The following is a 48,488-nucleotide window of genomic DNA, read 5'->3' on the forward strand; positions in this document are numbered from 1 at the left end:
GTGCGAATGCTCGACACCGGAGCAGCGTGGGTGGCGTCGGGAATGTTGGTGGTTGCGTTGGCCGTGTTCATGTTCGACGAGTGGCGTGGGGTGCCTCGGGTTCGGCATCCGCTCGCCTAGTGGCACGACTGAGTGTCCTCTGGTGCACTCAACCGCGCTACTGGGCGAGGACCGCCTGCAGGATCCGGGCGGGGACCGCTATACGACGACCACTCCGTCGGAGTCGCTGTAGACGATCTCGCCTGGGTTGAAGGTGATGCCACCGATTTCGACGGGCACGTTCTTCTCACCGGATCCGGTTTGCGTGCTCTTGCGCGGGTTGGTGCCGAGTGCTTTGACGCCGATGTCCAGGGTGCGCAGGATCGCCGAATCTCGGATCGCGCCGTTGACGATGACTCCCGCCCAGCCGTTGGTGACGCCTCTACCTGCGATGATGTCGCCGACCAGCGCTGTGTGAATGCTCGCATCGCCGTCCACGACGAGCACCCCGCCGTTGCCTGGCTCGCCCAGGGTCTGCTTGACCAGGAGGTTGTCCTGGAAGCACTTGATCGTGGTGATCGGTCCGGCGAACTCGGAGTTCTTTCCGAACTGAATGAATTGCGTGTCGCAGCTTCGGATTTCGGGCCCGATCTCGTCGGCCAGGTCTGCAGTTGCCTTGAATTCGACGGAAGTCATGGTCGAAAGCTTAGTCGAGCCGTCCGTGACGCCTCTCGTACTCGTCCCGGGTGCGATCCAGCTTGGCCTGTGTGTTCGCATTGAGCAGCTGTGGATCGAGGTCGTGGATGAGCAGGCGGTGCCGCCGGTAGACGTTCATCAGTGCGATCGCGAAGTAGACGAGCGGAATGAACAGCAGCGCCATCATCGCAAGGCCGATCCACAGCGGTCCGGGAACGAGTAGGAAGAGCGACAGCAGCGGGATGACGGGCAGCGTGAACCGAACCAGATAGCGGGCCTGAGCCCCGTTGCCGACGAGGTCCTCGCGCACCCAGTCCTGCATCGACGCCGGCAGCACTCGGCCGAACTGGTAACCCAGGTACTGCCAGAACGTCGGCTTCATACTGCGGACTTTACGCCCTCACCTCGCACACGACGGCCGCGCCGATCGACAACGCGACTGCATCCTCGACCAACGCCGCCGCAATCGGGGGTACTTTCTTCGACGCCCAAGCGCGGTACGCGTGACCTGCATAGGATGCCGCGATCGCCGACAGCCCGCCGATGACTGCCGCCGGAATCGGGTCGTCGCCGAGGCGTCGGGCAACGACGAACGCGGCGCCGCTCCCCGCCGCGATCCGTCCGACGAGGGCGGGCGGGCTGAGCCGCGATGGCGTCGTCGGCAGTTTGTCCATGACGAGCTCGCCCGCGGTGACGACGGCCGAGGCCCCGGCGGCGAGACGCTCTCGGTCGCTTCCTTCGAACCAGGTGAGCAGCCCGACGGTAATGCCGACCGAGCTGCGCAGGCCGCCCGCCTTGCCGATTGAAGCGGAGAGAATAGCCGAGCGAAGCGTCGGAGTCATGTTCGAAGTATTCACCCGGGTGGGTACTTTGGCCAGGGACAGGTCGATCTACTCCCCGGTTGTTCGGTTGTGGTCGCGAGATACGCACAACCGGGGAGTAGATCGCCTACTTGCCTTCGGCGTTGGCGACGATGGCGTCACGGACATACCGCGCGAGCCCCGGCGCTACGTCGTCGTAGTGCTTGGTGAAGCGCTCGTCGGCGATGTACATCTCCGCCAGGCAGACGTGCATCTCGTAGCCGCAGTCGTAGTGCTGCTCGATGCCGGCGCGGTGGCGCTCGGCGAGTACCGCAGCGCGTTCCGAGTCGGCAGGAACACCGGCCCTCATAGCCGCTGCGAAATCGGCTTCCAACGCGTCGGTTTCGGCCTTGATGCGCTTCCAGTCGTCTTTGGTGAACGACGCGGTACGTGTCTGCGACTGCTTCCACGCCTCGGTGTCGCCCCAGCGCTCCTCGGCCTCCCCGGCATACTCGTCGCCGAGCCAATCGTCGCCGAACACCTCACGCTGCTCTTCCGGGGTCAATTGAATTCCCATTTTCTTCGCCTCCATCATCGTGTCCACGGCCGCAGCCATCTGATGCAAGCGATCGATCCTCGCGTCCAGCAATGCACGCTGACGTGACAGGTGTGCAAATGCATCGACAGTCGGATCATCGAGGAGGGTGGCTATGTCGTCCAACACGAACCCGAGTTCGCGGTACGTCAGTACCTGGTGCAGTCGCTCGACGTCGGCCGACGAGTAGCTGCGATAACCCTTCGGGGTCCGCCCGGACGGCACCACGAGACCGATCTCGTCGTAGTGGTGCAGTGTCCGGACGCTGATCCCGACGAGGCGGGACACCTCGCCCACCTTCATTCCCCCTGAATCGCTCACGGAAGACAACAGTGGTACCTCCCGTGGGGTGAGGGTCAAGTCCTGTCAGCGAACGACTCGTTCGCATCCTCCGGCAGGCGCACCGGCGAGGCGCTGCGAGATCCAGTCGAATGCACCGGGCCTGCCGCCGACCTCGGCGCTCGTGTGATCACCGGGGATCTCCTCCAAATGGACCGATGCGCCCATCGCGCACCACTGGTCCTGGACGGCTTCGGCGCCCTCCTTGGGAATGAGGAAGTCCTGTAAGCCCTGGTAGATGTAGATCGGCGACTCGGGCTTGATCTGTCCCATCCGGTTCTCTTCGACCACGGCCTGGGTGATGGGGTGATCGAACACGTTCGGGACGTTCGACAGATTTTGCTGATCGAACAGCAGCAGTCCGCTGTACGACAGCACGTCGACGCATTGGTCCTTCTGCGCGAGTGCCAGTCGTTTGCCGTTGTCGTTGGCCAGTGAACGCATCTCCGGGTACTCCCGGCTCAGCCCGATGGTCGCTGCCGTGAACAGGCCGGATCCGATGCCGCCGTTGAGCGAGCGCTGCAGAATCTTGTAGTCGGTGGGAGGGCCACCGAACGCGACGCCGACGATGTTCAACTCCGGCGCGTACGTGGGCGCCAGCTGCGCTGCCCAGCCCGACGCGATGGCCCCGCCCGAGTAGCCGGTGATCGCGATCGGTGCGTCGGACGCGACACCCGCACTGTGGGATGCGCGCAACCCGTCGAGCACGGTGTGACCGGATACGAGACCTGCCGAGTACGCCTGACGCGGACCTTGATAATCGGTGGCGACGACGGCATAGCCCCGACCCAGCAAGTCCTGCATCCGGTCGATTTCCTTGTTCGTACCCCGCGGCAGCGTCGACGACGGTGCGCACGCGTTGCCGAGTGAATCCGTCGCCTCGTTGTACGCGACGACTGGCCGCGGTCCGCCGCCCGTCCACGGAGCGTCGGGGACGATGACGGTCGTCGCCGCGGCGATCGGGTTGTTCTTCGAATCGGTCGAACGGAACAGCAGCTGCGTCGACGTCGTACCTGGTTGTACTGCAACACCTCTCGTGTTCAGGACCGTGCCTGGTTCCTGAGCTTCGAATCCCGCGGGCGCATCGAACCAGGGGTCGCCGAGAGGAGTGGGGAGGTAGGCGGCAGGATCACTCGGCGGATCGACGAGATCGCCGATGGGATCCGCCTGCGCCCACGGAGCAAACGCGACCATGAGTGCTGCGGCGCCTGAAAGAACGATGGTCCTGCGCACTGTGCATTTCACGCTGACAAACCCACCCTGCTTCGTCTAGAGCGCCCCGACGCCTAGGAAAGACCGAGTCCCATGGTGCCACACGTGGCAAGGGTCTCCCTGGCGCGTGGGGTCGGGCTCGGGGGTTGCTGGGGTTGGGCCGCCGGTTGGTGACCGAATGGGACATTCGCTGCGGCCGGCGGTCGGCGCCAAGTGACCGAATGGGACATTCGCTGCGGCCGGCGGTCGGCGCGCAGGTTCCAGCGACCGCGCAGGTTGCAACGCGCGCTGTGGCTGCAACGTGCGCGTTCGGGGGCGGGGTGACCGAAAGAGACATTCGCTGCGGCCCGTGGGCTCGGCGCCAAGTGACCGAAAGAGACATTCGGTGCGGTCCGAGGGGTGAACAACCGAACGACCCTGTGATCCCAGCCACCGAGAGGGTAGGTTGTCTGTAACTCCAAGAACTACTCACCAGTAGGGGTATGAAATGCCAGCTCCGAGCGCTGCGACCTTCTCGCGGCTCGCCGACTTGATTGCCATTGCGGACGCCGATGCCCGGCCGACGAAGACCATCACGGAGGTGTTCACCGGCAAGGAGCTCGCTACCATCCCCGTCGGCACCGCTGAGGACGTCGACGCCGCCATCGCCCGCGCACGCGTCGCACAGAAGGCGTGGGCCAAGCGTTCGGTTGCCGATCGTGCGGAGATCTTCCATCGTTACCGCGATCTTGTGCTCGCTCACCGCGACGAACTGATGGACATGGCGCAGGCCGAGACCGGCAAGTCCCGCTCTGCTGCGCAGGAGGAAGTGCTCGACATCGCGATGACGTCGCGGCACTACGCCCGCACCGCGGCCAAACTGCTCGCACCCAAGCGCGTGACCGGCATGCTTCCGGTCTTGACGAAGACCACCGTGAGGTACCAGCCGAAGGGCATCGTCGGCATAATCTCGCCGTGGAACTACCCGATGACCCTCGCGGTGTCCGACGCCATTCCGGCGCTGCTTGCCGGCAACGGCGTCGTTCTCAAGCCTGATTCCCAGACGCCCTACTGTGCCCTCGCCGTCGTCGAACTGTTGTACAAAGCGGGTCTGCCGCGGGACTTGTTCGCTGTCGTGCCGGGACCGGGAACTGTCGTCGGTACCGCGATCGTCGAAAACACCGAGTACGTCATGTTCACCGGTTCCACCGCTACGGGGCAGCTTCTCGCCGAGCAGGCCGGTCGACGACTGATCGGCTTCTCCGCTGAGCTCGGTGGCAAGAACGCCATGATCGTCGCCGAAGGCGCAAACCTCCGGGAAGTGTCCGACGCCGCAGTGCGCGCCTGCTTCTCCAATTCCGGTCAGCTCTGCATCTCGATCGAACGGATCTATGTCGAGCAGTCCATCGCCGCTGAGTTCACAGCGAAGTTCGGTGAGCGTGTGCGCAACATGACGCTCGGCTCGGACTACGAGTTCGGCATCGAGATGGGCAGCCTGATTTCCGAGAACCAAGTCAAGGTCATTTCTGCGCACGTCGACGACGCGAAGGTGAAGGGCGCCACGGTCGTCGCCGGAGGGCACGCGCGCCCCGACATCGGTCCGCTCTTCTTCGAGCCGACCGTGCTGACCGGGGTGTCTGCAGACATGGAATGTGCCGCCGAAGAAACTTTCGGGCCACTCGTGTCGATCTATCCTGTCGCCGACGTCGAGGAAGCGATCGCCAAGGCCAACGACACCGAGTACGGGCTCAACGCCAGCGTCTGGGCCAAGACCAAAGCGCAAGGTGAAGCCATCGCGGCTCGTTTGCACTCAGGAACCGTCAACGTCGACGAGGGCTACGCGCCTGCCTGGGGAACGACCGCCGCGCCGATGGGCGGCATGGGTGTATCCGGAATGGGTCGCCGCCACGGTGCCGACGGTTTGCTCAAGTATGCCGAGTCGCAGACCATCGCTACGACGCGGCTGCTCAACCTCGGCGGACCGCGCGGACTCCCGCCGAAGTTGTGGGCGAAGATCATGCCGCCGTTCGTCAAGGCGCTCAAGTACATTCCAGGACGGTAGGTTCGCTTCCCCCCAGGTGACCGAATCAGACAGTCGCACACTCAGAGTGACCTGAACAGCCATTCGCTCCCGCCAAGTGACCGAAACAGCCATTCGGTCCGACAACCCCGACAACCCCGACAACCCCGACAACCCCGACCCCCCCGGCACCCTGCGAAACCACCGATGGCCCGCGCACGATCGTGTGCGGGCCATCGGTGTCGGCGAACCTAGTTGACGCTGTGGGCCGAGTTGACGCTGTGGCCCGAGTTCGCGAAATGCTGGTGCGGATCGGGAACGTGCGCGTCACCGAGAACCCGTGCGATCTGGTCTTCGCTGAGCCCGAGGCGTCGGAGCCGCTCGCACACCGCGTCGAAGTCGAGCATCTTGGCGTCGAGCTCGGTTTGGAGTGCGACGACCTCGCTGCGGATGGCTTCCGCTTCGTCGAGTGCTTCGAGGGTGTCCTTCGGCTCCGGCAACAGAATGTTCAGCAGTCGATCGCGTGCGTCGGTGCTGAGTCCTTCGAAGGGAGCCGAACCTGCGGGCGCTTCGTGCCTGCCGATGACCTCGTTCGGCTCGTCGACCTCGGCCGCAACGTATTCGCGGTCCTTGCCGAACGACGGGATCTCGGCGGTCTGTTCGCCTTCGGCGGGGCCCTGAGCGAAGTCGATCGTCTTGCGCAGCGGGCGGTCCGGGATGAAGACGACTGCGATGAGCGTGACGATGGCGACGAACCCTGCGATGAGGAAAATGCGTCCGGTGGCGTCGCCGTACGCGGTACGGATGACCGCGAGTACCGGTGCGGGCAGCGATGACAGGTCGAGCGATCCGCCGCCGCCTCCCGCACTGTTCACGCCGAGCTCGGCGAGGCCTGCTGCGGACTTGTCGGCGACGCGGGTTGCGAGGAGCGATCCGAGAACCGAGACGCCGATCGCGCCACCGAAGGTGCGGAAGAATGCGACGGTCGATGATGCTGCGCCGATGTTGTGCACACTGACCGTGTTCTGCACTGCGAGAACGAGGTTCTGCATCAGCATGCCGGTTCCGAGCCCGACGATGGTGATGAAGACGCCGACGGTCCACAAGCTCGTTGCGTGGTCGATCGTTCCCAGCAGCAGGAATCCGATGACAAGCAGCACCGATCCGGTCACGATGAACGGCTTCCACTTACCGAACTTGGTGATGAGCTGGCCCGATCCGACCGATGCGACGAGCATGCCGAATACCAGTGGGATGGACAGCAATCCGGCCTCGGTGGGGGAGTATCCACGCGCGGTCTGGAAGTACTGGCCGAGGAAGGTGGTAGCTCCGAACAGGCCGACACCGACTGCGATGGACGCGATGATAGCCAGGCCGGTCGTACGCTCGGTGACGATCTTCAGCGGGATGATCGGCGACTTGTGCCGAGCCTCGACGATGACAGTGAGGACGAGAAGCAGTACGCCGCCGCCGACGAGGTACGCCGTTTCACGCGAGAGCCACGCGTAGTAGTCGGCCTTGCCTGCGAACGAAACCCACACCAGCAGAACGGACACGCCGGCGGTGAGCAGCAGTGCGCCGAGCCAGTCGATGGAGACGTTCTCTTTGCGCTCGGTCTTGATGTGGAGCGTCTTCTGCAGCAGTCCGAGGGCGACGACGGCCAACGGAACGCAGACGAAGAAGCACCAGCGCCAGCCCAGCGGGCTGTCGACGATGACGCCGCCGAGGATCGGTCCACCGGACATCGACACGGCCATGACAGCGCCGGTGTAGCCGGAGTAGCGGCCACGATCGCGCGGCGAGACGATCGTGCCGATGATGGCGATGACGAGTGCCGTCAGGCCACCCATGCCGATGCCCTGGACGACGCGCGCGGCGAGCAGAACCGGGACGCTGTGGGCGAAACCGGCAATCAGCGAGCCCGCGACGAAGATGAGGATCGCGCTCTGAACCAGGACCTTCTTGTTGAACAGGTCGGCGAGCTTGCCCCAGATGGGCGTCGAGGCCGCGTTGGCGAGCAATGCAGTGGTGATGACCCAGGCGTAGGCGGTCTGCGACCCCTGTAGGTCACCGATGATGGTGGGCAGAGCCGTCGACACGATGGTCGTGCTGAGCAGCGCGGTGAACAGCGCGGCCAGCAGGCCGGTGAGGGCTTCGAGGATCTGCCGGTGGGACATGGCGTCGGGATCCGACACCTGGGTATTGGGCGGAGCATCTGTGGTGGTCATGTCTTATCTCGCAATCAGTTTCAAGTGCGCTACGTCCTGCGCGTCTTCTTCGAATGTGCTGTTGAGCTTCTGGATCGACGCGAGAGCGGCAAGTGCTTCCGTTTCGCTCCACTCGCTCAACATCTCTCGCAGTCGCTTGGCGCGACGGTCCCAGATGACCTTGAGCTTCTCCTGGCCCTCGTCCGAGACGCAGACGCGCGACGCGCGCTTGTCGTCCGGATCGGGGGTCCGGTCGATGTATCCGAGGTCCACGAGGTCTGCGAGTTGCCGGCTGAGGGCGGACTGGCTGACGCAGAGCCTGTTGGCGAGGTCGGTCTGTCTGCATTCACCCTCGGTCGCGAGGATGGCCAGTACTCCGGTCAGCGCCTGCGGCAGCGGTGAAGCCTCATCTCCGGTGGTCACGGCCCGCTTGAGCACACGTCCGAAGAGGAATACCTCTTCGACCAGCGCTTCGGCGGTGGTTGTTCTTACTGCCATGAGGGCTCCAACGGTTGGGTCATTTTTACTTGCTGTCCGCAACCATATAGATAAATAGATGAGGTAAACAACTATTTTACCTATCTCGTGGGTCACACAGCTGCCCGGCACTCACGCCGAGAGCGTCAGCCCCTGATCACCGGATCGAAGATGCCCCGCCCGATGGTGATGGTGACGTTCGCGCCGACCGACGGTCGTGCCCCACGCACCGCGCATCTAAACGAAACGCCGTGCGAGGAGACCACGACGTCGCTGCTCTCTCGTCCGAAGAGGGAGGACGTCACGACCCCACCACCGGCATCCAGGCCGCCACCGGTGGCCGAACCAGAACCGAGCGAGATATCGGTAGGGAGGATCGACAGCGATCCCCGGCCCTCGCGGGCGTTCTCGATGATCTCGACGGGCACGGTCAGCGGATGCTTCTCGGCGCGGAACAGGCCACCGTCGATGACGCCGTCGATCACGTTGGCGTCGGAGAGGAATCGAGCCACGAACGCGGACGCCGGGCGATTGACCAGCTCCTCCGGGGTACCGATCTGTGCGATGGCACCGCCGTCGAGAATGGCTACTCGATCGGCGAGCGCCAAGGCTTCGGTCCGATCATGCGTCACATGAACTACCGTCAGCCCGGCCGCTCGCGTCAGGGATCGCAATTCCAACCGCAGCCGGTCGCGCAACGGCTCGTCCAACGCCGACAGCGCCTCGTCGAGCAACAGCGCGCGCGGAGACCTGACCAGCGCGCGAGCGAGTGCGACGCGTTGCCGCTGGCCACCGGACAGCGTCGCCGGATTTCGAGACTCGAGCCCGGGAAGGCCGACCAGCTCGAGAACGTCGGCGACGCGTGTGCGGCGTTCCTGGCGCGAGATACCTGCAAGTTCGAGTGGGTACGACACGTTCTTCCCGACGCTGCGATGCGGCCACAGTGCGTGTTGTTGGAACACCATCCCGAGTCCCCGATGCTCCGGCGGAAGCGAACGTCCCGCGCCGGCAACCACATCGTCCCCGATGGTCACCGTGCCGGACGTCGGATCCAGGAATCCGGCGACGGTGCGCAGGAGCGTCGTCTTGCCCGACCCCGACGGCCCGACGAGAGCGAGAAATTCGCCGTCGGCGACATGCAGATCGATTCCGCGAAGACCGACAGTGCCACCGGGATAGTCGAGATGGATGGAGTCGAGTGAAATCTCGGACATCAGGGGACCTTCTTTCGGTCGGTGACACCCGCGACGAGACCGAGCCCCGCGATTCCAGCGAGCGCTACGAGTAGCGACAGCGCGGCCGCAGCGTTGTAGTCGCCCGCCTGTTGCAGGTTGAAGATCGACACACCGAGCGTCTGAGTTCCCGGTGCCACCAGCAGAACCGACATGGTCAGCTCACGCACCGCGGTCAACGCCACCAGCACGCCACCGGTCACTGCGGCAGGAACAGCCAACTTCCATGACACGTCGTACAGTGCGCGGAGCGGGGACGCGCCCGAGGACCGGGCAACCTCCTCGAACGCGGTGGGTGTCGCGCGCAGCGGTGCCCGCACCGCCTGCACCACGATCGCCAGAAACGCCATGACGTAGGCGCACAGGATGACCCATCGCGTATCGAACAGTCCGGTGTAGCGTCCGACGATCAACCAGCCCACCGCGATGACCAATCCCGGAATGGCCTGGGGAAGCATCGCCACCAGGTCGAGGCCGACGTTGTCACGAGACTTCGTTCGCGTCGTGACCACTGCCAGCGTCAACCCCAGCAGGCCGCAGATCGCCGCGGCACCAAGTGCGAGAGACACTGAATTCTGGATCCCTACCAGGGTTCCCGGCGCCGTGACGGCTCCGATGATGCTGTCGAGAGTCAGATTGTCCCACGTGAAGGGGACACCAGGAGCGGGGAGCAACGCCTGGGTGGCCAACGCCAGGATCGGCAGTGCGGTCACCGCAAGTGCGAGGAGCCACACCGCGGCAGCAGCTGGAATACGACTGCGGCCCAACGTGATCCGCTGCGTTGCCGTCGTGGGCCCGTCGATGTGGGAGGCTCGTCGCGACAGCAACCGATCGACGGCGACCGCCGCCACGGCCAGCAACAACAGTACGATTCCGATTGTCGAGACCACCTCGAGCGGTTTGGCCACGGTGCCGGACTGGATGAATCGGTACACCATCGTCGACAGAGTGACGTAGCGATCAGGCAGTCCGACCAGCGCGGGGATTCCGAAATCGGCCAGGTTGGACACCGCTACCACCGTGAACGACGCCACCCCGGCGGTCCGAAGCAGCGGTAGCGTCACGTCGGTCAGTGCGCGCCTCGGGCTCGCCCCTGCCATTCGCGCAGCCTCCTCCAGATCGCCGGGGATGCGTCGTGCGGCTGCCGCCATGATGAGGTACGCCAGTGGGTACGAATGAATCGTCAGCAGGAAGATCACTCCATCACCGCCGTAGATGTCCCACAGCGGTCCGCCGACTCTGCTCGTCCAGAACTTGTTGATCACCCCGCTCGGTCCGAGCAGGCCCGTCCACGCGATAGCGCCGACAAACGGTGGAATCAACAGCGGGCTCAACAGAATCAGTCGAAGTACGGTTCGACCGGGAAGGTCGGTCCGATCGAGGACGAGTACCATGGCGACTGCCACCGCGACGGCGAAGAAAGCCGACGTGCCGGCCGAGACGAGACTGTTGACCGCGGCATCGACGATTCCGGCGTCGAGAAGTTCCTGTATGTGGTTGCCGCCGAGGCCGATCGAGACGACGGCGGCGATCGGGACGAGTACGACGGCCCCGACCACCAGCCACAGAGCGGCCCGGATACCGGTCAGGCCGCTGAGCGCGAACCTAACCGACAAGCTCGTTGAACCTCTTCACAGCTTCGGGCTGCGACGCGGTGATCTCGGCGAGATCAGGGTTGAGCAGGTTCAGATCCGCGAGAGCCGGTGCACCGTCGGGAGTTCCGACGTCCCCGCGCACGGGGAGATACTGTTGCTGCACTGCGATCTCCTGACCGCGCTGGCTCACCAGGAAATCGACGTACTTCTTCGCGGCGTCCTGGTTGGCCGCGTCCTGGAAAATTCCGGCAGGCTGTGAGATGTACGGAACGCCGTCGGTCGGGTATTCCAATGCGATCGGAGATCCCTTCTCTGCCAGCTCACGCACGAGGTAGTCGACGACGATCCCGATCGGTTGCGTCCCTGCTGCAACGGACTGCCCGACGGGTCCGTTGCTCTCGGCGACCACCGGCTCGTTCGCCGCGAGCGCCTCCAGCCACGGCTCGCCGAGCGCTTCTTCACCGAGCCACACTGCGGTGTTGAAAGCAGCAGCACCGGAAACATCGGGATTCGGAAGGGTGATCTGGCCCTTGTACTTCGGGTCCGCGAGATCCTGCCACGACGTGGGCGGCTGCGTGACAGCTTGGGTGTTGTAGGCGATGACCGTCGGGATGATGCGGGTGCCGACGTAGTAGCCCTCGGGGTCCACGACGTTCGGATTCAACGCCGAGACATCCGCGGGGGTGTACTGGAGCAGGAGGTTCTCTTCCTTGTACCCCTCGAACGTCGGCGCATCCGCGGCGAGCAAGACGTCGGCGCCGATCTTGCCGGTTTCCCGCTCGGATGCAATGCGCGCGTTCAGGTCTCCCGTTCCCGCGCGGTAGACCTGAACGTCGATGCCGGGGTTTGCGGCCGTGAACTCGGCGTTGAGAGCATCGATCTTGGCCTGCGGTTCGGAGGTGTAGACGGTCAACGTGCCGTCGGCGTCGGCGCCGGACGTCGCCGGCTCCGCCGGTTCGGAACATGCTGACAGACCGACGATTACGGCGATCGATACGACTGCGCCCATGATTGGGCGGCGAAAGCTGTTCACGGGTGTCTCCTGAAGAACGTCGGAAGCGTGATCGTCGCCGCTGTAGACGACTTCCTTCGAACCCTTCGGACAACGCAACGTAGCGACGGAGTGAACGTCGACCGTCAGGCGGTAGTGGCCAGCGCTGCAGCGAGTCCGAACGCCGACGTGAGTATGCACACATGCACGGCCGCGCGGACGATCGACTCGTCCGCCTTCGTGCGATGCGCTGCCACCGAGACAAGCCAGGTCGTGCGCAGGCGTCGGGCGACCAGCACCAGGATCACGAGCACCACGGTTTTCGCGAGCACGATCCGCCCGTAACCGGTGTCGAGCAGCCCGGAGAGTCCGCCCACCTTCACGGCTGCGTTGACGGTTCCGCTTGCCGCGAGTACCCACACCGACCACCAAGCAAGCCGGGAGTACACCGGCAGCATCGCAGCCCAGGCGCCCTTGGCGCGTACGGTCAGCGCCAGTGCGGCGAGCACGCCGAGCCACACCGCGGCCGCGACAGCGTGGATGGAGACGAACAGTGCTCCGAACAGTTGCTGGGACATGTGTCCGGTGATCGGGCGCGCCACGAGGGCAACGACGGCCAGCACGACGACCGGAATCGGCGACGCGTCGGTGCCGGTTCGATAGGCCCACAGCGCATAGAGACACGCGGCCGCTGTACAGAAAATGGTCACCAGACCGAGCTGCCCGACGGTGATCTCGGTGAGATATGTGCCGAACGACGACATCGACAGTCGTCCGATACCTGCGCCGAACGATTCGGCCGCGGACACGACGAGCAGCGCAGCCTCGACGGCCGTCCACGCGCCGGCAACCAGTGCCGCGCTACGCCAGACGGGTGGTCTGCTGCGAGCCGGAAACAGGTCGGTCCGCAGCAGTCCGAGCCCCAGAGCCGTTGCCCCGAGGCAGTCCGCGATCACGCGCAACAGAGACGAAGGATCGGGGCCGTCGGGGCGGGCGAGCAGCCACGCCACGCCGACCCCGGCGATGCCCGTCACGCCGGCGGTGAGTACCCACCACCGGCGAAGCACGGTCAGCTACTGCTCCTTCGGCTTGCGCAACGCGAAGGCCAGGCCGCCGCCGAAGACGAGGCCGCCTGCGACGAGGAACGGCCACAGCGGGATGCCGCCACCGTCTTCCGAATCGGTCGCGGGCGACGCGTCGGCCGCTGCTCCCGGCGAGCCGGATCCCGCCGCGGTCAACGTGAACCCGATTGTGCCGCTGATGGGATGCCCGTCAGCAGACGTGACGCGATAGGCGATGGTGTAGTCGCCCGCCGGACCGAGTTCTCCGACGTCGACGACGATGCTCTGTCCCTCGATCCGAGGGTCGCCCTTCGACCACAGATTGCCGTCGGGTCCGACGACGTTGAGTGTGGCGAACTGAGACTGCGGTACCTCGTTGAACGAGACCGACACCTGCGAAGGCCCTGTTGCGAGCTGAGATCCATCGGCTGGATCCGATCCGGTGACAACGGAATGGGCCGATGCGGTCGGCGCTCCGATCAGAAGCGCCGATGTGGCAAGTACTGCAACCAGTACGGCCCTCAGGGACGCGACTCGGCTCATGAGCGGCGGCCTCGAACGGCTGCGCCGATACCCAGCGCCGCGCCGAGTGCGCCGAGAACCAGTGCGACACCGGCCATCCAGCGGGCCGTGTTGTCGGACTCTGCCGCGCTCGGTGCCTCGGCCTCAGCCGTGACGGTGGCTGATCCGTGGCCGTCGGACTCGGCGCTCGCCGCGGTCAAGGTCAGCGTCGGGGCAGGCTTTTCGGGTTCGCTGCCGTCGGCCGCAGGCTCCTCGTTCCATTCGACGACCTCCCCGTCGTTGTAGGTCTGGGTTGCGGGGAAGCTCACCGAATCCTGTTCGGGCAGTGGTCCAGCCGAGAGAAGGAACTGCTGGAACTGCCCGGGCAGGACCTCCGCTCCCGGTGCTGCTGTCCACGTCACTGCTGTGGCGAGGCCTTCGGCGTTCTTGTCGACGGTCGAGGTCCATCCCGGAATCGGCTGCGTGCGAGCCGAGCTGAGGCCGGGGAGTTCGACCTTGACCGAGGACGTCGCCGCAGTATCGGATTCGGTCGGTACGCGGAACGTGAGGACGCTGTAGCCGCCCTGCTCGGCGCCGGGTGCGTACACCGATACGTGTGCCGATGCGGCGCCCGCTCCGAAAACGAGTGCCAACGATGTGGTGCCTGCGATGAACGAGGCACGACGAATGAAGCTGTTCATGGTGAAGAGGTTCCTTCTCGAAAAGTGAAGTGGCAGAAAGCTGATCGGATTACACCGACACAGGTGGGCCACGTCTCGAGATCGAGGTACCGAAGAACTGAAGTGAGGACTTTTCGGGGTTGCCGACGAAGAAGGGGCCGGTGGTGACGCCCGGCAGTGGGAGAGGCGGGTCGAGGACGGCACGGACGATCGATGTGATCGGACCGTACAGGCCCTCGGCGGCGCAGACGAGGACCGCGGTTGCTGCGGATGCCGCGAGGTGGAACCCGATCATGGTCGCACTGGGCACAATCGAGTGCCCGTGCATCATCTCGAGCGGGTTGGCGACCGCAAGCGCGATGTGCGACGCCGACTGGCCGAGAAGGAGTCCGCCCAACACAGTCGCGAGTTGCGAACGCGAGGAGCGGGGATTAGGCATCGAGGCAATCGCACCGACGCCGATGGCGACGACAAGCAGGAACACGGTCGCCGACCCCGACGGGTAACCCCCGCCGGCCATGCCGTGGGCGGCGACGGCCAACGCGACCGTCAACGCACCGACAGCTCCGCCGCGAAGCGAGGCGGCGGGAGACGTCATGGGATCAGCGAGCTGCTAGCGGACGCCGAGACGAGCCAGCAGGTCGGCCTCGATGCCGTCGAGCTCGGCGGAGATAGCGTGATGAGCTGCTTTGCGACGAGCGGGCGGCATCTGCTCGGACGTACGCACCGCGGTACCGAGGTCGGTCAGACGCTGCGAGATGGCGTCGGCGAACTTGCCGGTCTCGGCGTCGGAGCCGGCGGCAGCGACCTGTGCGAGAGACTTCTCGGAACTGGCGATACGCGCGGTCAGCTTGGCGCCGTACCCGCTGTAATCGCCGAGCTCGGCTGGGTTGATGCCGAGCCTGCCGGCCTTGCGCTCGTCGAGCTTGTTGCGCAGCACTGCCGCACCGCGGTAGACGATGGGAGTCAGCACCGGGATCAGTACACGCGCGATGGAGATGTACTTACGAACCTGCGCTGCGTTGATCGACCCCTGAGCGGCGGCCTTCTGCTGCGCTTTGAGGGTGGCGATCTGTGCCTTCTCGACGTTCTTCTGCGACTTCGCTTCGATCGTGCTCAGCTTGTTCTGTGCCTTGGCGATGGACTTCAGCTGTTTGCGCTCGTTCTTCGCACCGAGCTTCGCCTCCAGCGTCGCTTTGTGCTTGAGTGCCTTTGCCTCGGCCCTCCGAGTGGCACGTCCTTTGCGCTTGCGGAACAACCCCATCGACAAGGCCCCTTACGTCAGCTTCTCCTAGCATCGGCGCGGCATTCGCGCTGGCTTCGATACAGCCTATCGGTTCGCGACGGTGGGTCGCATCGGGCGTGTCGGTAGCGGGACATAGGCTCGGGACTGTGAACAGCCAGCCCGTCGCGGCGCGTGTGTCGTCGGGGAGAGAGCCGTCGGTACTCATCGACGCCGGATCTCTCACCCGATGCAGACACCGGCTGTACCTGGACACCGCGTACTCCGCCCTGCAGCGCAGCGAGCCCGAGAACCCGGGGGTTCGGCAACGCCGCGAGGCCGCGCAGGCGCACCGTGAGGCCATTCGTGCGATGTTCGCGGCGGAGCTCGACGGGTGGGTGGAGATCGACGCAGCGGACGCCAGGACGGCCTCGGAGCGCACGCTCGCCGCCTGCAGACGCGAAGCACAGTGGATCTGGAACGCCGTGCTGCCCGCCGAGCGTGACACCGGGCGTCGCGGGCGCAGCGAGCTGCTGATGCGGGCGCCGTCGGGCACCGGCTACATCCCGATCATCGTCGTCAATCACAAGGTCACCGATCCGGGTCGAGGTGCGGTGACGTCTCCGTTGACGGGCTGGACGCCAGGCGTCGACGAGACGCGCAAAGTCCGCAGTCAACTACGGGACCAACTGCGTCTCGCTCACCTTCATCGCATGCTCGATTTCGAGGGTTTGGCGTCCGAGGACGCTGTCGGCGGGGCCGTCGGGTATCGCGCGGAGTGCATTCTCGTGCACGATCTGAACGCGGTGCTCGCGGAGTACGACTCCCGCTTCGCCGACCGACTCGCCATTGCTCGCGGCGAGAGCTACACGGTTCCGTCCCAGGTGAGCGAATGTCGTTCGTGTTCGTGGTGGACCGACTGCAAGCCTCAGCTCGCGGCCACTCGTGACGTGTCGCTCGTGGCGTCGGGAATGCGGGCCGAGGTGCTGCGTGAGAGCGGCGTATTCACCATCGACGAGCTTGCGAAGTGGACGGGCCCCGAACCGGACAACTGGCCGTTCGGCAGTTTCGACGACGCCGTAGCAGCAGCGACAGCGTGGCGAGCGGATGTTCCGCTGCTGCGTCGAACCGACAACGTCGTCGTACACAGGGCCGACGTAGAGGTCGACGTGGACATGGAGAGCTACCAGGAACACGGTGCCTACCTGTGGGGCACGCTGCTCACCGAGGCAGGCGGCCCACCACCGGTGTATCGCGGGTTCGTCACGTGGGATCCGCTGCCGACGAACGACGAGGGCCGCTCGTTCGCCGAGTTCTGGGGCTGGCTGATGGCGAAGCGTGCCGACGCCGCTGCACGCGGAAAAACCTTTGCCGCATACTGCTATTCGCGTCAAGCTGAGGACAAGTGGCTCCTCGACTCGGCCCGACGATTCGGTGACGTCCCCGGCGTTCCGACCGAAGCCGAGATTCGCGAATTCATCGACAGCGAGCAGTGGGTGGACATCTACCAGGCCGTCAGCGATCAGTTCATCTGCCCGAACGGCAAGGGGCTCAAGAAGATCGCGCCGATCGCCGGGTTCCACTGGCGAGACGACGAGGCCGGCGGCGAAGCGTCGATGGGATGGTACCGAGACGCGGTCGGCTACGACGCCGAGCCGGACCTCTCTCAGCGCGAGCGGCTTCTGATCTACAACGAGGACGACGTCCAGGCCACCAAGGTGCTGCGCGAGTGGATGAGCGATCGCGCCGAGATCGAGATCCCGACGCTCGAGTCGCTGCGCGTCGGGATGTCCTGAGCACCCACCGCTTGAATGTCACACCCCAGCTATCCGATCGTATGGATGGTCCATTCAAGCGGTGGTCAGGAACGCAAAACTAGCTACCGCGGCGCCATCCGGATCGCGCCGTCCATCCGGATCGTCTCACCGTTGAGGTAGTCGTGTTCGGCGATCATCTGGACCAGCTGGGCGTACTCGGTCGGCTGGGCCAGGCGGGACGGGAACGGCACACTGGCTTCGAGCCCCTTGCGGTATTCCTCGGTGACGCCCGCGAGCATCGGGGTGTCGACGATGCCGGGGGCGATCGTGTTGACGCGGATGCCGACCTGAGCGAGGTCGCGTGCAGCGGTGATGGTCATCGCGTGGACGCCACCCTTCGATGCGGTGTACGCGATCTGGCCGATCTGTCCCTCGAACGCTGCGACCGACGCGGTGTTGACGATGACGCCTCGCTGGCCCGCGTCGTCGACCGTCGACAACGACTGCATGCGATTCGCGGCCAGACGCATGACGTTGAACGTGCCCAGCAGGTTGATCGTGATAACGGTGCGGAAGAGCTCGAGATCGTGCGGGCCCTTCTTCGACAGGATTCGTCCCGCCCAGCCGACGCCGGCGCAGTTGACGACGATTCGCAGCGGGACGCCCGACTCGGTGATCTTGTCGAGCGCGGCCTCGACCTCTTCTTCGCTGGTCACGTCGGCTGGAATCAGGGTCACTCCGGCGGGAACGCTGTCACCTGCCCGTTCGATCGACTGGGCCAGATCGAGGCCGAATACCGTGACCCCGGCGTCGGCGAGGCGCTTGGCCGTCGCCGCTCCGAGGCCCGACGCCCCTCCTGTGACCAATGCTGCTGTTCCCGAAATCTCCACGTGCACATCTCCTCGACTAGGGCGATGGACGCTCGGCGCAACCGATCAGCGCCGACCGCCCAGGACTCGCATTGCACCATAACCGCAGGGCAGTGAGCCCGATCCGACCGAGGGTGGGAAATGACGTGGATCACTCTCGCCAGGGGGCTAGTGCGCCGCCTCGGCGATGCTGCCGTCGTGCTTGTATTCGATTCGGTAGGTTTCCCCGGCGTCGACCAGCATCGTGGCGAGGAGGGGGCGGCCAGCGGGTAGAAGTCGAATCGTTGCCGAGCCGTGGTCGATCCGATCGATGTGTTCGGCCGTCGACGTCACCAGCGCGTCCCGCACGTCGGACGCCAGGTCTTCGGCGCGATCGTCGAGGAGCACCACGTTGACGCCGCGGCCACGTGCAGTGCGCACCGAATGCCGTAGGCGAGGGTCGACGAGCGCCCGTGCGCGCAACGAGTCCCTCAGCTCGGCTTCGAGCAACGTGCACGAAAGAACCTCCGCGGCGGACAGGTCCGGACCGTGCACCGTCCGCTCGAGCAATGGGCGTGCCATCTCGTCGAGGCGTTCGAGTTGCGAGTCGCGCTCGTCCAGTACTGCTGCCGCCGCTGCCTCGAGGGCCACGCGGGCGGTCGAGCGGCGACGTAGCTCGAAGATCGATCGGCTCAGCGGGCGAAGCGTGTACGCGAAGAAGCTCGACATCAGCAGCGGTGCGGTGTTGACGACTCCGAACGCGATTCCGTAGCCCACACCTTGGCCGGTCGAGACCGACCACCACAAAGTCACTCCCACAGTCGCTACCAGGCCCATCCACGCAAGCGGAGTGCGTCCGCGAACGCACATCACCGTATAGAGAGCGACGCTGGTGCCGAGCGTCCAGGTCTGCAGTGCGCTGCTGGGAGGTGCGGGGATCACGCTGAACACGAGCCCGCAACTCAGCGGTCCTATCGCTGACACCGGAATCGCGTATCGCAGCGGAAGCGGATCGCCCGCCGTGGCCGTCAGCACGATTGCCCCCGTCGAACATAGTGCAGCAGCGGCGAATACCGGCCCCGGATGGTCGACGCCGGACAGTGTGGATGCGGCGCACGTGAAACACGTCAGCACGTACAGCGCCACGAGTGCGAACGCGAAGGGCGAGCGCATCCCGATCAGATCGCGGATGTCCTGGCCCTCGGAACCGCCGGTCACGAGCGTGCTGTCCAGCGCAGTTCGACGACTGTTCCCGTGCCACCTCGAGCGGACACGACCTGTGCCGAACCTCCATGGAGACTGCGCATTCTGCCCAGGATGCTGACTGCGATGCCCATGCGATGCGGCGCGACGTCGGCGGGATCGAATCCGAGTCCATCGTCGGTCAGTGTCACATCCAACGTCGTTTCGGTGAGGACGATCGTGGTCGAGCGGGCCGCGGTGGGCCCCGCGTGTTCGACGCTGTTCCGCACGGCCTCGGCGAGTGCCGCGCTGATAGTTCGCACCACGTCGGCGGGAAAGCCGGTGGTGGAACGAGATTCGACGGTGACGTCGATGTCCTCGTCCACGTTGGTCGCGGCGGATCTGAGTTGCGCAATGGTTTCGGGAACATCGAAGGAGGTCGTCGTCGAATTGTCTCGGAGCGAATCAAGCTGTGCGAGTGTCAATTGCGTCTGACGGATGACGCCGTCGGTGCGGCCCTGGCGCGCGACGGCCAACAGTGAGGACAGAACTCCGTCGTGGATGAGTGCGTCGAATCGCTCGCGCTCGACGGTACGTGCACTCATCGCTGCTGCCGTCGCTGCCTGTCGATGGGTCGACTCGATGGTGTCGTCGAGAATGCGGGCCGTTCGGCGAACTCCGAGAGTTGCGGCAACGAAGATCGAACAGAACATCAGCGCGAACAGGATGTCTGCGAACAGTGGTCCTTCGAGCAGCGGGCCGCGAAGTATGTTGATGCTCAACTGAACCGAGACGACGGCGACGACCAGCTGTGCGAACGCAAGCCACGCGGGGAGCGAGGCGGCGGCCGCGAGGCCCGCCAGCCCGGGAAACGTCGCAAGAGGCACCCCGTTCGGGTCCGTGACGCTGCTGTCCCACACGAACCACCATGACAGAGCAGCCGCGAGGAAGGCGATCGTCGCGAGCGCCCCCGTGATTCGAATCCACCGTGTGTCGCGTGCCATCGATGCCACGCCCATGGACAGTCCGGTGCCGAAGACGGTGATCAGGGTGAGGGAAGTCCACCACGACGACGTCACGAACGCGGTTCGGATGAACTCGGGAAGCACGATCGCGAGGTAGATCAGGTAGCCGGCCGAGACGAACCTGGCGATGGTGCGGAGCAGTCGATCCGAGGATCGATGATCGTTGGTAGCTTCGTCGGTTGTAGTCATATGCCCCTGGTCCTATCGGGCGAATCCTACGACGAGCGCTACTTCGGGTTCAACACATTCGGTTGTTCGAACGACACCGGCCGACGGGCCTTCCGGCGCAGCACGAGGACGGCGGCGATCCAGATCGCGGCCGACAGTGCCAACACCACCGCAGCGCCGATGACGGGCGCCACCGTACCCGGCATGATGCCCTCGAGGAACAGCACGACGCCGAATACGAAGAAGAGGATCGCTGCGCCGTACTGGATGACCCGCTCGGGTAGGTGCTTGCCGAGTACCGCGCCGACGACGATGGCGAGAGCATCGGCCGCGACCATGCCCACAGTCGATCCGATCCAGACGCCGACCCAGTTGTTGTCGGTGGCGAGGGTGACAGTGGCGAGCATGGTCTTGTCACCGAGTTCGGCGAGGAAGAACGCGGAGGCGATCGCGACGAAGGCGGATCGCGTCACTTTCGACGCCTTCTCGCCCTCGTCCTCGGACAAGCTGTCGCCCTTGAGCGTCCACAGGCCGAAGATGACGAACGCGATGCCGCCGACGATCGAGATCGCCGCAGTCGGGATCGACAGTCCGAGGAAATGGCCGACGGCCACCGAGACCAGGTGAACCACCGTGGTGGCGACGGTGATGCCGCCGATGACGATGTACCACTTGTAGCGCAGCGCGAACGTCATCGCCATGAGTTGGGATTTGTCACCCAGCTCGGCGACGAAGATGACAGCAAAACTCAGTAGTAGTGCAGAAAGCATGGTGAAAGAGGCTCCTCGGTCGTCTTGATTGACCGAAGGTCTCGCCCACCACCTCGACCGACTCGAGTTGGTTCACAGTGCCGGGCCGGTATGAAACGGCCAGTATGTCGACACAGTGATTGGGGGCTACTCCCCTTCGCTGTCACCAAGGTTAGGAGGCGTCCGACGAAAAGTCCAATGCAACAGCAAGTTTGGGCTCCCGAAATCTGTTCTGCGGGAACCGGTCACGACGCGAGGAGCATCGCCAAAACTGCGGTGTCGGGATCGCTGATCGGATCGAGTCCGACGCGGCTCACCATCGACGTCACGGTGCCGTCGGATTCCGCTTCCACCCAGGCCGCGCGGTGATCCAGACCGAGATGGGGGAGCCCGGGAAGAAGCACGCAGCCGGAGGCGGCGCCTGCGCATTCGGGGAGCGTCGGAGTGGTTTCCGACGGTGGATGCAGCATGAGAATCGCGGGCGGCTGGTGAAGCGCGAAGCGCCCTGGTGTGACGGCCATCTCACCCACGACGGGTCCCTCGGACAGAATCAGCCCCACCGTGCCAGGTGCGGGATCGTCCGGAAGTTCCTCCCGGGCACCGAAGACCGTCGACGTGGCGAGGAGCCCTGGCATCGATGCGATCTGAACCGCCAGTGCGAGAAACTGTGCCCATTCCTTGGTGGTGTCCGGCCACCGACCGGAAATGACGAATCCGCGGAGTAATCCGGCGGCATGGAAAGGGGAAACCCCGATGAGATCTCGATCGTTCATCTCGTAGCTCCCTTGGGTCGTTCCAGACTTCAGTTCTGGTACACCACGTTGGGTAGGAGAAGCATGGATCAGAACGGTGCTGGCACACAAGACGGTACGAGTGCTAACGGTTTGCCAACCGCTTGAATGGTCCATCCATACGATCAGATGGAGTGGAAGCCACATTCAAGCGGACGTTCAGTGCCAGAACGCACGAATGGGCCACCGCGACGTGCGCGATGGCCCATTCGAGCTGAACAACTTACGGGAAGATGAGACCCGGAGTCTTGGAAGTCGCAGCTTCGAAGCGAGCCTGAACGTCGGCCCAGTTCACGACATTCCAGAACGCCTTGACGTAATCGGCCTTGACGTTCTTGTACTGCAGGTAGAAGGCGTGCTCCCACATGTCGACCTGGAGCAGCGGGATGATGCCGAGCGGCACGTTGGCCTGCTGATCGTAGAGCTGGAACGTGAGGAGATTCTTGCCTAGCGAGTCGTAGCCCAGGACGGCCCAGCCGGACCCCTGCAGGCCGTTGGCAGCGGCGGTGAACTGCGCGCGGAACTTGTCGAACGAACCGAACTGGTCGTCGATTGCTGCGGCGAGCTCGCCTTCGGGCTTGTCGCCACCGTTGGGGGAGAGGTTCTTCCACCAGATGGAGTGATTGACGTGCCCGCCGAGGTGGAATGCAAGGTTCTTTTCGAGCAAGAAGATCGAGCCGTGGTCCTCGTTCTCACGGGCCGCGGCGAGCTTTTCCAGCGCCGTGTTGGCGCCGGCGACGTACGTTGCGTGATGCTTCGAGTGGTGCAATTCGTTGATCTCGCCCGAGATGTGTGGCTCGAGGGCGGAGTAATCGAAATCTAGGTCGGGCAGTGTGTACTCGGACACGTGTTTCCCTTCTCTGTCGACGCCGCGCATACCGTGAATCCCACGGCGCGCTCGTCTACTGCGGATCGTCTCTCGGGTTCAACCCAATCTCATTAGTACCCCTAGTGCAACAGTTGTAACCGAGATCCATTTCTCGGAATAAAAACGCGCTGCCGCGACATACCACCTAAGGTCACAGCGAGGTCACAGCGCGGCTCTACGATTCGTCCAGCAGATGAACAGGAAACTAGGCTGGCCGCGTGAGTCCCTTGCGCAGGCCGAGCGAGCGAGTCGACAGCCAGTCGACCGTTCATGCGCCACGCGTCGAACTTGCCGGGGCCAACCTTCTACGGCTGATCGCGGTGCTGGCCGTGCTGTACTCCCACATCTCGTTCTACTTGATCGACGATCGAGGCGAGGGCTGGTGGGTCATCGACGTCGTCTACAGCGTCCTCATCCAGGAGGCGGGGCTCAACAACCATCTCTCGTTCGTCGGTGTCGCGATATTCATGCTGCTCACCGGGCTTCTCGTCACGAGATCGGCAATGCGGCAGTCCCGACGAGATTTCACGGTCAGCCGCCTCTCTCGGCTCGTTCCGGCGCTGTGGGTGTCCGTGGCGCTCGCCGTCGTCCTGGTCAGGCTCGGGATCAACGGCATGTTCAGCGGGCAGAGTGGCATCAGCAATTCCGAGGCCGCACTCAGCTTCGTCCTCGGCGGGTTCTTTCTGAAGCCGGAGGTTGCCGTCCTCGGAGTCACGTGGACCCTGACGGTCCAGCTGTTGTTCTATCTGTACTGCGTCGCAGCGCGAGACATCCTTCGCACGCGGCCGATCGTGGTGCCGCTTCTCGGTGCCGCGCTGTGCGTCGTGGTGCTGCTCTACAACTTCTACATCCCACAGCCGTGGTCGGTGCCGATGCTGTCGAAGATCGCGGCAACGCTGCCGACGCTGTTCCTCGGTCAGATCATCTACCTGGGCTGGGCGCGGATCGTCTCATGGCGGTGGGTGGTGCTCGCAGTGCTCGCGCAGGCCGAGGTCATACGGCTCGCCACGAACGTGCATGCCTATTGGGCGGGCGATCAGTACATGTGGACGATCATCGTCGTGACCGGCCTCGTGTTGCTGCTGGGTAGGTACGACGGTCGAATTGCGCACTGGCGAATCGTGCACTGGACGGGCACGCGGAGCTACGCCATCTACCTCGTGCACACGCTGATTCTGTACCGGGTCTACGAGAACGTCGTGCCGTACACCGGACCGACGGGTGCCGTGCTCGCGTTCCTCCTCGTGACCGCAGCCGTGTCGGAGGCCGTCTACCGATGGGTCGAGGTGCCGGCTGCCACCTGGCTCAACGGCCGATTCCGACGCGCACCTGTGCGTTCGTAGGACGGCCCGGCTACTTGGGGGTGACCCCGATCAGCGGAGCGAGCTGTGAGGCAATCGGATTGAGGTTGAGCTTGTCGGGATCCACCTTCGGCTTGTCGTCCCACGGTTGCGGTGTTTCGGGGTCGGCGAAGACGATTCGACTTGCTGAACGGACGCCGGTGACGCTGCCGTGCGGCGTCGTGCAGTTGGCATCCAGGTTGAGAGGGTAGTTGCTCTCGGTGGGGTCGAAGTTCGGATCCTGCTCTTTCTCTTCGCTCAGTATTTGCTGCGAACGTTCGTAGCCGATGGTGCATGGGGGTGGATTGTTCGTTTCGAGTACCAGGCTGAGATGTGCAGTGCCGTCGCCGGGAACGATAGTGCTGCCGCCCGCGGCGAGAGTCGGTAGAAAAGCGAGGAGCGGCTGAAGCGCGAACGAACTCGGCGCCATCTGCTCGGCGACCGATTCGATGTTGGTAAGAACCCCCGTCAGTGACGGCCCTCCTTCGGCGATGAGCGATCCGATCTGGTCGCTTGCGGCCGTGCCGGTACCGATCAGCCGTCGGATATCGGGGTCGTTGCTTCTCAATTGCGCGGTCACGAGGTTCAGATCGGCGCTGAACTGGCGAATCGCCGAGGACTGCTCCGACTGGGTATCGAGCACTGTCCGACTGTCCTCGATCAAGGCGAGCGTCTGTGGCAGGGCGGCATCGGCCGACTCCGACAGTGTTCCGAGTGAATCGAGGAGCACGTTCAGGTCGGTACCTCGACCGTCGAGTGCCGTACCCAGCTCGCTCACTACCGTCTCGAGACCGGCGATCGGGACAGACGTGACCAGCCGATCGGTGCTCGCAAGAAGGTCCTCTACCGGAACCGGGATTTCCGTGTCGGCTGTAGCGATCTCCGAGCCGTCCTCGAGGTGGGGGCCGGACTCGGTGGTCGGCCGCAGGTCCACGTACTGCTCGCCGATCGCCGAGCGACTCGCGACGACGGCCTCGGTCGACGCCGCAATTCTCGGCCCGCCATTGTCGAGCAACAGCTCGACGGCTACGCCATCGGATGTCAGCGACAGCGCGCCGACCGTCCCCACCGGGACACCGCGGTACGTGACTTCGGCATTGGAAAATATGCCGCCCGAGTCCGCGAAGTGTGCGCTGACCCGGTACTGACCGAACCCGAGAAGGTTGTCCAGGCGCACGTACTTCGCCCCGACGAACGTCACGCCCACTACTGCCACGAGCGCGAGCGCGACGAGTTGGAACTTCACTTGTCGACCGTTCACAGGTCACCTTCGGGAAATAGCCGGTGAAGCCCTTGGATCGGATACATGGGGGCCTTTGCGCGGGAGGGCATTCGGACGTGTGTCCGAGTGAGTGCCATCACACTGACATCTTATTGGCACAGTGTCAACAAGCTGCCTGCAGGGTGCCCTCACAGCTGCGGCATGACCTCCGACGCCACCAGTTCGAGGTGATCGAGATCGTTCAGGTCCAACATCTGCAGGTAGACCCGTGATGCACCCAGCTCGCCGAAGCGACCGATCTTGTCGACCAATTCGGCGGGAGAGCCAGCTGCTCCGTTGTCGCGCAACTCCGAGACCTCTCGGCCGATGACCGAAGCACGGCGTGCGATCTCCTCCTCGGACTTGCCGCAACACAGTACGAGCGCGTTCGAGTAGACGAGCGACTCGGGAGCGCGCCCGGCTGCCGTCGCCGCAGCACGCACACGCTCGAATTGCGTCGCGGTGGCGTCGAGCGATGCGAAAGGGATGTTGAACTCGTCGGCGTACTGCGCGGCCAGCGCCGGGGTGCGCTTCTTGCCGCCGCCGCCGATGAGAATCGGTGGGCGCGGAGACTGCACCGGCTTGGGCAGGGCAGGTGAATCGGTGATGGGGAAGTGCTTGCCGTCGTAGGAGAAGGTCTGACCCACGGGTGTTTTCCACAGTCCGGTGATGACTGCCAGCGACTCCTCCAGCTTGTCGAAGCGTTCACCGAGGGCAGGGAATGGAATGCCGTAGGCCTTGTGCTCGTCCTCGAACCATCCGGCTCCGATCCCGAAATCGACACGACCACCGCTCATCGCATCGACCTGAGCGACGCTGATCGCGAGCGGACCGGGGTAGCGGAACGTCGCCGAGGTGACCAGTGTGCCGAGGCGAATGGTGGATGTTTCCCTCGCGATGCCGGCCAGGGTGATCCAGGCATCGGTCGGACCGGGGAGCCCCTCGGAGTTCATGGCGAGGTAGTGATCGGAACGGAAGAATGCGCCGTAGCCGAGCGTTTCCGCGGCCTGCGCGACGCGGAGAAGATCGTCGTAGGTGGCACCTTGCTGAGGTTCGGTGAAGACGCGAAGTTCGATAGCGGCCATGATCCGAGTCTAGGAGCGGTCGAACACTGCTCTTGCCTGTGGATAGAAACCTGCATTTGTCCCGTTTCTGTGGATCGGTCTGTGGATAATGTGGATAACCTCTTTGTCCGGCGACCGGGTCGCGCGATCCGTGGGTGGCAGCACCGGTCGATCGCGTGACAAGATCGGATATGTGTCTGCTTCGGATCTGTCCTCCGTGCCCGCCGCCGAACTTCCCTCCGAGTGGAGCGAGTCGGTAATTCTGCTCGACGTTCGCGAGGACGAGGAATGGCAGCACGGCCATGCTGCGGGTGCGATCCACATTCCGATGGCCGAGATTCCCTCCCGCATCGGCGAGGTGGAACCGGATGCCGAACTGTTTGTCGTCTGCCGTTCAGGCGCCCGCTCGCTTCGGGTCGTGGAGTATCTGGCTCGGATCGGCTACGAGGCGAGCAACGTCGACGGTGGCATGGTCGCTTGGAACGAAGCCGGGCGTCCGATCGTGCGTGACGACGGTGCGGAGGCGAGAATCCTCTAGTGTCCGCATTCCAGGTCTGTGCGCGCTGTTCGACGCGGTGGCCCGTCGGGACTCGTCCGGCGGTGTGGTGCAGTCGGTGCCACGGCATACTGCTGTCGCCTGTCTCCGCGCAAGCTCCCGCCGCAGGACAGAGAAACTTCAAGTGGGTCGCCCGCCGCCCGAAGAGCAAGTCCCCACGCCCTCGTCGGACCCTGCAACCCCGAAGCCCCCGAACGCCGACGTACGACGAGATGCCGCGATGGGGACTGATCGATCGGCCGACCACCTCGCATGTCGAGCGTGAGCCTCGTCTTCAGCGCTGGGCGGGAGCGGCGTCGGGCCTGCTGTTGCTCGTCGGTGCCCTGCTGGTGCTGGCTGCGATCGCCGAGCTCTTTCGATACGGAATCCTGCTGTACAACCGGACGCGGTTGGTGAGCCAGACGACGCTGGTCCTGTCCGACGCATTGGTGCTCTTCGCCGAAGTCGCGTCCGTATGTATCGGCATCGCGGCAGCGGTTGCGTCGGTGTGCTGGCTGGTGGACAGGCGTCGGTCGATATTCGACCGGGCCGGAGCGCGCGATCCACGCAGTGCCCGAGGGATCTTCGTCGGAAGTCTTGTTCCAGTGCTTTCTCTCGTCATGCCCGGCGTGTTTCTCACCGAATTGGTCGACGTGCGAGGCCGCGCGGATCAGGCCCGGTTGCGTGTCCTGGTGCGTATCTGGTGGGCTGCGTGGGTCGTCAACTGGGCCCTGGTGCTCGCCGCGACGCTATGGCGTTTCGAGGACTCGCTGCAAGCGCAGGCCAACGGTGTGTTGTTCTCGGCGTTCGTTGCTCTCGTTGCGGCAGCAGTAGCTTTCCTGACGCTTGTTCTCATGCGAAGCGTCGACGGACTCGGGTGGCGCGGTGGGGCGCGCGCAGCGCCGACAAGGTGGGTCATCGCGGTTCCCGGGGCTGTAGCGGCTTCGAGTGTCTCGGTGGTTCCACGTGAAACAAACGAGGAAGCGGCAGGTGCTTCACCTGCGACGGAGCAGCCCGAGAAGGCGGGCGTGTCATGAGTGGGGATCGGCGAGGTCCCTTCGTCGTCGCGCACCGCGGGGCGTCGGAGGAGAAGAAGGAGCACACGCTTGCGGCCTACGACCTCGCTCTGCGTGAGGGAGCCGACGGCCTCGAATGCGACGTCAGACTTACCCGCGACGGCCACATCGTGTGTGTGCACGATCGACGAGTCGACCGAACCTCGACCGGTACCGGCATCGTCAGTGAGCTCGACTACGAGACGCTGAAGGGGTTCGATTACGGCGACGGCGGTGAACCCGCCGATCTGTTGACCCTCGCTGATCTGATTTCACTCGTGCTCGACTGGAATTCCAAGCCCACGAAGCTGTTCATCGAGACCAAGCACCCGGTGCGCTACGGGTCGCTCATCGAGAGCAAGGTGTTGGCCGAGCTTCACCGGTTCGGTATCGCCCAGCCTGCTTCGGCCGATCACTCACGAGCTGTGATCATGTCCTTCGCGCCGACGGCGGTGTGGAGAGTACGCAGGTCGGCGCCGATGCTTCCCACTGTGCTGCTCGGCGATACCTCGCACTACCTCGGCGGCGGAGCTGCGACTACGGTCGGCGCTACGGCAGTCGGTCCGTCGATCAAGAGCCTGCGTGAGCGTCCGTCGATAGTCGACCGGGCTGCCGCGTCGGGACGCGCGACGTATTGCTGGACGGTGGACGAGAAGGCCGACGTAGAGCTGTGCCGCGAACTCGGCGTCGGGTGGATTGCGACGAACAACCCGGGCCGAACCAAGGCGTGGCTCGAGCAGTAGCCCGCGGAGTGACCCGGGTTCATGGCCTGCGTGTAGGTTTCGGTCGTGGGTAAGAGCAAAAGAAACAGTGGTCCGAAGCAGGACAGCAACCGAGCAGCGAAGCTCGCACAGCGTGAGGCCGAGCGCGAAAGCCTCCAGGCCGCGCCGGTCCGTCCGTTCCAGGGTGTCAAAGCCGAATGCGATCTCGTCGCGATGCGTGAGTTCGTGCCGTCGGCTACGGCGCCCCTCGTCGTCGACGGTCGTTCGATGACGATTGCCACGGTGCTGCCCGGCGCAGTGGCGGCGTTGGTGCGCGAGGAAAGCGGAGATGCGCGGGGATTCGCGGGCTTGCAGGTGCAGGTGCACTCGCCGAACGTCGCAGCTGATCTTTCCAGCGCGCTCTCCTGGGCGTCGATTGCTCAGCCGGGTGAGTCACTCGAATCGGCAGGCCCTGACGGAAACACGCCGGCGCTGAAGGAAGTACTCGATCCGACGCTCGAGCTGGATATCACCGTGCATCAGGATTTCAACTGGTGGATTCCCGAGAACTCCGAGCCTGCAGCCGACGTTGCGGCGACGGTGGAGCGCGCCAATCAGGCGATCATGCCGTCGGCCCGGTTGGAGGGCGAGGGTCTGACGGCTGCCTGGTGGGTCGATGCAGGCGACAAGGCACACCTGCGGTGGGTTCGCCCGGAAAGCGAGGACGAGCTGATGCTGGCTCTCGCTCGTCTGCACGCTGCAGGGGATCTGTCGCTGGGAGAGGGCTCGCGTTACGCCGGTTCGTTCCGGACGCATGGTCTGCTGGTTCCGGTATTCGATCTCGATTCCGAGATGCACCCGGCCGAATGGGTTGCGCCCACAATCGAATTCGGCAACAAGCTTGCCGAGGCGCTCAGCGTCGACGCTCCGCTGACGTCGGAGCAGCGACGATCGCGTGATGGGCTGCGGTCTCGCCAGGTAACTTTGCGCTGACCGGCGGCTCCGCCGCCAGTGGCACGGTTAAGTGCACCGCGTTGCGCTTAACCGTGCCACTCGAGCGCAGCGAGTCCCGTTAGATCGAGCCACCGGCAGCGCGGGGTGCACCTGCGTCCGATCCGGCTGCGCCACCGAACTCACGGGCGACGAACTCTTCGAGATCGAACAGGTTGTGTCCCGCGCGGTCGGCGATGTTGAGCAGCGTCTTCATGCTGGCAACTTCCTCGACCTGCTCCTTGAGGAACCACTGCATGAACTGCTCACCCACGTAGTCGCCTTCTTCGCGTGCAGTGCTCGCGAGGCCGATGATCTGCTCGGTGACGGTCTCCTCCTGAGCGAGGGCTAGGGCAATCGGCTCACGCGCGTCGGTGAAGACAGACTTGGCGGCGTCGACGCCGGTGAGCTCGACGGTGATGTCGCGGTCCAGGAAGTACTGGACGATCATCATCGCGTGGTTGCGCTCTTCGACGGCCTGCGCGTAGAAGTGCTTCGCAAGCTGCGGCAGGTCATGGTTGTCGAAGTACACGGCCGTTGCGATGTACTGATGCGACGCGTTGAACTCGTTGCGAATCTGGTCTCGCAGAAGTGCGTGGAACTTGGAGTGTGTTGTTTCTCTGATGTCTGCGCTCATGACGGCGAGATTATGCTGGTCAGAGGGTGCTTGTCATCCAAGTTCACCCTTATTGAGGTTTAGGTTGCCTAAATAAGACCGCCCTAAATCTTGACTATGACCAGCGAATTGGTCACAATGCGCCGGCCTCTTTCGGCGGGTTTGTGGTGCGGTTCACCCGGGCCGACGTTTCGCGCGCAACGTACTCCTCGACGTCGAACAGTTGCCCTCCCGCCCGGTGCACGATGTTCAGCAGGCTGCGCATACTCGCGACCTCCTCGACCTGCTCCGACAGGAACCACTGGATGAATTGCTCACCGATGTAGTCGCCGTCCTCCCGTGCCGTGCGCGCGAGATCCGTGATCTGCTCGGTGACGGTCTTTTCCTGCGCAAGCGCCAACTCGACGGGTTCGGCGACCTTCGCGAACTCACCGACCACGTCGCCGACCCCGGGAACCGCGACCTTGACGTCCTTGTCGATCAGGTACTGAATCATCATCATCGCGTGGCTGCGTTCTTCGCTGGCCTGCGCGTAGAAGCGTCGGGCCAGCTGGGGAAGATCGTTCGTGTCGAACCACACCGCGATCGCAACGTACTGCTGCGACGCCGTGAATTCGTGACCGACCTGCGCGCGCAGGAGGTCGTGAAATCGGGAGTGGATCTCGGTCGTGGTCATTGCGCTGACGTTACCGTTCGAGGTGGCCGATCAGGGTCCCGACGTTCGAAGGTCCTCGGGGATCTGCCGATCTTCGGCAAGCGCACCGAAGAACTGCGATGCTCGATCGGAGTCCCACAGCAACACATTGCCGACGTCGGTGTTCTCGAATCCCGACACGGGAACAGTCGTCGTGACGAGGTCACTTCGCATCGCCCACGCGAGGGCCGCGAGATTCCAGATGTGGTCGCCTTCGTCCACACTCAGCGAATCCGCGGTGTCCTTGACCAGCGGCCACAGCCGCAGGGGGTTGAGGAACGTCGACGGGCTCGTCGCCTTCGACAACAGCGCCGACATGAACTGACGTTGGTTGTTCATTCGGTCGAGGTCGGCGAGTGCGGTCGCACGAGTCCGGACGAACCCGAGTGCATCGGAGCCGGAGAGTTCCTGGCATCCGGCAGGAAGATCGATGCCCGCGAGGGGGTCGGAGATTGCGTTCTGCAGGCAGACGTCGACGCCACCGATCGCATCGACGATGCCGGCGAAACCGCCGAATCCGATCTCGGCATAGTGGTCGATTCGGATGCCGGTCGCACCCTCGACGGTCTGGACGAGAAGCGGCGCGCCTTCGAACGCGAACGATGCATTGAGCTTGTCCTGGCCGTATCCAGGAATCGACACGTACGAGTCGCGCGGCAGACTGACCATCGTCGTCGCGCCGCCACCCTCGGGAATGTGGATCAGGATGATCGTGTCGGTCCGGCTGGGTCCGGTCTCGCCCCCGGTCGACAGGGCTGCCTCCTCCTCCGGAGTCAGACCGGTCCGCGAGTCGGAGCCGACGAGCAACCAGTTGGTTCCGGGAGTATCCGCGATCCGACCGTCGTAATTGCTCAGCGCATCGACCCGCGTCAGCGAGCTGTCGACATAGTAGACAAGACCACCGAAGACCAACAGCAGAGCCAGAAACGTCAGCCCGAACCGTCTGCCCCAATGCCGTTTCTTGCGTTGGCCCGGCGGTTTCGCGGGCTCCGGGCGCCGTAACGCGCGTTCCGGCGGTGGTGGTCGTCGACGAGGGGGCTGTGCTTCGGGTGTCGACCGCTCGGTATAAGGCTGCGGCGTCTGAGTCGGCGCGTACTCGTTGCGCTCGCTCGGTCGATACTGCTCGGTCGGTCTATATTGCTGGGTCGGGTTCGGCCCACGGGAGACAGCGCCAGGTTCGGGTGCTTGCGACCACGCCTGCTGGCCGGGAGGCATCGGACCACCGGAACGTCCGTCACGTCGGATGATCGCGGTCCCCTCAGGAGGAAGCGGCGGTGGCCGATATCCAGGCGGTGGTGGGCGGTGCCCCGGTGGTGGGCGGTTCCCGGGTGGTTGTGCCCGGTGCCCGGGTGGTTGCTGACCGGGTGCGGGCGGGCGATAGCCGGGAGGGGGCTGATTACCTCGGCCGGGTGGCGGTTGGGTGCCTCGGCCGGCGGGCGGTTGATTGCCTCGGCCGGCGGGCGGTTGATTGCCTCGGCCGGCGGGCGGGGATGTTCGACGGCCGGGCGGAGGACCCTGTCCGGGGTTCCTGCGATCATGCTGGTCGTCGCTCACGGATCGACTGTACAAGCCGAAGGCGGCGACGAAGCTCCGAGAGAGGAGCTACGGCAGCCACGAGAGATGGTCGCGGAGGAGGGTATAGCCGACGAACGCGACGATGTCGATGAGCGCATGCGCGATCAGCAGCGGCCACAGTCGGTTCGTCTTCTGCCAGAAGCGGCCGAACACGATTCCCATGAGCAGATTCCCGACGCCCGCGCCCAGTCCCTGATACAGGTGATACGACCCGCGGAGCAGCGCCGACAGCAGCAGCGAGGAGTTCTCGCCCATCCCGAGACGACGCAACCTCGAGATCAGGTAGGCGACTACGACTATCTCTTCGGCCCCGGAGTTCGCGAATGCGTAGGCGATGAGGGCGGGGATGCGCCACCAGTGGTCGTCGATCGTGCTCGGAACGACGGTGAGGTTGAGGCCGACGGCGTTCCCGACGAGGTAGAAGAGCAGGCCTGGTAGGCCGATCAGCGCTGCGAGGCCGAGTCCTTGAACTAGGTCCGTCTTGGCGCGAGGTCTTCCGAGGCCGACCAGTCGCGGTCCGAGGCCGGCACGCCACAGAAGGTAGAGCCCGAGAGCGCCCCACGCGCAGAGCCGGAGTATCCGCAGAACCTGGTAGAGCAGGTCGATGATGCCGAGCGAGGAACTCGACGTGTTCAGCGCGACGGTCTGGTCGGCGAGACTGCCGGCAAGCAACGCGTCCTCGACGAGCGAGAGGATGCTGCTCAGTCCGCTCAGGCCGAATGTGACCAGCAGGACGATGGAAATCTCGATGATGATCGCGCGTCGTTCACCCGGATCCGGTGGAGGGCCGTCGTCTCGCTTGTCGGGTTTGATCCAGCCCTTCACATCGATCACCGAACAAGTATGGGCTAGCTCCTGGCGCGCAGCCCGTTGAGGAAGGGGCATCCGGCGAGCACTCGAATCGCTCGGCTCAGCGCCGTGGTGTCGTCGACGGGTTCGGCGAACCCCAGTCGTACGTCGTTGTCTCCGTAGTCGCTTTCGATCCGCAGTCGAATACCGTAGCGGTCGATGCCCAGCGGCCGGATGCGCCCCTGTCGGAGCGATGGCGGGAGGCGTCGGGCAAGTTGGTTGACGAGATCGGTGTGATCCGCGTCGAGATGCTGGAGCCAGCTGGTTTCCATCTCCCAGAACGGATCGGGAGCGGCCGCGAGCAGGTCGTCCACAGCGACCGGCTCGGCTCCGGTGCTGTCGGCGACGACGGCCGAGGAGAGGATCAGACGAAGGAGCACGGTGCTGTGTCCGACGTCGAGCAACGCGCCATGTGGGTGCTCGGCGGCGACTGCGGCCGCCATCGGACGCATGAGGGAAGCCGGGACGGGACGCAGTTCGCCGCGCAGCCAGACGAGCGATCGGACCGGTTCACGCAGTGGTAGCGGCGCATGATCGGTCAGTTCGAGGACCGCCGGAACGCCCGAGCGGGTCGAGCGCCACGCGATGACGCCTGCCGCGGATTCGGTCGGTACTGCCAGGACTATCTCGCCGTTGGAACGCAGGTGATGAAGAGTTGTCAGGACAGGTTCGCTGCCCTCGATCGCCAACGCCGCATCCTCTGCGCGCGCACATGCGCTGCGGACTCTTTCTGCGGTGGACGGTCCGGTAGTCGTGGCGCCGAGCATGGGCTCCTCCGATGCGGTTGCTGGTAGGTGAGGCAAACCTAAGTTAGTTGACGCTTGCCTGTATCGCAAGTGTTGGACGCATTTCAGTCCGCGCTAGCGTGTGTCGAGTGTCCGTTCCTCTGACCTTGGGCGTCCCCCATCGACCCGACCCGCAGGCCCTTGTCGCGGGACTGCTGCATCAGCGCTGTCGCAGCGCCGTCGACCTCAACGAGCGGCATATCGCCCTCTCGGCGGGCCCCCCGGTGGTGGCTGCCTCGGTGTTGGCGGCACTGCCGTCGGGCATCGATCTGGGCAGGATCGTCGTGGATCTCGATATCGATCCCGAGGAGCTACGCGGAGGCTCCGCTGCGTACGAGGTCGTCCGCTTCCACGTGGACGCCGACAACGAGACGGTCGAGGAAGCGACTCGACTGCGATTGCCGTCGCCGCTGGTGATCTTCCCCGAGCTGACGGACGCATCGGTGATGGATCTCGTCACCGTCATCGTCGACGCGCACCGCACGCCCGGTTTCGCTGCGTCGGCCTCGCCGCGTCACATCGCCGACATCCTCGCGGTTGTCGCGCACGCCGACGTCGGTGTGTGCGCACGGGCGGGCAACGGACAGGACGTGCTCGCAATTCTCTCGGCGACAGTCGCCGCACTACGAGGCGACGATATCCAGACCGCGCTGTCCGATCCCGACCGCGACTCGTTGGCGGTGCTGCGCCCGGAAGCCGCCGAGGCGGTGCGCACCGTTCTGCTCGGAATCGAGATCGACGATGCGGCCTCTGCCCATCGCGAACTCGTGACTGCACAACTGGTTCGGCCATTCTCGGCAGACGGTCCGCCGCCGACCACGTAACCTCGTCTGCGTGCCAAGAATCGCGTATTTCGGTCCGTCGGGAACCTTCACCGAGATGGCGCTCGGCCAGTTCGAGGCGGACGGGATGCTCGCCGAGCTCGGGTTCGTCGGCCCGATAGAGCGGGTTCCACTCTCGAGCCCGCCTGCCTCTCTCGACGCTGTCCGCGAGGGCGACGTCGATGCAGCGGTGGTGCCGATCGAAAGCTCCGTCGAGGGCTCGGTATCCCCGACGATCGACGCTCTCCGCGTCGGCAGCCGGCTCCAGATACTCGCCGAGACCGAGGTGGATGTCGCGTTCTCGATTCTCGGCGCGCGTGGAATCGAGTTGGCCGACGTGCGGAGCGTACGGGCGTATCCCATTGCGGCGGCCCAGGTTCGAGTGTGGATGGAAGCGAACATCCCCGATGCCGAAGTGCAGTTCGCGTCCTCGAATGCGGCTGCGGCGCAGGACGTTGTGGACGGACTCGCCGATGCGGCCGTGTCGACCCCGCTGGCGGGTGAGTTGTTGGGACTGTCGACGCTCGCAGGTGGCGTCGCCGACGTCGAGAATGCTCGGACGAGGTTCGTTCTCGTCGCGACGCCCCGACCCGCGCCGGCCCGAACCGGGGCGGACCGCACCGCACTCGTGCTGATGCCGGAGAATGTTCCCGGTGTTCTTCATGCAGCGCTGGGGGAGTTGGGGATTCGCGATATCGACCTCACGAGGATCGAATCACGTCCTACGAGAACGCAATTCGGGACCTACTGGTTCTATGTCGACTGTGCGGGGCACATCGATGATCCGGCCATGAGCGAGGCCATGGCTGCACTGCACCGAAAGATGCAGCTCAGGTTCCTCGGCTCGTGGCCGGTGGCGACGGGAACAGGACGTCGTCCTCCTTCGTTGGACGAGGAGATCGATTGGCTGAACAGGCTTCGCAACGGAGAGGGGGACCGATGACGGGAAAGCTCGTACTCGTGCGCCACGGACAGACGTTCTCGAATGTGGACAAAGTCCTCGACACCAGCCTCCCCGGGGCGTCCCTGACCGACCACGGCCACGAGCAGGCACGCCGCTACGGAGCATCGATCTCCGAAGCGACCGTGGGCATCGTGGTGTCTTCGTTCGCGCTGCGAGCTGTGCAGACTGCCGAGCACATTGCCGCCGCGACATCCGTCGTATTCCAGCAACGTGAGGGCATCCACGAAACCCAGGCGGGCCACTGGGAGGGCCGGACCGACGACGTCGCGCACAAAGGATTCACCGAGATCTACGGGCGTTGGCACTCGGGTGATCTCGACGCCCGTGTGCCCGGCGGTGACAGCGGCCGGTCGGTGCTGGATCGGTACGTTCCAGTGCTCGAGGACCTGCGCGAGAAATTCCTGACGGACGTCGAGGCTCCCGACGTGGTGGTGGTCAGCCATGGCGCAGCAATCAGGCTGGTGGCCGCGGTGTTGGGAGGCGTCGACGGCGAATTCGCTGCAGACAATCACCTCGACAACACGCAGAGCATCGAGCTCGTACCCGGCGCACGCGGGTCGTGGTCCTGCGTTCGCTGGGGCACGTTCGTCCCGCCCTTCGATGGCAAGGGCAGCCGGATCGCAGACTATCCGATCAGCTAGCTGCTCGCGTCCGCCGTCAACTCCCTCAGTGCCGATTTCATCCTGATGTCGGTGCCTGCCGAGAGCGTCGACCAACGTCGGCCGTCGGCTGCGGTGCTCGACGTGGCCGCAATTCGGCCACGGTGGGTGTCGAAGAACGCAACAGGATGCGCGCCCGTCGTCCGATTGCCGGACCGGATGGCGACCGCCGTGATCTCCGCATGGCCCGAGCACGTGCTCATCGCCGACGCGACGTCGAATGCCACGTCCGTGTCGATGCCGATCCGGGTCAACCGTGCTGCCGTTCCACTCGCGTCGGCGGGAGTCGCGTCGAGCGCCTCGGACAGCAGATCGGTCGGTGCGGACAGACCGCGGAAGTCCATCGCGCGGCCCGGCCCAAGAGCACCGAGCAATTCGGTGGCCGCATCGCTGCGCACCGGCCGAACGGTGAGTGGACCGCCGTTCCTGACTGCGATGACGGTCCCGGCGTCGCCCTCGGCCACACACACTCTGACCACGGGGACATCGTCGGTGAACGGCCGCGGCACCAGTCGGGCCGAGACGTACCATCGTGGCTGCTCCAGAATGCGCAGCCAGGCCTCCACGTCCTGGTGAATCCGACCGTCGCGAACAAGCCCGTCCTCGACGAGGCGGTCGTGCCCGCGGGTGCGCGCGTGGCGGCTCTCCTCGAACGTCGCGAATCGCGGAAAGACATCGAGAACCACCGGTAGCTCGACGATGTTCAGGCTGTCGACGAGGAAATCGAGCCGGTCGGCATCCAACTCGGCTGACGGCAGTGTGTGTCCGAGCGGCTGGGTTCCCAAGTCGATCAACGATCGTTCCATGTCGGGTCCGCGCCGATGACCGATGGTGCGACCGTGCGACCGTCGGCGAAATGCTCGAATTGTCGTAGGTAGCCGGGAGTGTCGTGTTCGTCGTCGTCGCTTCCGCCGGACTGGCTCCCGCCCATCGGGGCGCCACCATGAGTGCCGCGGGCTGCAGCTGCCGGATCCGGCTGACTCCCACCGAGCAGTGTTCCCGACCCCAGTCCGGTGGCACCGCGCTCGCCGCCCCCGGTCATGCCCGAGGATCCAGCGATCGGACCGCCGAGCTTCGATGCACCCAGCGCGCCGAGACCATCCCCTCGGCCTGCTCCGCCGCCTGCGCTCGCGAACGAGCTGGCTGAGACTGCACGAGTCGATGCGAGTCCGGCGGGTGCCGACTCGGCCCGGAACGTCGCCGGCGACCCGCCCTGTCCGCCGCCACCCGAGCTCATCAGAGTGGACGCCGCTGCGCTACCGATGTTCGACGCTGCCGATGCCACCGTCGTCACCGAGGAACCGGCAACCGAGCCGGCGGTGCTGGCGATCTGTCCGGCGGCACTCGCCAACGCCGGATTTTGCAGGGCGGCGGTGGCGGCTGCGATGGCAGCCTGCGCCGGAGAGGTTCGGGTGCTGAATCCGAATACGTTGGTCTCCGAATACGACGTGGAGTCGGCGATGGGGCGGCCCTGGCTGTCGTACCTCTCGACGCCGCCATCGTTGACGATCTCCGGTGGATGGTCGAACGAGACCTGCACTGCCAATGGCGTAGTTGCGGCCTCGTAGGCCTCCATCACTATCGCTGCCCGGATGTCGAGCGCGCGATCGGCGACCTCGAGGGCCTCCGCGCTTCCGTTCAGGGCGCCGCCGGTCGAGTACGCGGTGTACTTGGCCGATTTGACCGCGGCGATCTCCACGGGATTCGGGATCGCCAACGCTGCAGTCGCATACGCCGCAGCCTCCCCAGCCGCCAGCCCGGATAGCTGTGCTGCCTTCGCTGCCGCACCCTGCGTCCACGCCAGAAAGCCGCCGAGGCGCTCCTGCGCGGCGTTGGCCGCATCGCCTTCCCATCCCGCCGCCAGCACCGCCATCACCCGACCCACGGTGATCGACGCGTCGGTGTAGGCCGCTGCGACGGCCTGCCAGGCTCCGGCCGCAGCAGCAAGCGGGGCTGGTCCCGCGCCCGCCAACAGCGACGCCGAGTTGACCGTCGCGGTGCGCGGCAACCACACCACACCGGTGACTCCGAGTGTCATCTGTTTTCTCCTCTGTGGATCACGTGCGCCGCTCCCGATCGTCTCGTCATGAGGGTGAGGTCAGAGCTCGAGGGCTCGGCCGTGTTCGAAGTCGACATCCCGGTACGCCGCCGCCTGCGCGCGCAAGGCAGCGGCCGTCTCGATGAGTTCCCCGATCGCCTCGGCCGCAGCGGGCGCAAAAGTGGATGCCGAGTTTCGGAAGAACCGGTTGGCGAGCAGGGAAACTTCCTCGCTTCCCGACGGGAGAGTCTGCATCGGCAACGAGGCTGCCGTCAGATTGGCCTGCAACCGAGCTGCAGCAGCATCGAGATCTGCTGCAGCAGCTTCGAGAGCTACCGGATCGACCCGGACTGTGCCTGGCATGTGCTCTCCTCGACTGTTCCATCGCCTATGTGTCGTGGGCACAGCGTTCGGATTGCCGAAATTGCGCCCTCGTAGGAATTGGACGACGGCAACCGTCGATCGGTTCCACCTCGAGCGGAAAAAGCTCAGGTGATTTTTTCGGCGACAGCGCGGAGAGTCCAACGCCCCGATCGGCAGTGGACAGTGGTGGAGGTGAGCGGCGGAATGTCGACCCGCCAGAAGGAATGCGGGGGAGCGTCGAGCGCTGCCACGACGACGGCTCTGACCACCGAAGGATGAGTCACCGCACAGACCCGGCGTGGCTCGGTGCCGATGCGGTCCATCCAGCGTCGGACGCGGCCCAATACAGTGTCGATCGACTCCCCGTCGGGTGGCGTCGTGGAAGTGTCGGTCAGCCAGGCCCCGAGCTCGCTCTCCGGAAGCTCGTCCATCGTCAGGCCTGCCCACCCGCCGTACGTGATGTCGGCGAGTTCGGGCACGATCTCGCCCTGCAAGCCCAACCCCTCGGCCGTCTGACGCGCGCGGAGTTCCGGAGCGATCTCGACACCATCCGTGCGGGCGGTGTACGAGATGCGGCGCAGTGCTTGCAGACCGATCTCGTCGACCGATTCGTCCGAATTGAACCGCGCGCGGCGCAGCGCCTCCGTAGTTGCGTGACTGACGAGCGTTACGCGTGTCACCGAGCCACTCACCGCAGTGATGTTAGTGGTCATTGACAGCTGTAGGCGAGGAGTGCCACAGTTCGCAGGTAAGTGCGACGTGTGCAGGTAATTCGGTGCAAATCCGAAACGGTTGCGCCACTGTGATCGGCCGCCAGCCGAAAGTCAGAAAACTCACCGTCGTAGACGTTTCTACGGGACGCATTCATCCCAGGAGGCACTACCGATATGGCTACTGTTGTAACCAAAGGAAACTCCACGGAGTCGGCGGCACTCGCCCTCGTCGTGACAGCGGTGATTCTGCTTGCATTTATCGTGCTCTACCTGGTCGGATTCGATCAGGGTGCCATCTCGCGTAGCGGGATGTACATGCACGAACTGATGCACGACGGGCGTCACCTGCTGGGTCTTCCATGCCACTGACCAAGACCCTTCTGCAGGGCACCTTCGGCGCGCTTCTGATCCGCGGACTGCTCGCCGGTCTGATCGCAGGTCTGCTTGCCGGTGCCGTCGCTTTCGCAATCGGAGAGCCGCATATCGACGCAGCCATCGCGATCGAGGAATCCACCGGCGGTCATTCACATGCTGAAGACGCCACCGCGGTCCATTCCCACGACGAGGAAGAAGCGCTCGTCAGCCGTGATGGTCAGCGTGTCGGACTGTTCCTGGCCACGGGTCTCGCCGGTCTGGCCCTCGGGGCCATCTTCGCGACGGTTCTGTACTACGCCCGCCGATTCACGAACTTGCCCGGATCGATCCTGGCACTGACCGCTGCCGGGCTGGGCTGGATAGCCATCGAAGCAGTCCCGTTCTTCAAGTACCCGGCCAATCCGCCCGCCGTCGGAGATCCCGAGACGATCGACCAGCGGACCTGGCTATGGCTCGCGACGGTGATCCTTGGACTGGCTGCCGTCGCAGTCGGGTTGTACGTCGCCAAACTCGTAGCCGCCAAGAATTCGATTGCGGTGAGAGTTGCTGCGCCGGTCGCGGCGTTCGGAGTCGTCGTCGCGCTCGGCTACGTCCTGCTGCCGAGCATCAACGAGGTGGGCGAGGATTTCCCGGCTACGTTGCTCTGGGAATTCCGGCTGTCGTCACTCGCAACCCAGGCGACGCTGTGGCTCGGCCTAGGACTGGTTTTCGCGTACCTGACCGATCGGGCGTCCTCGTCGGCCCGGGAGTCGGTCGGGGTCTAGTCAAGGTCCATTCGGTCTAGTCGGTTCTAGTCGGTTCGGCCGCTCGGCTTATCGCTTGAATGGACCACGCCAGCTATCTGTTCGTATGGATGGACCATTCAAGCGATGAGGGGTTCGGCGATAGCCGGGCGGACCACCGAACTATCCGAACCCCAGCTCGTGCAGACGATCGTCGTCGATACCGAAATGATGGCCCACCTCGTGGGCGACGGTGATGGCGATTTCCCGCTTGGCGGTGTCGGCGTCGTCGACCATCTCGAGGATCGGCTTGCGGTAGATGGTGATGACGTCGGGAAGGTGCCCGCTGTATTCGTAGCGTTCGGTGAGCGCGATGCCCTCGTAGAGCCCGAGGATGTCCTCGGTCGGGTGTTCGTCTTCGACGAGGATGACGACGTTGTCCATGCGATCGGTGATGTCCGGCGGGAGTGTGTCGAGCGCGTCGCTGACGGCTTCTTCGAACTCCGCGCGAGTCATGTCGGTGGGAATGTCACCCTCCCGAGGTGATCGGTGCCGCGCCTGGCAGCGGTGTGGGTAGTGCACGACCGTCGGGTGCTGCGGGTGGCGGTGCAGGAGGCTCACCGTTGATGAGGATGTCGCCCTTCGCGGATCCGGTGATCGTCGCGAAACCGCCCTCGTCGAGTTCCTTGCCGATGGAACAGCTCACCTGACGGCTACCGGCGAGCCAGCTCGTCACGTCGATCGTCGACCAGAACAGGGTGAGTGTCTTGTCGCGCAGCGCGGTGTCCGAGCCGAGGTACACGTTGACGGCGGCCGTGCATGTCGGTTCCAGATATGCGTCCTGATCGGCTTCGCTGGGGATTCCGGTCGGGAACTGTTGCTGCAGATCGATGATCGAGGCGACTTCGAATGCGTGTGGCTGGCTGCAGTCGACGGGGTCGGCGGGCACGTTCTGGTTGATTCCGATGCAGGTGCCGACGTCCCAGACTTTCGACTGGTCCTGATCGAGCACCGAACCGGTCATCTGTTGGGGAACTCCGGTGTTTGACGACTGTTGGATTCCGCATCGCAACGTGCGTTCGCCGGACGCCCAGCCCGTCTGGCTGGGAAACATCAGGCCGACGCTGAACTTGCCGTTGGGATCGAACTTGGTGCCGAGGTAGTCGTCGACGACGTCGACGCAGTGTTCGTCTCGCAGCTCGCCGAATCGGAGTGCACCGGGATACGCCGAACCGGGCGCGAACTCGAGGCCCGGGTACGCCGTCATGTCGACGTCCTTGGCGACCTCGAATCGGTGCGGTTCCGCACATGAGACTTCGGCGAGGTCCTGACGGTCGGTCGTGGGGTCGTCCGTCGGCGTCCAGTTCAGGCACGTACCGGGATCGGCCGCACCGAAGGTCTTACCGGTGACCGGTCCGCTGGTCGCAGGCCCTGCTTCGGAATGCGTGCTGATCTTCTCCGGCTGTGAGAAGCCGTCGGAAACGAAGAGTGTGACGGCGGCCGCAGCGACCGCGCCGACGGCGACAAGCGCAAGGACACGACGCGCGACGTGCGCGGTGACCGTGCGCTGCTCACGCTCCTTCGGCTCGCGCTCGTTCGGATCACTGGGGGACATCTCCTCCATCATGCCCGAGTACCTTCGTCTCCTATGACGGCACCACAGAATGACGACGCTGACATGGCCGAGTTGGCTGGTCGGCTGTTCACCATGGCGCGGACGGGCGACACGGAGGCTTTGACGCACTATCTCGATGCCGGAGTTCCGGTCGACCTCAACAACGACTCCGGCGACACCCTCGTCATGCTCGCGTCGTATCACGGCCACGCCGCGACGGTCGGAGCGCTGGTCGAGCGGGGTGCCGATGTCAATCGACCCAACGACAAAGGACAGACGCCGCTCGCTGGAGCTGTGTTCAAGGGTGAGGACGCCGTCGTGAAGGCCCTCGTCGACGGCGGGGCTGATCCGAACGGTGGGCACCCGTCGGCGATCGATGCGGCCCGGATGTTCGGACGCGAGGACTACCTGGGGTTGCTCGACAAGTAAGGTTTGTCTCCGTGATCGACCTCAAGTTCCTCCGCGAGAACCCTGACGTTGTCCGTGCTTCGCAGCGCACCCGTGGCGAGGACCCCGGGCTCGTCGACCTGCTGCTCGAGGCCGATTCTGCTCGCCGTGCCGCTGTGTTGGCCGGCGATCAGCTTCGCGCAGAGCAGAAAGCGCTGGGCAAGAGGGTGGGTAAGGCGTCTCCCGACGAGCGTCCTGCACTGCTGGCGGGTGCGTCCGAGCTTGCCGCCAACGTCAAGGCCGCCGAAGCCGCCCAGAACGAGGCCGATGCCGCACTGGACGCCGCAGCGCGAAAGATCTCCAACATCGTCGAGGACGGGGCTCCCGCGGGCGGTGAAGACGACTTCGTGCTGCTCGAGACCGTCGGCGAGATTCCGACGTTCGACTTCGAGCCGAAGGATCACCTCGAGCTCGGCGAGTCGCTGAACTTGATCGACATGGAACGCGGCGCGAAGGTGTCGGGTTCACGGTTCTACTTCATGACGGGCTACGGCGCGCTGCTTCAGCAGGGCATGCTCCAGCTGGCTGCGCAGAAGGCCGTCAAGAACGGGTTCACGATGATGATCCCACCGGTACTGGTTCGGCCGGAGATCATGGCCGGAACCGGTTTCCTCGGTGCCCACTCCGATGAGATCTACCGACTCGAAGCCGACGATCTCTACCTCGTCGGAACCTCGGAGGTCGCGCTGGCCGGGTATCACTCGGGTGAGATCATCGACCTGGCCGACGGCCCGAAGCGGTACGCGGGATGGTCGTCGTGCTTCCGCCGCGAAGCGGGTAGTTACGGCAAGGACACCCGCGGCATCATTCGCGTGCATCAGTTCGACAAGATCGAGATGTTCTCGTACATCAAGCCGGAGGACGCGGCGGCCGAGCACAAGAAGCTTCTCGAATTCGAGCAGGAAATGCTGGCGGCTGTAGAGCTTCCGTATCGGATCATCGACGTCGCAGGCGGGGATCTAGGTTCGTCCGCGGCACGGAAGTTCGACTGCGAGGCGTGGGTGCCTACCCAGAACGCCTACCGCGAACTGACGTCGACCTCGAACTGCACTACCTTCCAGGCTCGGCGTCTGGGCGTCCGCTACCGAGACGAGAACAACAAGCCGCAGATCGCCGCAACGCTCAACGGAACCCTGGCGACGACGCGGTGGATCGTCGCGATTCTCGAGAACCACCAGCAGGCCGACGGCACCGTCCGAGTGCCGGAGGCGCTGGTCCCGTTCGTCGGGACGGATGTGCTGCGCTAGCTGTACCCTCGGCGTTCGCTTCTGCGCGGGGTCAGATCGTCGGCTTGACGTCGTCCGCCCAGGCGATCCGTTTGGGATCGCCGTGGCATTCGACGATGGCGCTGTGGTCACTGTCGAAGTAGTCCCACGCCCAGGACAGGAATGCGTCGACCCTGCTGTGGGCGCCGCTGAGCAGCGCGGCGTGGACACCGAGCCACGCCGCGAACGCGAGGGGACCTTCCACCTGGTGACGGTGTTCTCCGACCTCGGCGACGGCAGCACCCCGGCCGATCATCGCCATGATGCCCTTGTCGCGGTATGCGAACGCCTTCCTCGGTTTGCCCTTGACGGTCAGCAGAATGTTGCGGGCTGTCCACCCACCTGCCTGCTGCGCGACGGAACCCAACTGCGGCAGCGTCTTTCCGTCCGCACCAGGGATGTTCGCGACATCGCCGACGGCATATACGTTTTCGAACGTGGGGACGGTCAGGTCGGCGAGAACGTCGATGCGGCCGCCGTGACCGAGTTCGGCTCGACAGGTGGACGCGATCGGTGACGCCGACTCCCCGCCTGCCCAGATGACGGTCCGAGACGAGATTCGCGATCCGTCGGACAGCAGTACCCCTTCGGCGTCGACGGCCTTCACCCCGATCCCGAGCCGCACTTTGGCGCCGTGCTCGATGAGCTTGTCGTGTGCATACTTGTGCGATCGATCGCTGTACGGTGCGAGCAGTGCAGGCCCGTGATTGATCAGCCAGGCTTCGCCGCGCCCGCCCGGATGATTCATCTTGCGCAGTGCGGTGAAGAGCTCGGCGAAGGCACCAGCGGTTTCGACGCCCGTGGGTCCGCCGCCCACGATGACCACGTCGAGCGGATCGCGCTCGCCCCGCAGGAGATCGCTGACGTGGTGGCGCAGAGTCTCGGCGTCGGCGACCGAGTACAGCGGGAACGAATACTCCTCGGCTCCGGGCGTTCCGAAGAAGTTCGCAGTCGCGCCCGCTGCGAGAACAAGGTGATCGCCCGAGATCCGTTCGCCGTCTGCGACCAGCGAGCGATCGGTGAAATTCACGTCCGCGATCTCGGCCTTAATGACGCGGACCGATTTCATGGACTCGAATATCGATGCGAGCGGCCGCGCGATGTCCTCGGCGGGGAGCTGGGCAGTGGCAACCTGGTACAGCAGTGGTTGGAACTGGTGGTAATCGTTGCGGTCGACGATCGTGACGTCGAGGCCTTTCTTGCCCAGTTCGTGTGCGCACGCAATTCCCGCAAGTCCGGCACCGGCTACCACCACGTGTGTCATGTGTTCCACAGTAGTTCCGCCACCGTGCCCCTGGCGGGTTTATCCTCTGCGGATGGTGCGTCTGCGGTCGTGGCTGCTGAGCGATATCACCGAGCAACCGTCCGGTCATATGGGTCCCTATCGCAAACCCACCAAGGCCGAGCACACGCATCCGTGGTGGAAAGTGATGTGCTTGACGGGTGTCGACTACTTCTCGACGCTCGGCTATCAACCCGGAATCGCGGCACTCGCGGCCGGAACCCTGGCGCCGCTGGCCACCGTCGTGCTGATCTTGCTGACGTTGTTCGGCGCGCTGCCGGTGTATCGACGGGTCGCGCGGGAGAGTCCGAACGGCGAGGGTTCGATTGCGATGCTCGAGAAGCTGCTCCCCAAATGGGGCGGCAAGATTCTCGTCCTGGTTCTTCTCGGATTCGCGGCCACCGACTTTCTGATCACGATGACACTGTCGGCCGCCGACGCCTCGGCGCACGTCGTCCAGAATCCCTTTGCGCCAACCAGTTTGGACAGTGCGCAGGTCATCATCACCCTCGCGCTGCTGGCGCTGCTCGCCGCCGTCTTCCTGAAGGGGTTCACCGAGGCGATAGGCATCGCCGTCACCCTCGTCGGCAGCTTTCTTGCGCTGAATCTCGTCGTGGTGATCGTCGGATTCTGGGAGATCGCGTCCGATCTCTCGCTGCTCACCGACTGGCAGCGCGCCATGACCACCGAGCACGGCAACCCGCTGATGATGATCGCCATCGCACTCATCGTGTTCCCCAAGTTGGCGCTCGGCCTGTCTGGATTCGAGACCGGCGTGGCGGTGATGCCGCAGATCGACGGCGGCACCAAAGAACAACTCGACGGACGAATCCGAGGTGCGAAACGCCTGCTCACCACCGCTGCACTGATCATGAGCGGCTTCCTGCTCACGTCGAGCATCATCACCACCGTCCTCATTCCCGAACAGGAGTTCCAGAACGGCGGCGAGGCGAACGGTCGTGCGCTGTCGTACCTCGCTCACGAATACCTCGGCGGCGTGTTCGGCACCGTCTACGACGTCAGCACCATCGCCATACTGTGGTTCGCGGGGGCGTCGGCGATGGCGGGTCTGCTCAACCTGGTTCCCCGTTACCTTCCCAAGTACGGGATGGCTCCCGAGTGGGCACGCGCTGTTCGTCCACTGGTGCTCGTGTTCGCAGTGATCGCGGTGATCGTCACGCTCTACTTCAAGGCCAGCGTCGACGCTCAGAGTGCCGCCTATGCGACGGGTGTTCTCGTGCTCATCACCTCGGCGTCGGTTGCGGTGTCGTTGTCGGCGGCCAGGCGTGGCCAGCGCGGCCGGGTATGGCTGTTCGGCGCAGTGGCAGTAATATTCGTCTACACGACGGTCGCGAACATCTTCGAACGCCCCGACGGCGTCAAGGTGGCGTCGTTCTTCATTCTTGCGATTCTGGTGGTGTCCTTTTGGTCCAGGGCGACCCGATCGTTCGAATTACGGGCAACGTCGGTCGAATTCGACGAGTTGGCACTTCGATTCGTGTCCGAGGCAGCCGCGCGTGGATCCATCCAGATCGTCTGCCACGATTCCCGGCATCTGGATCCGACCGAGTATGCGGCCAAGGAAGCGCAACAACGCGCGGACAGTCGAATTCCGTCCGAGGAACCGATTCTGTTCCTGGAAGCCAATATCAAGGACGCATCGGAATTTCGGACCGACCTGATCGTGCACGGCAAGCAGAAGGGCGAGTACCGCGTGCTGTGGGTCGACGCGGCAGCCGTGCCCAATTCCATTGCCGCAGTGCTACTGAAGATCCGGGACACCACAGGGGTAAAGCCCGATGCCTACTTCGAATGGTCCGAGGGAAATCCGGTGGCGAACCTGCTGCGGTTCCTGTTGATCGGCGTCGGCGAGGTTGCACCCGTCACGCGTGAGGTACTTCGGCGCGCGGAGCCGGACATCGAGCGGAGGCCGAACGTGCACGTAGGGTGATCTGGTGCGCCCCTCGTTGCGCTTGAATGTCCACTTCCGCGCTATCTGATCGTATGGATGGACCATTCAAGCGGTCAGAAGAACTGTCCCACAGCGAATCCGACAACGAGCACCGCAGTACCACCGATCTCGGCGACGATGAGCGCCCACATGAACGCCTCTGTCCCGTGCACCGGATTCTCGAACTGGTTGTCCGTGTCCTGCCGGATCCCGTGGACCATGTAGCTGACGATGGCCGCGACGAAGAAGAGCGTGACGAGCAATCCGGCGACGAGGTTCACTGCCGTCGGAAAGCCGGAGAACGCCGCCAGAGCTGCGAGTACCAGCGTCGCGAACGAGTACATCAGTGCCGCTCGATGCGCGATGTCGACGTACGGATGGGCCAGAGCCGTCGGTGATGCCATCATTTGCCGGAACTTCCACACTCCCAGCGCGAGCGCCCAGAGCAGGATCAGTCCAGACAACAGCAGCAGAATCTTGGTGTCGATGCCCAGCGTGGTCACAGTGTGCCTCCCCGCCGGCCATCCTAGGGGAGTGTCACCGCTGAGGACTATCTCACAATTAGTTGGGAGTACTTCTATTGGACGTCCAAGTTTGCAAGAATCATGCAAATGACGAGCGTCCGAGACCTGAATGCGCGTGACAAACCCGAAAATTTCGATATCCATACGACGGCGGGCAAGCTCGCTGACCTTCGGAAACGTGTGGCGCAAGCCATGGTTCCCTCCGGTGAGGCTGCCGTGGACAAGGTGCATGCCAAGGGCAAGCTGACCGCGCGTGAACGGATCACGGCACTGCTCGACGACGGGTCCTTCGTGGAGATGGATGCCCTGG

General features: G+C 64.6%; 53 protein-coding genes (1 of these 53 running past the window's edge). 17 read left to right on the forward strand and 36 right to left on the reverse strand.

Going from position 1 to position 48,488, the window contains the following annotated elements:
• Positions 1 to 120, forward strand: the 3' portion of a protein-coding gene (locus tag ACODSO_RS10260) for a YoaK family protein (protein WP_489036849.1). It extends 594 nt beyond the left edge of the window; the window shows 120 of its 714 coding nt (coding positions 595-714); its start codon lies beyond the left edge, outside the window; it ends in the stop codon at positions 118 to 120.
• A 78-nt stretch (positions 121 to 198) separates the two neighbouring features.
• Here ACODSO_RS10260 and rraA read toward each other — a convergent pair whose 3' ends face one another.
• From rraA to ACODSO_RS10285, 5 genes are all read right to left on the reverse strand, one after another.
• Positions 199 to 675 (reverse strand): ribonuclease E activity regulator RraA, encoded by a 477-nt coding sequence (rraA, locus tag ACODSO_RS10265; protein ID WP_489036851.1) that lies wholly within the window; start codon positions 673 to 675, stop codon positions 199 to 201.
• Between the two features lie 10 nt (positions 676 to 685).
• Positions 686 to 1,057, reverse strand: a complete 372-nt coding sequence (locus ACODSO_RS10270) for a DUF5313 family protein (RefSeq protein ID WP_068376863.1) — start codon at positions 1,055 to 1,057, stop codon at positions 686 to 688.
• Positions 1,058 to 1,067: 10 nt separating this feature from the next.
• Positions 1,068 to 1,517 carry a hypothetical protein gene (locus tag ACODSO_RS10275; protein ID WP_489036853.1) on the reverse strand — a complete coding sequence of 150 codons (450 nt, stop codon included), beginning with the start codon at positions 1,515 to 1,517 and terminating at the stop codon, positions 1,068 to 1,070.
• Positions 1,518 to 1,623: 106 nt separating this feature from the next.
• Entirely contained in the window at positions 1,624 to 2,373 is a 750-nt protein-coding gene (locus ACODSO_RS10280; RefSeq protein ID WP_489036922.1) for a MerR family transcriptional regulator, read from the reverse strand.
• Between the two features lie 63 nt (positions 2,374 to 2,436).
• A complete protein-coding gene (locus ACODSO_RS10285; protein WP_489036855.1) occupies positions 2,437 to 3,642 on the reverse strand; it encodes a lipase family protein in 1,206 nt (401 codons plus the stop codon).
• Positions 3,643 to 4,108: 466 nt separating this feature from the next.
• On the opposite strand from ACODSO_RS10285, the gene ACODSO_RS10290 reads away from it, so the two are divergent.
• Entirely contained in the window at positions 4,109 to 5,662 is a 1,554-nt protein-coding gene (locus ACODSO_RS10290) for a succinic semialdehyde dehydrogenase (protein ID WP_489036856.1), read from the forward strand.
• A gap of 209 nt (positions 5,663 to 5,871) precedes the next feature.
• Here ACODSO_RS10290 and ACODSO_RS10295 read toward each other — a convergent pair whose 3' ends face one another.
• From ACODSO_RS10295 to ACODSO_RS10340, 10 genes are all read right to left on the reverse strand, one after another.
• Entirely contained in the window at positions 5,872 to 7,848 is a 1,977-nt protein-coding gene (locus ACODSO_RS10295; RefSeq protein WP_489036858.1) for an MDR family MFS transporter, read from the reverse strand.
• 3 nt (positions 7,849 to 7,851) lie between these two features.
• Complete coding sequence (locus tag ACODSO_RS10300) at positions 7,852 to 8,325, reverse strand: MarR family winged helix-turn-helix transcriptional regulator (RefSeq protein ID WP_489036860.1); 474 nt, start codon at positions 8,323 to 8,325, stop codon at positions 7,852 to 7,854.
• Between the two features lie 125 nt (positions 8,326 to 8,450).
• Positions 8,451 to 9,518 carry an ABC transporter ATP-binding protein gene (locus ACODSO_RS10305; RefSeq protein ID WP_489036862.1) on the reverse strand — a complete coding sequence of 356 codons (1,068 nt, stop codon included), beginning with the start codon at positions 9,516 to 9,518 and terminating at the stop codon, positions 8,451 to 8,453.
• A complete protein-coding gene (locus ACODSO_RS10310; RefSeq protein ID WP_489036864.1) occupies positions 9,518 to 11,152 on the reverse strand; it encodes an ABC transporter permease in 1,635 nt (544 codons plus the stop codon). Before ACODSO_RS10310 ends, ACODSO_RS10305 begins: the two co-directional genes overlap by 1 nt.
• On the reverse strand, positions 11,142 to 12,140 hold the full coding sequence (locus ACODSO_RS10315) for an ABC transporter substrate-binding protein (protein WP_489036924.1): 999 nt from the start codon (positions 12,138 to 12,140) through the stop codon (positions 11,142 to 11,144). Before ACODSO_RS10315 ends, ACODSO_RS10310 begins: the two co-directional genes overlap by 11 nt.
• Before the next feature lie 128 nt (positions 12,141 to 12,268).
• The gene (locus tag ACODSO_RS10320; protein WP_489036866.1) at positions 12,269 to 13,189 is read right to left on the reverse strand and encodes a CopD family protein; all 921 of its coding nucleotides are present in this window, start codon (positions 13,187 to 13,189) and stop codon (positions 12,269 to 12,271) included.
• A 6-nt stretch (positions 13,190 to 13,195) separates the two neighbouring features.
• Positions 13,196 to 13,726 (reverse strand): copper resistance CopC family protein, encoded by a 531-nt coding sequence (locus tag ACODSO_RS10325; protein WP_489036868.1) that lies wholly within the window; start codon positions 13,724 to 13,726, stop codon positions 13,196 to 13,198.
• Positions 13,723 to 14,385: a YcnI family copper-binding membrane protein gene (locus ACODSO_RS10330; protein WP_489036869.1), complete on the reverse strand. Its 663-nt coding sequence runs from the start codon at positions 14,383 to 14,385 to the stop codon at positions 13,723 to 13,725. The genes ACODSO_RS10325 and ACODSO_RS10330 overlap by 4 nt, the downstream gene beginning before the upstream one ends.
• 49 nt (positions 14,386 to 14,434) lie before the next feature.
• Positions 14,435 to 14,962 (reverse strand): hypothetical protein, encoded by a 528-nt coding sequence (locus ACODSO_RS10335; protein ID WP_489036870.1) that lies wholly within the window; start codon positions 14,960 to 14,962, stop codon positions 14,435 to 14,437.
• A gap of 15 nt (positions 14,963 to 14,977) precedes the next feature.
• Positions 14,978 to 15,628, reverse strand: coding sequence for a DUF6474 family protein (locus ACODSO_RS10340; RefSeq protein ID WP_068377018.1), 651 nt, complete (start codon positions 15,626 to 15,628; stop codon positions 14,978 to 14,980).
• A 128-nt stretch (positions 15,629 to 15,756) separates the two neighbouring features.
• On the opposite strand from ACODSO_RS10340, the gene ACODSO_RS10345 reads away from it, so the two are divergent.
• A complete protein-coding gene (locus ACODSO_RS10345) occupies positions 15,757 to 17,382 on the forward strand; it encodes a TM0106 family RecB-like putative nuclease (protein WP_489036871.1) in 1,626 nt (541 codons plus the stop codon).
• A gap of 83 nt (positions 17,383 to 17,465) precedes the next feature.
• On the opposite strand, the gene ACODSO_RS10350 is transcribed toward ACODSO_RS10345, so the two are convergent.
• The 6 genes from ACODSO_RS10350 to ACODSO_RS10375 form a co-directional block, all read right to left on the reverse strand.
• On the reverse strand, positions 17,466 to 18,233 hold the full coding sequence (locus tag ACODSO_RS10350; RefSeq protein ID WP_068377024.1) for an SDR family NAD(P)-dependent oxidoreductase: 768 nt from the start codon (positions 18,231 to 18,233) through the stop codon (positions 17,466 to 17,468).
• 147 nt (positions 18,234 to 18,380) lie between these two features.
• Positions 18,381 to 19,409, reverse strand: a complete 1,029-nt coding sequence (locus ACODSO_RS10355; protein WP_489036873.1) for a hypothetical protein — start codon at positions 19,407 to 19,409, stop codon at positions 18,381 to 18,383.
• Positions 19,406 to 20,587, reverse strand: a complete 1,182-nt coding sequence (locus ACODSO_RS10360; protein ID WP_489036875.1) for a sensor histidine kinase — start codon at positions 20,585 to 20,587, stop codon at positions 19,406 to 19,408. Before ACODSO_RS10360 ends, ACODSO_RS10355 begins: the two co-directional genes overlap by 4 nt.
• A gap of 38 nt (positions 20,588 to 20,625) precedes the next feature.
• On the reverse strand, positions 20,626 to 21,336 hold the full coding sequence (locus ACODSO_RS10365; RefSeq protein WP_489036876.1) for a TMEM165/GDT1 family protein: 711 nt from the start codon (positions 21,334 to 21,336) through the stop codon (positions 20,626 to 20,628).
• Between the two features lie 224 nt (positions 21,337 to 21,560).
• The gene (locus ACODSO_RS10370) at positions 21,561 to 22,088 is read right to left on the reverse strand and encodes a peptidase (protein WP_489036878.1); all 528 of its coding nucleotides are present in this window, start codon (positions 22,086 to 22,088) and stop codon (positions 21,561 to 21,563) included.
• Between the two features lie 241 nt (positions 22,089 to 22,329).
• On the reverse strand, positions 22,330 to 22,953 hold the full coding sequence (locus tag ACODSO_RS10375) for a superoxide dismutase (RefSeq protein WP_489036880.1): 624 nt from the start codon (positions 22,951 to 22,953) through the stop codon (positions 22,330 to 22,332).
• A 248-nt stretch (positions 22,954 to 23,201) separates the two neighbouring features.
• Here ACODSO_RS10375 and ACODSO_RS10380 point away from each other — a divergent pair, with 248 nt between their 5' ends.
• Positions 23,202 to 24,317, forward strand: a complete 1,116-nt coding sequence (locus tag ACODSO_RS10380; protein WP_489036926.1) for an acyltransferase family protein — start codon at positions 23,202 to 23,204, stop codon at positions 24,315 to 24,317.
• 10 nt (positions 24,318 to 24,327) lie between these two features.
• Here the strand turns inward: ACODSO_RS10380 and ACODSO_RS10385 are convergent, their stop codons facing one another.
• A complete protein-coding gene (locus ACODSO_RS10385; protein ID WP_489036881.1) occupies positions 24,328 to 25,575 on the reverse strand; it encodes an MCE family protein in 1,248 nt (415 codons plus the stop codon).
• Positions 25,576 to 25,724: 149 nt separating this feature from the next.
• Positions 25,725 to 26,660, reverse strand: coding sequence for an LLM class F420-dependent oxidoreductase (locus tag ACODSO_RS10390; RefSeq protein WP_489036883.1), 936 nt, complete (start codon positions 26,658 to 26,660; stop codon positions 25,725 to 25,727).
• A gap of 196 nt (positions 26,661 to 26,856) precedes the next feature.
• Here ACODSO_RS10390 and ACODSO_RS10395 point away from each other — a divergent pair, with 196 nt between their 5' ends.
• The 4 genes from ACODSO_RS10395 to ACODSO_RS10410 all read left to right on the forward strand — a co-directional run bounded on the left by ACODSO_RS10395 (position 26,857) and on the right by ACODSO_RS10410 (position 29,923).
• Positions 26,857 to 27,177: a rhodanese-like domain-containing protein gene (locus ACODSO_RS10395; protein WP_489036928.1), complete on the forward strand. Its 321-nt coding sequence runs from the start codon at positions 26,857 to 26,859 to the stop codon at positions 27,175 to 27,177.
• 230 nt (positions 27,178 to 27,407) lie between these two features.
• On the forward strand, positions 27,408 to 28,211 hold the full coding sequence (locus ACODSO_RS10400) for a DUF4328 domain-containing protein (protein ID WP_489036885.1): 804 nt from the start codon (positions 27,408 to 27,410) through the stop codon (positions 28,209 to 28,211).
• Positions 28,208 to 28,972 carry a glycerophosphodiester phosphodiesterase family protein gene (locus ACODSO_RS10405; RefSeq protein ID WP_068377054.1) on the forward strand — a complete coding sequence of 255 codons (765 nt, stop codon included), beginning with the start codon at positions 28,208 to 28,210 and terminating at the stop codon, positions 28,970 to 28,972. Before ACODSO_RS10400 ends, ACODSO_RS10405 begins: the two co-directional genes overlap by 4 nt.
• Positions 28,973 to 29,017: 45 nt before the next feature.
• The gene (locus ACODSO_RS10410) at positions 29,018 to 29,923 is read left to right on the forward strand and encodes a DUF5926 family protein (protein WP_489036887.1); all 906 of its coding nucleotides are present in this window, start codon (positions 29,018 to 29,020) and stop codon (positions 29,921 to 29,923) included.
• A 79-nt stretch (positions 29,924 to 30,002) separates the two neighbouring features.
• Here ACODSO_RS10410 and ACODSO_RS10415 read toward each other — a convergent pair whose 3' ends face one another.
• From ACODSO_RS10415 to ACODSO_RS10435, 5 genes are all read right to left on the reverse strand, one after another.
• Positions 30,003 to 30,557 (reverse strand): ferritin, encoded by a 555-nt coding sequence (locus ACODSO_RS10415; protein WP_068377059.1) that lies wholly within the window; start codon positions 30,555 to 30,557, stop codon positions 30,003 to 30,005.
• 112 nt (positions 30,558 to 30,669) lie between these two features.
• Complete coding sequence (locus ACODSO_RS10420; RefSeq protein ID WP_489036888.1) at positions 30,670 to 31,212, reverse strand: ferritin; 543 nt, start codon at positions 31,210 to 31,212, stop codon at positions 30,670 to 30,672.
• 30 nt (positions 31,213 to 31,242) lie between these two features.
• Positions 31,243 to 32,445 (reverse strand): LCP family protein, encoded by a 1,203-nt coding sequence (locus ACODSO_RS10425; RefSeq protein ID WP_489036890.1) that lies wholly within the window; start codon positions 32,443 to 32,445, stop codon positions 31,243 to 31,245.
• Between the two features lie 387 nt (positions 32,446 to 32,832).
• Complete coding sequence (locus tag ACODSO_RS10430) at positions 32,833 to 33,690, reverse strand: CPBP family intramembrane glutamic endopeptidase (RefSeq protein WP_489036892.1); 858 nt, start codon at positions 33,688 to 33,690, stop codon at positions 32,833 to 32,835.
• The gene (locus tag ACODSO_RS10435; RefSeq protein ID WP_489036894.1) at positions 33,654 to 34,421 is read right to left on the reverse strand and encodes a DUF2470 domain-containing protein; all 768 of its coding nucleotides are present in this window, start codon (positions 34,419 to 34,421) and stop codon (positions 33,654 to 33,656) included. Before ACODSO_RS10435 ends, ACODSO_RS10430 begins: the two co-directional genes overlap by 37 nt.
• 107 nt (positions 34,422 to 34,528) lie before the next feature.
• Here ACODSO_RS10435 and ACODSO_RS10440 point away from each other — a divergent pair, with 107 nt between their 5' ends.
• The 3 genes from ACODSO_RS10440 to ACODSO_RS10450 are packed head-to-tail and all read left to right on the forward strand — an operon-like array spanning position 34,529 to position 36,865.
• Positions 34,529 to 35,263, forward strand: coding sequence for a hypothetical protein (locus tag ACODSO_RS10440; RefSeq protein ID WP_489036895.1), 735 nt, complete (start codon positions 34,529 to 34,531; stop codon positions 35,261 to 35,263).
• Positions 35,264 to 35,273: 10 nt separating this feature from the next.
• Positions 35,274 to 36,203, forward strand: a complete 930-nt coding sequence (gene pheA, locus ACODSO_RS10445; RefSeq protein ID WP_068377071.1) for a prephenate dehydratase — start codon at positions 35,274 to 35,276, stop codon at positions 36,201 to 36,203.
• Positions 36,200 to 36,865, forward strand: coding sequence for a histidine phosphatase family protein (locus tag ACODSO_RS10450; protein WP_489036897.1), 666 nt, complete (start codon positions 36,200 to 36,202; stop codon positions 36,863 to 36,865). The genes pheA and ACODSO_RS10450 overlap by 4 nt, the downstream gene beginning before the upstream one ends.
• Here the strand turns inward: ACODSO_RS10450 and ACODSO_RS10455 are convergent.
• The 4 genes from ACODSO_RS10455 to ACODSO_RS10470 form a co-directional block, all read right to left on the reverse strand.
• Positions 36,862 to 37,689 (reverse strand): ESX secretion-associated protein EspG, encoded by an 828-nt coding sequence (locus ACODSO_RS10455; protein ID WP_489036898.1) that lies wholly within the window; start codon positions 37,687 to 37,689, stop codon positions 36,862 to 36,864. The genes ACODSO_RS10450 and ACODSO_RS10455 overlap by 4 nt on opposite strands.
• Positions 37,674 to 38,921: a PPE domain-containing protein gene (locus tag ACODSO_RS10460; RefSeq protein ID WP_489036899.1), complete on the reverse strand. Its 1,248-nt coding sequence runs from the start codon at positions 38,919 to 38,921 to the stop codon at positions 37,674 to 37,676. Before ACODSO_RS10460 ends, ACODSO_RS10455 begins: the two co-directional genes overlap by 16 nt.
• Before the next feature lie 60 nt (positions 38,922 to 38,981).
• Positions 38,982 to 39,284, reverse strand: a complete 303-nt coding sequence (locus ACODSO_RS10465; protein ID WP_489036901.1) for a PE domain-containing protein — start codon at positions 39,282 to 39,284, stop codon at positions 38,982 to 38,984.
• A 125-nt stretch (positions 39,285 to 39,409) separates the two neighbouring features.
• Positions 39,410 to 39,976 carry a histidine phosphatase family protein gene (locus ACODSO_RS10470; protein WP_489036902.1) on the reverse strand — a complete coding sequence of 189 codons (567 nt, stop codon included), beginning with the start codon at positions 39,974 to 39,976 and terminating at the stop codon, positions 39,410 to 39,412.
• A gap of 195 nt (positions 39,977 to 40,171) precedes the next feature.
• On the opposite strand from ACODSO_RS10470, the gene ACODSO_RS10475 reads away from it, so the two are divergent.
• Positions 40,172 to 40,366 carry a CbtB domain-containing protein gene (locus ACODSO_RS10475; RefSeq protein ID WP_068377082.1) on the forward strand — a complete coding sequence of 65 codons (195 nt, stop codon included), beginning with the start codon at positions 40,172 to 40,174 and terminating at the stop codon, positions 40,364 to 40,366.
• Positions 40,357 to 41,136: a CbtA family protein gene (locus tag ACODSO_RS10480; protein WP_489036905.1), complete on the forward strand. Its 780-nt coding sequence runs from the start codon at positions 40,357 to 40,359 to the stop codon at positions 41,134 to 41,136. Before ACODSO_RS10475 ends, ACODSO_RS10480 begins: the two co-directional genes overlap by 10 nt.
• 141 nt (positions 41,137 to 41,277) lie before the next feature.
• On the opposite strand, the gene ACODSO_RS10485 is transcribed toward ACODSO_RS10480, so the two are convergent.
• Both ACODSO_RS10485 and ACODSO_RS10490 read right to left on the reverse strand, forming a co-directional pair.
• Positions 41,278 to 41,610 (reverse strand): metallopeptidase family protein, encoded by a 333-nt coding sequence (locus tag ACODSO_RS10485; RefSeq protein WP_082897933.1) that lies wholly within the window; start codon positions 41,608 to 41,610, stop codon positions 41,278 to 41,280.
• Positions 41,611 to 41,623: 13 nt separating this feature from the next.
• A complete protein-coding gene (locus ACODSO_RS10490) occupies positions 41,624 to 42,721 on the reverse strand; it encodes a septum formation family protein (RefSeq protein WP_489036907.1) in 1,098 nt (365 codons plus the stop codon).
• Positions 42,722 to 42,742: 21 nt separating this feature from the next.
• Here ACODSO_RS10490 and ACODSO_RS10495 point away from each other — a divergent pair, with 21 nt between their 5' ends.
• Positions 42,743 to 43,138: an ankyrin repeat domain-containing protein gene (locus ACODSO_RS10495; RefSeq protein WP_489036908.1), complete on the forward strand. Its 396-nt coding sequence runs from the start codon at positions 42,743 to 42,745 to the stop codon at positions 43,136 to 43,138.
• A gap of 11 nt (positions 43,139 to 43,149) precedes the next feature.
• Entirely contained in the window at positions 43,150 to 44,403 is a 1,254-nt protein-coding gene (serS, locus tag ACODSO_RS10500; protein WP_489036909.1) for a serine--tRNA ligase, read from the forward strand.
• A 31-nt stretch (positions 44,404 to 44,434) separates the two neighbouring features.
• On the opposite strand, the gene ACODSO_RS10505 is transcribed toward serS, so the two are convergent.
• Positions 44,435 to 45,685 carry an NAD(P)/FAD-dependent oxidoreductase gene (locus ACODSO_RS10505; protein ID WP_489036910.1) on the reverse strand — a complete coding sequence of 417 codons (1,251 nt, stop codon included), beginning with the start codon at positions 45,683 to 45,685 and terminating at the stop codon, positions 44,435 to 44,437.
• Between the two features lie 52 nt (positions 45,686 to 45,737).
• Here ACODSO_RS10505 and ACODSO_RS10510 point away from each other — a divergent pair, with 52 nt between their 5' ends.
• On the forward strand, positions 45,738 to 47,654 hold the full coding sequence (locus tag ACODSO_RS10510; RefSeq protein WP_489036911.1) for an APC family permease: 1,917 nt from the start codon (positions 45,738 to 45,740) through the stop codon (positions 47,652 to 47,654).
• A 74-nt stretch (positions 47,655 to 47,728) separates the two neighbouring features.
• On the opposite strand, the gene ACODSO_RS10515 is transcribed toward ACODSO_RS10510, so the two are convergent.
• Positions 47,729 to 48,157 carry a hypothetical protein gene (locus tag ACODSO_RS10515; RefSeq protein WP_489036912.1) on the reverse strand — a complete coding sequence of 143 codons (429 nt, stop codon included), beginning with the start codon at positions 48,155 to 48,157 and terminating at the stop codon, positions 47,729 to 47,731.
• Between the two features lie 108 nt (positions 48,158 to 48,265).
• Between ACODSO_RS10515 and ACODSO_RS10520 the strand changes: the two genes are divergently transcribed.
• On the forward strand, positions 48,266 to 48,488 hold a 223-nt coding region (locus tag ACODSO_RS10520), incomplete at its 3' end, for a carboxyl transferase domain-containing protein (protein ID WP_489036914.1).

This window comes from Rhodococcus sp. FG69 (assembly GCF_057808915.1).

Excerpts from the sequence above, each read along its gene's own strand:
- ACODSO_RS10435 (WP_489036894.1), bottom strand. The coding sequence starts at position 34,421 with ATGCTCGGCGCCACGACTACCGGACCGTCCACCGCAGAAAGAGTCCGC.
- ACODSO_RS10365 (WP_489036876.1), bottom strand. The coding sequence starts at position 21,336 with ATGCTTTCTGCACTACTACTGAGTTTTGCTGTCATCTTCGTCGCCGAG.
- ACODSO_RS10460 (WP_489036899.1), bottom strand. The coding sequence starts at position 38,921 with ATGACACTCGGAGTCACCGGTGTGGTGTGGTTGCCGCGCACCGCGACG.
- ACODSO_RS10490 (WP_489036907.1), bottom strand. The coding sequence starts at position 42,721 with ATGATGGAGGAGATGTCCCCCAGTGATCCGAACGAGCGCGAGCCGAAG.
- ACODSO_RS10360 (WP_489036875.1), bottom strand. The coding sequence starts at position 20,587 with ATGACTACAACCGACGAAGCTACCAACGATCATCGATCCTCGGATCGA.
- ACODSO_RS10300 (WP_489036860.1), bottom strand. The coding sequence starts at position 8,325 with ATGGCAGTAAGAACAACCACCGCCGAAGCGCTGGTCGAAGAGGTATTC.
- ACODSO_RS10420 (WP_489036888.1), bottom strand. The coding sequence starts at position 31,212 with ATGACCACGACCGAGATCCACTCCCGATTTCACGACCTCCTGCGCGCG.
- ACODSO_RS10275 (WP_489036853.1), bottom strand. The coding sequence starts at position 1,517 with ATGACTCCGACGCTTCGCTCGGCTATTCTCTCCGCTTCAATCGGCAAG.
- ACODSO_RS10315 (WP_489036924.1), bottom strand. The coding sequence starts at position 12,140 with ATGGGCGCAGTCGTATCGATCGCCGTAATCGTCGGTCTGTCAGCATGT.
- rraA (WP_489036851.1), bottom strand. The coding sequence starts at position 675 with ATGACTTCCGTCGAATTCAAGGCAACTGCAGACCTGGCCGACGAGATC.
- ACODSO_RS10495 (WP_489036908.1), top strand. The coding sequence starts at position 42,743 with ATGACGGCACCACAGAATGACGACGCTGACATGGCCGAGTTGGCTGGT.
- ACODSO_RS10405 (WP_068377054.1), top strand. The coding sequence starts at position 28,208 with ATGAGTGGGGATCGGCGAGGTCCCTTCGTCGTCGCGCACCGCGGGGCG.
- ACODSO_RS10465 (WP_489036901.1), bottom strand. The coding sequence starts at position 39,284 with ATGCCAGGCACAGTCCGGGTCGATCCGGTAGCTCTCGAAGCTGCTGCA.
- ACODSO_RS10305 (WP_489036862.1), bottom strand. The coding sequence starts at position 9,518 with ATGTCCGAGATTTCACTCGACTCCATCCATCTCGACTATCCCGGTGGC.
- ACODSO_RS10330 (WP_489036869.1), bottom strand. The coding sequence starts at position 14,385 with ATGAACAGCTTCATTCGTCGTGCCTCGTTCATCGCAGGCACCACATCG.
- ACODSO_RS10430 (WP_489036892.1), bottom strand. The coding sequence starts at position 33,690 with ATGCCCCTTCCTCAACGGGCTGCGCGCCAGGAGCTAGCCCATACTTGT.
- ACODSO_RS10370 (WP_489036878.1), bottom strand. The coding sequence starts at position 22,088 with ATGAACGATCGAGATCTCATCGGGGTTTCCCCTTTCCATGCCGCCGGA.
- ACODSO_RS10480 (WP_489036905.1), top strand. The coding sequence starts at position 40,357 with ATGCCACTGACCAAGACCCTTCTGCAGGGCACCTTCGGCGCGCTTCTG.
- ACODSO_RS10455 (WP_489036898.1), bottom strand. The coding sequence starts at position 37,689 with ATGGAACGATCGTTGATCGACTTGGGAACCCAGCCGCTCGGACACACA.
- ACODSO_RS10390 (WP_489036883.1), bottom strand. The coding sequence starts at position 26,660 with ATGGCCGCTATCGAACTTCGCGTCTTCACCGAACCTCAGCAAGGTGCC.
- ACODSO_RS10290 (WP_489036856.1), top strand. The coding sequence starts at position 4,109 with ATGCCAGCTCCGAGCGCTGCGACCTTCTCGCGGCTCGCCGACTTGATT.
- ACODSO_RS10510 (WP_489036911.1), top strand. The coding sequence starts at position 45,738 with ATGGTGCGTCTGCGGTCGTGGCTGCTGAGCGATATCACCGAGCAACCG.
- ACODSO_RS10505 (WP_489036910.1), bottom strand. The coding sequence starts at position 45,685 with ATGACACACGTGGTGGTAGCCGGTGCCGGACTTGCGGGAATTGCGTGC.
- ACODSO_RS10295 (WP_489036858.1), bottom strand. The coding sequence starts at position 7,848 with ATGACCACCACAGATGCTCCGCCCAATACCCAGGTGTCGGATCCCGAC.
- ACODSO_RS10450 (WP_489036897.1), top strand. The coding sequence starts at position 36,200 with ATGACGGGAAAGCTCGTACTCGTGCGCCACGGACAGACGTTCTCGAAT.
- ACODSO_RS10325 (WP_489036868.1), bottom strand. The coding sequence starts at position 13,726 with ATGAGCCGAGTCGCGTCCCTGAGGGCCGTACTGGTTGCAGTACTTGCC.
- ACODSO_RS10280 (WP_489036922.1), bottom strand. The coding sequence starts at position 2,373 with ATGAAGGTGGGCGAGGTGTCCCGCCTCGTCGGGATCAGCGTCCGGACA.
- ACODSO_RS10485 (WP_082897933.1), bottom strand. The coding sequence starts at position 41,610 with ATGACTCGCGCGGAGTTCGAAGAAGCCGTCAGCGACGCGCTCGACACA.
- ACODSO_RS10425 (WP_489036890.1), bottom strand. The coding sequence starts at position 32,445 with ATGCCTCCCGGCCAGCAGGCGTGGTCGCAAGCACCCGAACCTGGCGCT.
- ACODSO_RS10340 (WP_068377018.1), bottom strand. The coding sequence starts at position 15,628 with ATGGGGTTGTTCCGCAAGCGCAAAGGACGTGCCACTCGGAGGGCCGAG.
- ACODSO_RS10475 (WP_068377082.1), top strand. The coding sequence starts at position 40,172 with ATGGCTACTGTTGTAACCAAAGGAAACTCCACGGAGTCGGCGGCACTC.
- ACODSO_RS10400 (WP_489036885.1), top strand. The coding sequence starts at position 27,408 with ATGCCGCGATGGGGACTGATCGATCGGCCGACCACCTCGCATGTCGAG.
- ACODSO_RS10335 (WP_489036870.1), bottom strand. The coding sequence starts at position 14,962 with ATGACGTCTCCCGCCGCCTCGCTTCGCGGCGGAGCTGTCGGTGCGTTG.
- ACODSO_RS10270 (WP_068376863.1), bottom strand. The coding sequence starts at position 1,057 with ATGAAGCCGACGTTCTGGCAGTACCTGGGTTACCAGTTCGGCCGAGTG.
- ACODSO_RS10415 (WP_068377059.1), bottom strand. The coding sequence starts at position 30,557 with ATGAGCGCAGACATCAGAGAAACAACACACTCCAAGTTCCACGCACTT.